At 64.9% G+C, this 57,671-nt stretch carries 46 protein-coding genes (2 of these 46 cut by a window edge); 25 read left to right on the plus strand and 21 right to left on the minus strand.

Features of this window, described 5'->3' with window-relative positions; translation table 11 throughout:
* The 4 genes from VSR72_RS10535 to aroG form a co-directional block, all read left to right on the plus strand.
* Nucleotides 1-1,017 carry the 3' portion of an AsmA-like C-terminal region-containing protein gene (locus tag VSR72_RS10535; RefSeq protein WP_342952312.1) on the plus strand. It extends 3,471 nt beyond the left edge of the window, so only the last 1,017 of its 4,488 coding nucleotides appear in the window; its start codon lies beyond the left edge, outside the window; it ends in the stop codon at nucleotides 1,015-1,017.
* Nucleotides 1,018-1,093: 76 nt separating this feature from the next.
* Nucleotides 1,094-1,921: a carbon-nitrogen hydrolase family protein gene (locus VSR72_RS10540; RefSeq protein ID WP_342952313.1), complete on the plus strand. Its 828-nt coding sequence runs from the start codon at nucleotides 1,094-1,096 to the stop codon at nucleotides 1,919-1,921.
* Nucleotides 1,922-2,024: 103 nt separating this feature from the next.
* Nucleotides 2,025-3,491 (plus strand): metalloprotease TldD, encoded by a 1,467-nt coding sequence (gene tldD / locus VSR72_RS10545; RefSeq protein WP_342952314.1) that lies wholly within the window; start codon nucleotides 2,025-2,027, stop codon nucleotides 3,489-3,491.
* Nucleotides 3,492-3,929: 438 nt separating this feature from the next.
* Nucleotides 3,930-5,003 (plus strand): 3-deoxy-7-phosphoheptulonate synthase AroG, encoded by a 1,074-nt coding sequence (aroG, locus tag VSR72_RS10550; RefSeq protein WP_233880099.1) that lies wholly within the window; start codon nucleotides 3,930-3,932, stop codon nucleotides 5,001-5,003.
* A gap of 57 nt (nucleotides 5,004-5,060) precedes the next feature.
* Here the strand turns inward: aroG and VSR72_RS10555 are convergent, their stop codons facing one another.
* On the minus strand, nucleotides 5,061-6,020 hold the full coding sequence (locus tag VSR72_RS10555) for a glycosyltransferase (protein WP_342952315.1): 960 nt from the start codon (nucleotides 6,018-6,020) through the stop codon (nucleotides 5,061-5,063).
* Nucleotides 6,021-6,449: 429 nt separating this feature from the next.
* Between VSR72_RS10555 and VSR72_RS10560 the strand changes: the two genes are divergently transcribed.
* Nucleotides 6,450-7,616 carry a glycosyltransferase gene (locus VSR72_RS10560; RefSeq protein ID WP_342952316.1) on the plus strand — a complete coding sequence of 389 codons (1,167 nt, stop codon included), beginning with the start codon at nucleotides 6,450-6,452 and terminating at the stop codon, nucleotides 7,614-7,616.
* Nucleotides 7,617-7,645: 29 nt separating this feature from the next.
* On the opposite strand, the gene VSR72_RS10565 is transcribed toward VSR72_RS10560, so the two are convergent.
* Nucleotides 7,646-8,893 (minus strand): oligosaccharide flippase family protein, encoded by a 1,248-nt coding sequence (locus VSR72_RS10565; RefSeq protein WP_342952317.1) that lies wholly within the window; start codon nucleotides 8,891-8,893, stop codon nucleotides 7,646-7,648.
* A 371-nt stretch (nucleotides 8,894-9,264) separates the two neighbouring features.
* Between VSR72_RS10565 and VSR72_RS10570 the strand changes: the two genes are divergently transcribed.
* Complete coding sequence (locus VSR72_RS10570) at nucleotides 9,265-10,578, plus strand: glycosyltransferase (protein WP_342952318.1); 1,314 nt, start codon at nucleotides 9,265-9,267, stop codon at nucleotides 10,576-10,578.
* A 57-nt stretch (nucleotides 10,579-10,635) separates the two neighbouring features.
* Here VSR72_RS10570 and VSR72_RS10575 read toward each other — a convergent pair whose 3' ends face one another.
* Nucleotides 10,636-11,799: an acyltransferase gene (locus tag VSR72_RS10575; protein ID WP_342952319.1), complete on the minus strand. Its 1,164-nt coding sequence runs from the start codon at nucleotides 11,797-11,799 to the stop codon at nucleotides 10,636-10,638.
* A gap of 313 nt (nucleotides 11,800-12,112) precedes the next feature.
* Here VSR72_RS10575 and VSR72_RS10580 point away from each other — a divergent pair, with 313 nt between their 5' ends.
* The 3 genes from VSR72_RS10580 to VSR72_RS10590 all read left to right on the plus strand — a co-directional run bounded on the left by VSR72_RS10580 (nucleotide 12,113) and on the right by VSR72_RS10590 (nucleotide 16,170).
* Complete coding sequence (locus VSR72_RS10580; protein WP_342952320.1) at nucleotides 12,113-13,510, plus strand: hypothetical protein; 1,398 nt, start codon at nucleotides 12,113-12,115, stop codon at nucleotides 13,508-13,510.
* Entirely contained in the window at nucleotides 13,507-14,736 is a 1,230-nt protein-coding gene (locus tag VSR72_RS10585) for a glycosyltransferase (RefSeq protein ID WP_342952321.1), read from the plus strand. Before VSR72_RS10580 ends, VSR72_RS10585 begins: the two co-directional genes overlap by 4 nt.
* Before the next feature lie 285 nt (nucleotides 14,737-15,021).
* Nucleotides 15,022-16,170 carry a polysaccharide biosynthesis/export family protein gene (locus tag VSR72_RS10590; protein ID WP_342952322.1) on the plus strand — a complete coding sequence of 383 codons (1,149 nt, stop codon included), beginning with the start codon at nucleotides 15,022-15,024 and terminating at the stop codon, nucleotides 16,168-16,170.
* Between the two features lie 128 nt (nucleotides 16,171-16,298).
* Here VSR72_RS10590 and VSR72_RS10595 read toward each other — a convergent pair whose 3' ends face one another.
* Nucleotides 16,299-17,006 carry a putative colanic acid biosynthesis acetyltransferase gene (locus tag VSR72_RS10595; RefSeq protein WP_342952323.1) on the minus strand — a complete coding sequence of 236 codons (708 nt, stop codon included), beginning with the start codon at nucleotides 17,004-17,006 and terminating at the stop codon, nucleotides 16,299-16,301.
* Between the two features lie 250 nt (nucleotides 17,007-17,256).
* On the opposite strand from VSR72_RS10595, the gene VSR72_RS10600 reads away from it, so the two are divergent.
* Nucleotides 17,257-17,895 (plus strand): hypothetical protein, encoded by a 639-nt coding sequence (locus tag VSR72_RS10600; RefSeq protein ID WP_342952324.1) that lies wholly within the window; start codon nucleotides 17,257-17,259, stop codon nucleotides 17,893-17,895.
* Nucleotides 17,896-17,957: 62 nt separating this feature from the next.
* Here the strand turns inward: VSR72_RS10600 and VSR72_RS10605 are convergent, their stop codons facing one another.
* The 7 genes from VSR72_RS10605 to VSR72_RS10635 all read right to left on the minus strand — a co-directional run bounded on the left by VSR72_RS10605 (nucleotide 17,958) and on the right by VSR72_RS10635 (nucleotide 28,028).
* Nucleotides 17,958-19,331 carry a glycosyltransferase WbuB gene (locus VSR72_RS10605; protein WP_342952325.1) on the minus strand — a complete coding sequence of 458 codons (1,374 nt, stop codon included), beginning with the start codon at nucleotides 19,329-19,331 and terminating at the stop codon, nucleotides 17,958-17,960.
* Nucleotides 19,332-19,520: 189 nt separating this feature from the next.
* The gene (locus VSR72_RS10610) at nucleotides 19,521-20,480 is read right to left on the minus strand and encodes a GDP-L-fucose synthase (protein ID WP_342952326.1); all 960 of its coding nucleotides are present in this window, start codon (nucleotides 20,478-20,480) and stop codon (nucleotides 19,521-19,523) included.
* Between the two features lie 4 nt (nucleotides 20,481-20,484).
* Nucleotides 20,485-21,603: a GDP-mannose 4,6-dehydratase gene (gene gmd, locus VSR72_RS10615; RefSeq protein WP_342952433.1), complete on the minus strand. Its 1,119-nt coding sequence runs from the start codon at nucleotides 21,601-21,603 to the stop codon at nucleotides 20,485-20,487.
* Between the two features lie 100 nt (nucleotides 21,604-21,703).
* Complete coding sequence (locus VSR72_RS10620) at nucleotides 21,704-23,935, minus strand: polysaccharide biosynthesis tyrosine autokinase (RefSeq protein ID WP_342952327.1); 2,232 nt, start codon at nucleotides 23,933-23,935, stop codon at nucleotides 21,704-21,706.
* Nucleotides 23,936-23,992: 57 nt separating this feature from the next.
* Nucleotides 23,993-25,384: an undecaprenyl-phosphate glucose phosphotransferase gene (locus VSR72_RS10625; RefSeq protein WP_342952328.1), complete on the minus strand. Its 1,392-nt coding sequence runs from the start codon at nucleotides 25,382-25,384 to the stop codon at nucleotides 23,993-23,995.
* Between the two features lie 41 nt (nucleotides 25,385-25,425).
* Entirely contained in the window at nucleotides 25,426-26,934 is a 1,509-nt protein-coding gene (locus VSR72_RS10630) for a mannose-1-phosphate guanylyltransferase/mannose-6-phosphate isomerase (protein ID WP_342952329.1), read from the minus strand.
* An 89-nt stretch (nucleotides 26,935-27,023) separates the two neighbouring features.
* A complete protein-coding gene (locus VSR72_RS10635; RefSeq protein ID WP_342952330.1) occupies nucleotides 27,024-28,028 on the minus strand; it encodes a helix-turn-helix domain-containing protein in 1,005 nt (334 codons plus the stop codon).
* A gap of 626 nt (nucleotides 28,029-28,654) precedes the next feature.
* Between VSR72_RS10635 and VSR72_RS10640 the strand changes: the two genes are divergently transcribed.
* The 3 genes from VSR72_RS10640 (at nucleotide 28,655) to VSR72_RS10650 (ending at nucleotide 32,627) form a co-directional block, all read left to right on the plus strand.
* Nucleotides 28,655-30,634, plus strand: a complete 1,980-nt coding sequence (locus VSR72_RS10640) for a hypothetical protein (protein ID WP_342952331.1) — start codon at nucleotides 28,655-28,657, stop codon at nucleotides 30,632-30,634.
* Nucleotides 30,635-30,824: 190 nt separating this feature from the next.
* Nucleotides 30,825-31,277, plus strand: a complete 453-nt coding sequence (locus VSR72_RS10645; RefSeq protein ID WP_342952332.1) for a GDP-mannose mannosyl hydrolase — start codon at nucleotides 30,825-30,827, stop codon at nucleotides 31,275-31,277.
* Between the two features lie 345 nt (nucleotides 31,278-31,622).
* Complete coding sequence (locus VSR72_RS10650; RefSeq protein ID WP_342952333.1) at nucleotides 31,623-32,627, plus strand: helix-turn-helix domain-containing protein; 1,005 nt, start codon at nucleotides 31,623-31,625, stop codon at nucleotides 32,625-32,627.
* Nucleotides 32,628-32,738: 111 nt separating this feature from the next.
* Here the strand turns inward: VSR72_RS10650 and hmpA are convergent, their stop codons facing one another.
* Nucleotides 32,739-33,941: an NO-inducible flavohemoprotein gene (gene hmpA / locus VSR72_RS10655; protein ID WP_342952334.1), complete on the minus strand. Its 1,203-nt coding sequence runs from the start codon at nucleotides 33,939-33,941 to the stop codon at nucleotides 32,739-32,741.
* Between the two features lie 212 nt (nucleotides 33,942-34,153).
* Nucleotides 34,154-34,729, minus strand: coding sequence for a cob(I)yrinic acid a,c-diamide adenosyltransferase (locus VSR72_RS10660; protein WP_342952335.1), 576 nt, complete (start codon nucleotides 34,727-34,729; stop codon nucleotides 34,154-34,156).
* A 173-nt stretch (nucleotides 34,730-34,902) separates the two neighbouring features.
* Between VSR72_RS10660 and VSR72_RS10665 the strand changes: the two genes are divergently transcribed.
* The 6 genes from VSR72_RS10665 (at nucleotide 34,903) to proC (ending at nucleotide 42,109) form a co-directional block, all read left to right on the plus strand.
* Nucleotides 34,903-36,318 carry an FAD-linked oxidase C-terminal domain-containing protein gene (locus VSR72_RS10665; protein WP_342952336.1) on the plus strand — a complete coding sequence of 472 codons (1,416 nt, stop codon included), beginning with the start codon at nucleotides 34,903-34,905 and terminating at the stop codon, nucleotides 36,316-36,318.
* A gap of 48 nt (nucleotides 36,319-36,366) precedes the next feature.
* Nucleotides 36,367-37,872, plus strand: a complete 1,506-nt coding sequence (locus tag VSR72_RS10670) for an FAD-linked oxidase C-terminal domain-containing protein (protein ID WP_028201996.1) — start codon at nucleotides 36,367-36,369, stop codon at nucleotides 37,870-37,872.
* Nucleotides 37,873-38,045: 173 nt separating this feature from the next.
* Nucleotides 38,046-39,134, plus strand: coding sequence for a glycolate oxidase subunit GlcE (gene glcE / locus VSR72_RS10675; protein WP_342952337.1), 1,089 nt, complete (start codon nucleotides 38,046-38,048; stop codon nucleotides 39,132-39,134).
* A gap of 18 nt (nucleotides 39,135-39,152) precedes the next feature.
* The gene (gene glcF, locus VSR72_RS10680) at nucleotides 39,153-40,382 is read left to right on the plus strand and encodes a glycolate oxidase subunit GlcF (RefSeq protein WP_342952338.1); all 1,230 of its coding nucleotides are present in this window, start codon (nucleotides 39,153-39,155) and stop codon (nucleotides 40,380-40,382) included.
* 190 nt (nucleotides 40,383-40,572) lie between these two features.
* Nucleotides 40,573-41,271, plus strand: a complete 699-nt coding sequence (locus VSR72_RS10685; RefSeq protein ID WP_342952339.1) for a YggS family pyridoxal phosphate-dependent enzyme — start codon at nucleotides 40,573-40,575, stop codon at nucleotides 41,269-41,271.
* A 22-nt stretch (nucleotides 41,272-41,293) separates the two neighbouring features.
* Complete coding sequence (gene proC / locus VSR72_RS10690) at nucleotides 41,294-42,109, plus strand: pyrroline-5-carboxylate reductase (RefSeq protein ID WP_342952340.1); 816 nt, start codon at nucleotides 41,294-41,296, stop codon at nucleotides 42,107-42,109.
* 79 nt (nucleotides 42,110-42,188) lie between these two features.
* Here proC and ubiA read toward each other — a convergent pair whose 3' ends face one another.
* The 6 genes from ubiA to recG form a co-directional block, all read right to left on the minus strand.
* The gene (ubiA, locus tag VSR72_RS10695) at nucleotides 42,189-43,052 is read right to left on the minus strand and encodes a 4-hydroxybenzoate octaprenyltransferase (RefSeq protein ID WP_342952341.1); all 864 of its coding nucleotides are present in this window, start codon (nucleotides 43,050-43,052) and stop codon (nucleotides 42,189-42,191) included.
* 169 nt (nucleotides 43,053-43,221) lie between these two features.
* Nucleotides 43,222-43,710 (minus strand): Dps family protein, encoded by a 489-nt coding sequence (locus VSR72_RS10700; protein ID WP_028209467.1) that lies wholly within the window; start codon nucleotides 43,708-43,710, stop codon nucleotides 43,222-43,224.
* 161 nt (nucleotides 43,711-43,871) lie between these two features.
* Entirely contained in the window at nucleotides 43,872-44,060 is a 189-nt protein-coding gene (locus VSR72_RS10705; protein ID WP_342952342.1) for a hypothetical protein, read from the minus strand.
* 88 nt (nucleotides 44,061-44,148) lie between these two features.
* Nucleotides 44,149-45,588, minus strand: a complete 1,440-nt coding sequence (locus VSR72_RS10710) for a catalase (protein ID WP_342952343.1) — start codon at nucleotides 45,586-45,588, stop codon at nucleotides 44,149-44,151.
* 393 nt (nucleotides 45,589-45,981) lie between these two features.
* On the minus strand, nucleotides 45,982-46,941 hold the full coding sequence (locus VSR72_RS10715; protein WP_342952344.1) for a hydrogen peroxide-inducible genes activator: 960 nt from the start codon (nucleotides 46,939-46,941) through the stop codon (nucleotides 45,982-45,984).
* Between the two features lie 150 nt (nucleotides 46,942-47,091).
* On the minus strand, nucleotides 47,092-49,341 hold the full coding sequence (gene recG, locus VSR72_RS10720) for an ATP-dependent DNA helicase RecG (RefSeq protein WP_342952345.1): 2,250 nt from the start codon (nucleotides 49,339-49,341) through the stop codon (nucleotides 47,092-47,094).
* A 273-nt stretch (nucleotides 49,342-49,614) separates the two neighbouring features.
* Here recG and queA point away from each other — a divergent pair, with 273 nt between their 5' ends.
* The 5 genes from queA to secF all read left to right on the plus strand — a co-directional run bounded on the left by queA (nucleotide 49,615) and on the right by secF (nucleotide 55,722).
* Nucleotides 49,615-50,688 (plus strand): tRNA preQ1(34) S-adenosylmethionine ribosyltransferase-isomerase QueA, encoded by a 1,074-nt coding sequence (gene queA / locus VSR72_RS10725; protein WP_342952346.1) that lies wholly within the window; start codon nucleotides 49,615-49,617, stop codon nucleotides 50,686-50,688.
* A gap of 99 nt (nucleotides 50,689-50,787) precedes the next feature.
* On the plus strand, nucleotides 50,788-51,987 hold the full coding sequence (gene tgt / locus VSR72_RS10730) for a tRNA guanosine(34) transglycosylase Tgt (protein ID WP_158756992.1): 1,200 nt from the start codon (nucleotides 50,788-50,790) through the stop codon (nucleotides 51,985-51,987).
* Between the two features lie 221 nt (nucleotides 51,988-52,208).
* Nucleotides 52,209-52,538, plus strand: coding sequence for a preprotein translocase subunit YajC (yajC, locus tag VSR72_RS10735; protein WP_342952347.1), 330 nt, complete (start codon nucleotides 52,209-52,211; stop codon nucleotides 52,536-52,538).
* A 151-nt stretch (nucleotides 52,539-52,689) separates the two neighbouring features.
* The gene (gene secD / locus VSR72_RS10740; RefSeq protein ID WP_342952348.1) at nucleotides 52,690-54,756 is read left to right on the plus strand and encodes a protein translocase subunit SecD; all 2,067 of its coding nucleotides are present in this window, start codon (nucleotides 52,690-52,692) and stop codon (nucleotides 54,754-54,756) included.
* A 15-nt stretch (nucleotides 54,757-54,771) separates the two neighbouring features.
* Nucleotides 54,772-55,722, plus strand: a complete 951-nt coding sequence (gene secF / locus VSR72_RS10745) for a protein translocase subunit SecF (RefSeq protein WP_342952349.1) — start codon at nucleotides 54,772-54,774, stop codon at nucleotides 55,720-55,722.
* Nucleotides 55,723-55,785: 63 nt separating this feature from the next.
* Here the strand turns inward: secF and VSR72_RS10750 are convergent, their stop codons facing one another.
* Nucleotides 55,786-56,382 (minus strand): YceI family protein, encoded by a 597-nt coding sequence (locus tag VSR72_RS10750; protein ID WP_342952350.1) that lies wholly within the window; start codon nucleotides 56,380-56,382, stop codon nucleotides 55,786-55,788.
* A gap of 18 nt (nucleotides 56,383-56,400) precedes the next feature.
* Entirely contained in the window at nucleotides 56,401-56,985 is a 585-nt protein-coding gene (locus VSR72_RS10755; protein WP_342952434.1) for a YceI family protein, read from the minus strand.
* Between the two features lie 389 nt (nucleotides 56,986-57,374).
* Here VSR72_RS10755 and VSR72_RS10760 point away from each other — a divergent pair, with 389 nt between their 5' ends.
* A protein-coding gene (locus tag VSR72_RS10760) for a paraquat-inducible protein A (protein ID WP_342952351.1) crosses the window boundary here: on the plus strand, nucleotides 57,375-57,671 show its start. The gene runs 510 nt beyond the window's last position; 297 of the gene's 807 nt are visible here — the first part of the coding sequence; its start codon is at nucleotides 57,375-57,377; its stop codon lies off the right edge, out of view.

Below are 57,671 nucleotides of genomic sequence, written 5' to 3' on the forward strand. Positions count from 1 at the left end.
AAGCCGGGCGCCGTGCCGGGCGCCCCGGGCACGCTCGAAGCGCGGCTCGCGACCCTGACCGTGCCCGCCGCCACCGAAAACGACCTGCTCGGCCAGGCGATGTCACAGCCCGTGCAGAACATGCCGTCGATCGACCTCGTGGTGAACCAGCTCATCGTGCGCGACCACGATCTCGGCCGCCTGCAGGTGAACGCGCACAACTTCGACGACAACGGCGTGCCGGTCTGGCAGCTCGACCAGCTCGACATCAGCAACCCGGACGCGCACCTCACCGCCACGGAGAACTGGCGCGCGGTGGGCGACGCAGCCGCCGGCGACGATTCGGCCGCCGCCGGCATGCAAACGCCACGCCGCACGGCGCTCGACTTCCATCTCGAGATCAAGGACGCGGGCGCGCTGCTCGTACGCGCCGGCAGGCCCCACGTGCTCAAGAACGGCTCGGGCACGCTCGCGGGCAACCTGGAGTGGCAAGGCGGCCCCACGCGCATCGACTTCCCGTCGCTCAACGGCCACCTCACGCTCGACCTGCATCACGGCCAGATTCTCAAGGTCGATCCGGGCGTGGCGAGGCTGCTTGGCGTGCTGAGCCTGCAAAGCCTCGCGCGCTTTGCAACGACGGACTTCCGCGACATCATCGGCCAGGGCCTGCCCTTCACCAGCGCGACGGCCACCGCGCAGATCCAGAACGGCATTGGCAGCACCAACGACTTCAAGCTCATCACCGCCCCTGGGCGCGCGACGATGACGGGCAGCGTGGACCTCGCGCACGAAAGCCAGGACCTGCGCGTACACGTGGTGCCGACGGTCAGCGCGGGCGCGGGCGTGGTCGCGGCAACCATCATCAATCCGCTCTTCGGGCTCGGCGCCCTGATCGGCGACATCGTGCTCTCGCAAACGCTCGAACACGCGTTTGCGATGGACTTCGCGATCACGGGCCCGTGGGCCAAACCGCACGTCGAGCGGCTGCATAGCGATCAGGGTAAGATGGACGCGCAGGCGCCGGCCGCAGTGCACTAATTTGCGCACCGAGCGGGCCGCGCCGCGGGCACGCAGTATGCGCGCGAGGCTCCCCGAACCCATTCAAGATCTGCCGATGAGCGCTCCCTCCCCCGACTCGTTTCGCGTCGCCGCGCTGCAGATGGTCAGCACGCCCGATCGTGAGCGCAATCTCGCCGAAGCGGACAAGCTGATCGCCGAGGCCGCCGCCGCAGGCGCGCGCCTCGTGTTGCTGCCCGAATATTTCTGCTTCATGGGTCACAAGGACAGCGACAAGCTCGCGATCCGCGAACCGCACGGCGACGGGCCCATTCAGCGTTTTCTCGCCGATGCGGCGAGGCGTCATGGCGTGTGGGTGATCGGCGGGACCTTGCCGCTGAAAGCGCCCGAAGAAACCCGCGTGCTCAACACCACGCTCGTGTTCGACCCGAGCGGCGAGGAGCGCGCGCGCTACGACAAGATCCACCTCTTCAGCTTCGAAAAAGGCGCCGAATCGTTCGACGAAGCGCGCACGATCCGGCCGGGCGACGAGGTGCGCACGTTCGAGGCGCCGTTTGGCCGTGTCGGCCTGTCGGTCTGCTACGATTTACGCTTTCCCGAGCTGTACCGGCGCATGGGAGACTGCGCGCTGATGGTCGTGCCTTCTGCGTTCACTTACACCACGGGCCGCGCACACTGGGAAATCCTGCTGCGCGCCCGCGCGATCGAGAACCAGTGCTACGTGCTCGCCGCAGCGCAAGGCGGCACGCACGAAAACGGCCGCCGCACGTGGGGCCACAGCATGCTGATCGACCCGTGGGGCGAGATCGTCGACGTGCGCGACGAAGGCGCGGGCGTGGTGGCCGGCGACATCGACCTGCAACGCATCGCCAGCGTGCGCGCGAGCCTGCCCGCGTGGCGGCACCGCGTGCTCGACTGCGAATGAACACCATCGAATTCCAGGCGAATTCCATGTCCAGGGCGCTTGATTTCGCAGCACCTCGCCCGAATCTCCATTGACAGACTCATCGATTGATCCCAAAGAGCGCATGAACATCATCGAACCCGGCATCCGCAATCTGGCGACCGCGAAGGACCTGCTCCTCACGCCCTACGGCCTCGACGAGGCAGTGCTCACGCGCACGCTCGGCGAGATCTTCACGCATCGCATCGACTACGCCGATCTCTACTTCCAGAGCACGCGCAGCGAAGCCTGGAGCCTCGAGGAAGGCATCGTCAAGTCGGGCAGCTTCAGCATCGACCAGGGCGTCGGCGTGCGCGCCGTGTCCGGCGAGCGCACCGCTTTCGCCTACTCCGACGACCTTTCGCCCGAAGCGATCCGGCAAGCTGCCATCGCCACGCGCTCGATCGCCAAGGCCGGCGGCGGCAAGCAGAAGATCCAGGTGGCGAAGTCGCTCACGGGCATTGCGGGCCGCGATCTGTACCTGCCGTCCGACCCGTTGACTTCGCTCGACGCCACCGAAAAGGTGAAGCTGCTCGAGCGCATCGAAGCGATGGCGCGCGGGCGCGATCCGCGCATCACCCAGGTCATGGCCGCGCTCGCGGGCGAGTACGACGTCGTGCTCGTCGCACGCAGCGACGGCGCGCTCGCCGCCGACATCCGCCCGCTCGTGCGCGTCTCCGTCACGGTGATCGCCGAGCAGAACGGCCGCCGCGAGATCGGCAATGGCGGCGGCGGCGGCCGCTACGACTACGGCTATTTCACCGACGACATCCTCTCGAAGTACGTGGACGACGCCGTGCACGCCGCGCTCGTGAACCTCGAAGCCCGCCCGGCGCCGGCAGGCGCGATGACCGTCGTGCTCGGACCGGGCTGGCCCGGCGTGCTGCTGCACGAGGCGATCGGCCACGGTCTCGAAGGCGACTTCAACCGCAAGGGCTCGTCGGCGTTCGCAGGGCGCATTGGCGAGCGGGTGGCCGCGAAGGGCGTGACCGTGGTGGACGACGGCACGCTGCCCAACCGCCGCGGCTCGCTCAATATCGACGACGAAGGCAACCCCACGCAGTGCACGACGCTGATCGAAGACGGCATTCTCAAGGGCTACATTCAGGACTCGCTGAACGCGCGCCTCATGAAGATGCCCGTCACGGGCAACGCGCGCCGCGAGTCGTACGCGGCGCTGCCCATGCCGCGCATGACCAACACGTACATGCTCAACGGCGACAAGGACCCGCAGGAAATCATCGCTTCGGTGAAGAACGGCCTCTATGCCGTGAACTTCGGCGGCGGCCAGGTGGACATCACGAACGGCAAGTTCGTCTTCTCTGCCTCCGAGGCGTACATGATCGAGGACGGCAAGATCACCTACCCCGTGAAGGGCGCGACGCTCATTGGCAGCGGCCCGGAATCGCTCAAGTACGTGAGCATGATCGGCAACGACATGCGTCTGGACTCGGGCGTGGGCGTGTGCGGCAAGGAGGGCCAGAGCGTGCCGGTGGGCGTGGGCCAGCCGACGCTGCGCATCGACCGCATGACGGTGGGCGGCACGGTTTAAGGGCCGGACGAGAGTCGAAGATTTGATGCGTGGCGATGCGGAAAACCCGCATCGCCACGCGGATATCCTGCATCGAATCCTGATTTTTCGCCGATAATCCGCTTTTTTACGCAACCCCGCTTGCCAGCCACGAGAAGTGCGGGTTATAAAGGCAGTCACCTTTTCGACGTAACGAACCGCAGTCACAACGTTCCGACCCAACCGCCATGTTCGCCACGAAGTTTTATTTTTACTTCTTTTGGTATCTCAGACCGCTGGCGGATCGAGAGGGTTGATAGTACGCGCAGGACCCCGAACACACGAGAAACCGCCAGCCAAGCCTGGCGGTTTTTTTTTGCCCCGCAGTTTCGACAAGTTACGAGCCGCAATTTCATCTAACCGGATTTGAAGCACCGTCCACGCGACACACGCTACGCACAGGATCAGGAGAAAACGACCATGCCCCCGCACAACACCGACGATGTCCGCATTCGCGAACTCAAGGAACTCACGCCGCCCGCTCACCTGATCCGCGAATTCCCGTGCTCGGAAGCCGCCTCCACGCTGATCTTCGAATCGCGCCGCGCCATGCACCGCATCCTGCACGGCATGGACGACCGCCTGATCGTCATCGTCGGGCCGTGCTCGATTCACGACACCAAGGCCGCGGTGGACTACGCGAAGAAGCTCGTGGAAGAGCGCAAGCGCTTCAAGAACGAGCTCGAGATCGTGATGCGCGTGTACTTCGAAAAGCCGCGCACGACGGTGGGCTGGAAGGGCCTCATCAACGACCCGTTCCTCGACAACAGCTTCAAGATCAACGACGGTCTGCGCACCGCGCGCGAACTGCTCGTCTCGATCAACGAGCTGGGCCTGCCCGCCGGCACCGAATACCTCGACATGATCAGCCCGCAGTACATCGCCGACCTGATCTCGTGGGGCGCGATCGGTGCGCGCACAACGGAATCGCAGGTGCACCGCGAGCTGGCTTCGGGGCTGTCGTGCCCGGTCGGCTTCAAGAACGGCACGGACGGCAACGTGAAGATCGCCGTGGACGCGATCAAGGCCGCGTCGCAGCCGCACCATTTCCTGTCGGTCACGAAGGGCGGTCACTCGGCCATCGTCTCGACTGCAGGCAATGAGGACTGCCATGTGATTCTGCGCGGCGGCAAGACGCCGAACTACGACGCAGAGAGCGTGAACGCCGCATGCAGCGATATCGGCAAGGCGGGTCTCGCCGCGCGCCTCATGATCGACGCGAGCCATGCAAACAGCTCGAAGAAGCACGAGAACCAGATTCCGGTGTGCGCCGATATCGGCCGCCAGGTGGCTTCGGGCGACGAGCGCATCGTCGGCGTGATGGTCGAGTCGCACCTCGTGGCGGGCCGCCAGGACCTGAAGGAAGGCTGCGAGCTGACCTACGGCCAGAGCATCACCGACGCGTGCATTGGCTGGGACGAAAGCGTGGGCGTGCTCGAAGGTCTCGCGCAGGCGGTGAAGCAGCGCCGCATTGCGCGCGGTTCGGGAAACTGAGCGCAGTAGCGTTGGGAACGCGCGGCGCGGTGACTCAAAACCGCGCTGCGCGATGATTCACAATCGCTCTGCGCGCTCGGGCCGCACGGCGCCGATGCACAGATCGGCAATCCCGATCACGTTGCCGATCAGCCTGCCGCGCCGGTCGAGATGCGCCTCGGGGCGCACCGACTTCACGCAGTTCATGCTCAGCGCGCGCAGGATATTGCTGGTCGCTTCCTTGCGTGACATCACGCCCTTGTTGCACAGGTACATCGCGTTGACCACCTGCGAATAGCCGAAGCGCCGGCCCGACACGCGCCCGCCTCGCAGACCGAGGTGCACACCGAGCAGATAGTCGCAGTACACGACCCCGCCCCGGCGCGCGAGGCGCCGCGAGAAGTCTTTATCTTCCAGCCAGCCGTACAGCACGAGACGCTCGTCGAAGCGCAGATCGGCGATGGCTTGCGCGCGGCACGCCATATTGCAGCCATACAGCTCCACGCAAGGCCGCAGCGGCGGGCGTCGCATCACCTCCGCTTGCGCACCGTCCACGAGCGCGACTGCCTCTTCCCACGCGATCGGCTGCGTGTTCGCGCCATCGCGCAGCGTGCGGCCCGAAAAGCCCACGAGATTCGCGTCGCGCTCGAACAGCTCCACGCAAAGCTCGATCCAGTGACGCTCGGGCGCGAAGTCGTCATCGAGGAAGATCACCACATCCATGTCCGGCGCGAGTGCATCGAGCGCGCGATTGCGCTGCACGCTCGAACCCGCGGTGCCGACGATCTCGTTCACGCGCAAACCGTTAGCATCGTAAGGTCCGATGTCGTCGACGCTGCTGCCAGAGAGGATGATCTGATCCGGCCGCACCGTTTGCCGCGCGAGCAGACGCACGACCCATGCAGTGGCCGTTGGCCGCCCCTTGGTCGCGATCACCACCGCGACGCGCATGCGCGCCTTCGCACCGGCATTGGGACCCGCATTTGCACCATTCGGGCCCATGGAAGACGCGAGATCATCGGTTGCGAGCGTTGTCATCGGGTTCTCCGCATTCCGGTGGTCGTTTCGACTCGAATCGAGGTTAGCACGAGGCCCGCGCACTGCCAGTCGCGCCGGATTCAAGTTGTCCGAAACGATCTATTCAACGACTGATTCCAACTGTTTGTGAACGAGCATGCATGCGGGCCGCAGTGCGACCGGTGTCTGTATTGGCCGCGAACCTTTTACCGCTTCTCTTTTGCGTTAATTAATTCCGTATTTATTGCACTTTTTCTGCGCATTTATCGATTACGCATCGCCCATAGCGCAGCACCGCCCGGTAGATTCGTTCAATAGCAATTTTCGGATTCCTCTTTTGATAAGACTCGCCTACAACTGCTAAAAGAGTTTGCGCAAATATGACCGACTAACCCGCCCCACCGGAAAGACCCTCTCAACATGACTGCGTCGACACGTCGGAGCCAGCCAGTGGACCACGAGATCGTCTCTTCCGGGACAACGGTTTGCGAAACCGAAACCGGAGCGCGGCTCAAACGCCCAGTGGTCTTCTACGTGCAGCCGTTGATCGCGCGCTATCGCATCGAAGTCATCGAGTCGCTCAACCGTCTTTTCTCCGTCAAGGTGTTTGCGTGCTCCGAGGGCGTGGAAGCCAACGGGTTTTCGCGCGAAAAGCCGGCCTGCGACGAGTTCGTCGAAACGCACATCGCCAGTTTCGCGGGCCTGCCCTCGCGGCGTATTCGCATGCAACGCCGCGTGCTGAGCCACATCGTTCTCGAACGTCCCGCCGCAGTCCTTATCTTTGCAGACGTCCGCTATCTCTCGCTGTGGCTCGCGCTCCTCGCCGGACGCGTGATGCGCGTGCCCGTGCTGATTCACGGCCAGGGGCTCTACCGGCATGAGAGCGCAGGACTCATGCGCACGGTCTGCTACCGCCTCGCGGTCGCGCTCGCCGTGCGCTACGTCTGCTACACCGAGGCCTCGCGGCGCTCGCTCGTCGCCATCGGCTGCCCGCTAGCGAAGCTCGTCGTCGCAAACAACGCGCTCACGGTCTCGTGCGCGGTGGAGCCGGCAATCAAGACGGGCGCCGAGAGCGGCGTGCTCTTCATTGGCAGGCTGCGCGAAGGTTCGGAGATCGAACCGCTCATCGACGTGGTCGGCCAGCTCCATGCCGAAGGCAGCGACATCACGCTCCACGTGATCGGCGACGGCGAGCACGGCGAGCGCCTGAAACGCAAGTACAGCGATCGCGGCTATGTGGTCTGGTATGGCGCGGTGTTCGACGACGACGCGATCGCGACCATCAGCCGGCGCTGCCGCGTGGGCTGCTATCCGGGCTCGGCGGGCCTGAGCGTCGTGCATATGTTCGCGTTGAGCCTGCCGCCCATCGTGCACGACCGCTTGCCGCTGCACATGGGCCCGGAGCCGGGCTACGTGGAAGACGGCCGCACCGGTTTCTTTTTCGGGCGCGACGGCGGCACACAGGCGCTTGCCGCCACGCTACGGCGCATCTGGTCGATGCCGCCCGAGGAAATGCGCGCCGCCGCCGCAGCCGCACACGCGGTGTATTGCCAGCTCAATTCGCCCACGCTAGGCCATCAGCTCGCCGAGATCGTCGAAGCGGCGCTGCGCGCCTGAGTCCCCGCCTGGCTGGCTTGCTTCTGTGCTTACTTCTGCCGCGAGACGCGAACCAGCATCCACGCCGCACAGGAAGCGAGTCCGAAGGTCATCGACCAGGCCACGCCCGTCACGCCAAAGAGGTGCAACGAAGGCGGCACGGACACGATGAGCGCCACGACCTGCAGGAGTGACGCGACCGTGACGGCACGCGCGTCGCCCACGGCGCGCAGATACGAGGCGAGCACCGAGTTGAGCGCGCTGATCGCCATGTTGATGACGAAGATGCGAAAGAGCGGCACGGCCGAGAGCCACGCGGCGCCGAGCACGAGCGAAAAGAGCGGCTCGGCGGCGAAGCGCAGCACGATCACGACACACGCCAGCCCCGCCACAGCCGCCATGAGATAGAAGCGGAACAGCCGCGCGGCCGATTGCGGGCCGCCGCGATGATGCGCCGCGAAGGTGGGAAAGAGATACTGCGACAAGGCGAGCGCGGCGTCGGCGAGCAGCATCTGCGCGAGCTTCGAGGACATCTGCCACGCGCCCAGTTGCGTCGGCCCGAGCAGCTTGCCCACCACCACCTTGTCGAACTGGTTGGTGATGAGAATGATCACGCTGCTCGCCCAGATCCAGCGGCTAAAGCCCACGTAGTGGCCGATGCCCGACCAGCGCAGCCGGATCGGCGGACGCGGCGAGAGCGCGATCCACGTGACGACGCTCTTGAAGGCCTCGCCGATCATCATGCCGAGCAGCAGCGAGTACGGGCCCGCGCCCGCGAATGCGAGCGCGATGCCGAAGCCGCAGTCGAGGACCGAAGACGAGATCTCGATCGCCGCTATATGCTGGAAGTGGCGCTCGCGCTGCGTGATGAAATACGCGGGCGAGGCGAGCCCGCGCAGGAGCGGCAGCAGCGCGGCGAGCTGCACCAGCCCGATGGCGCCGCCCAGGTGAAATTGCGCGTCCATGAGCGGCGCGCTCGCGACGAGCAGCAAGCCAATCAACAGGCCCCGCGTGGCGAGCGTGGTCCAGACGGCGCCGGCCTCGGCGCGAGTCGGCGGCGACTGGCCCTGTATGACGGCTTGCGCGAGCCCGGTGTCGGAGAGCGCTTCGGCAATCGCGACCGCAAGCAGCGCGACGCTCGCGAGACCGATGGCGGACGGTCCGAGAATGCGCCCGATGACGAGGAATTTGACGGCCACGAGGCCACGCACGACGACCTGCTGCAGCAACACCCAGGTCGCTGCGCCGGGTCCGAAACCTGCCTTGATCGGTATTGCTGGCAGCCGCATTGCGCGCAAAATGCATCTCCTGTTTTTCGATCCCTGGGCTGGAGCTTTCGCCCCACTTTTGCCCCCGCTTTTGCCCCCGCTTTTGCCCCCGCTTTTACCCCGTTACCCTGGTCCCATCAAGCATGTTTGGGAACGCGTTTTCGCCACCCGTTCTGGACGTTACCGCGCCGCAGCGCCCACTACGCGCCATCTACCAGGCCGAATCGGACGGGGCGGCCATCCGTGCCGTGGCGATACGCAAGACGACCATCCAGGAACATGAATACTCGAGCGATCGGTATATCCCCAGGCATTTTCGGACACCCTGCCCCGCAATCTGGCGCATGCCGCTTGCGCAGCACTGCTATTTTGTTCGTAATAATGCTCATCGGGCCCCCCGCATGGAAAACGCGTCGACCGCCAGATATCGCAATGCCGACCCCAACAGCCCCGACGCCGCCGCACTGGCCGACGCCGAAGGCGACACGCTCGTAATGTCCGAGCCCCCCGGCACGCACGCGTCGGCGGGTGGCGACTGGATCGCCATCATCGAGCCGAACTTCACGGGCCACCGCTGGCGTTACGTCGAGTGGATCGCGCAAGCGTGCGTGGAAGCCGGCCACCGCTGCCTCGTCGTCACCGATACGGAGTACGCCTACCATCCGCTCGCGCAGCGCATCGTGCGCGAAGCGCGGCCCGATCTGCGCCTCGTGCTGCTCGACCTGCACACCGTGCCCCCCGGCCCGCATTTCGTGGCGAGCGTGTACATGCGCTTTCGCAACTTCTATGCGCGAGCGTTCCGGCAGGTGAACAAAACGATGCCCGTGCGGCTCGTCGTGGCGCCCTACGCCGACTACTTCTTCTACACGCTTGCGGGGTTCGACTCGCCATTCGGCGAAACACCGTGGATCGCCATCGTCATGGGCATGACGTTTCATCAAGCGCGCATCGGCTTGCGCACGCCGCGCCGGCGGTTCGTCGATATGGCAAAAGCGGCGCTGTTTCGCCGCGCCATGCGCTCGCGCGGGCTGCGCGAACTCTTTACGATCGACCCGACGCTGCCGGACTGGTTCGCAACGACGAAGCCCCGGCGCGCCGCCCCGCTCAGCTATCTGGCCGACCCGTTTCCCGAAATCGAGGGCATGGACCCGCTTCTTGCGCGCGAGCGACTGAAGCTCGACGCGCAGACGCGCTATCTGCTCGTGTATGGCGCAATCGGGGAACGCAAGGGCATTCGCGAACTGATGCTCGCGCTCGAGCACAAGCCCGATGCGCCGCGCCTCGTGATCGCGGGCCAGCAGGACGATGAAACGCACGCGTTCATCGACGCCCACGCGCCGAAACTTGCGAGCAAGCCGGTCATCTTCAACCAGTTCATCTCCGACGAGATGGAGCGCGAACTCTTTTCCGCCTGCGACGCCGTGTGGCTCGGCTACAAGCAGCACTACGGCATGAGCGGCGTGCTCGTGCAGGCTTACCGTTTCGGCAAGCCCGTGGTGGCCAGTGCCGACGGCCTGATTGGCTGGTATTGCCGCGACGGCGCGCTCGGACCGCTCCTCGACGACCTCGAGCCCGCCACGATCGCGCACGCGCTCGATGCGCTCGCGCAGCGCTGGCGCGCCGGCGCGAATGCCGCGCAGCCCGCGGGCGACCACCTCCTTGCGTGCAACACGCTCGCTCAGTTCAAGCACACGCTGCAGGCCGCGATGGCATGAGCGCAGGCAAGCATTGAAAAATATTCAGTAAGCCGAATCAGGACTGCTCACGCAGACTCAGGCAACGCCTTCGATCTTGTTGTCCGCGGCGCTCGCGTTGTGCCGCTCGGCCGGCACGGCCGCGCGCATGTCGGGAAACATCGCGTCGCGCAGACGCAGGAACGGGAACTCGACAGCGCGCGTGGTGAGATAGCCCAGCACCGAAGCGATGAAGAACTGCGCGAAGATCACGACGGGCCAGGCGGCGAGCGGCGGCACCCCGAGCGCGCTCGCCTTGTGGATCAGATAGTCGCCGGGCGCGAGCGCAAGCGAGTGCCACAGGTAGATGCCGTACGAGTAGACGCCGAGCCACGCGAGCCCGCGATAAAGCCACGTCGTGCGCAAGCTGCCCGAGTGTTCGAGTATCAGCATGATGAGCGCGCAAAAGCCGACGGCCTGAATCGTGTAGCCAATGCTCTCGTCCAGCGCTTCATGGCGCGTCGCGAACACGAGCCAGGCGAGGAGCACGCCCACCGCGCCGAGCAGCCAGCGCTTCTTCGCGACGAGCACGCGCCAGACTTCGGGCTTCATCCAGTAGATAGTCGCGAGGATGACCCCGACGAGCAGGCTGTCCATGCGGTACTGCGTGTAATTGAACGCCCCGACGAGGTCGCCGTGAGACACCGCGACGCACCGCGCGCCGAGCACGATCGCGCAGAGGCCGACCATCACGCCGATCAGCGCGTTCGCGCGCAGCCGGAAGTGCGCGAGCACAATGAGCAGCGCGGGGAGGAACAGATAGAAGTGCTCTTCGACGGCCAGGCTCCACGTTTGCGCAATGGAGGTGCCGAAGTAATTCTGCATGTGCGTGAGGTTTTGCCAGAGGAATGTATCGGGCCGATGGCGGCCCGCCAGCAGGTGAAAGAAGATCAGCGCGTAATAGGCGGGCCAGATCTTGAAGATCCGCCGCACGATGAAGCGGCGCGCGCCGATGTGGCCCGTTTGCGAATATTGGCGCAACAGCAGCCCGCCCACGAGAAACCCGCTGAGTGTGAAGAACAGGTTCACGCCTTCGTGGCCGAAGCTTTTCAACGGGAATTCGATCCAGCGCACCCACGGATGGTCCGTGCGCACCGTATGGAAGTGGTAGCCCATCACGACAAAGATCGCGATGCCACGCACGAAGTCGAGCTCGACGGAACGCCCTTTCGTCGACAGACTCACTCCGTGTAGTAGCTTCATGACCCTTCCCTCGCTTCGTCCATGCCGGATTCTTTCGCAAGGCAGACGATGAAAGACTTACTGCTGCCGGCCCCATCATGGGCACAGGCGCCGTGCAGCGTGCGCCAAGTTCCCGCCGTTCTCAGCCAGGTGTGTGGAGCAAACCACACGGCAAATCAGAATTTTTTTCCTGCCGCCACAACCCTGCCGCTTCCCGCCACGCACATGCGCAAGCCGCTTGCGGCGTTTTATATTGAATCGAGCCTTCGCTTGCGGCGCGCATGAATCTTGCGCAACGTATGCGACCCTATGCACCGCACCGGGAGAAACGCCGATGCGAAACAAACACGCTGCACTCTGGCTCTGGGTGTGTCTCGTGCCTCTCGCTTTCGACTACAAGGCACCGGACTCCCAGTTCGGCCACGGCGCGCAATGGCTGGCCGTCGTTCCGGCACTGGCAGGCGCGCTCATTCTTGCGATGATCGGCCCGCGCTTCGCGCGACCGATCCAGTTCCGCTCGTTCGTCACGGGTGCGCTGGTGGCGAGCCTCGTCGGCAGCCTGATTGCGCAAGTGTTGCAGCACAATCCGGTTGGCCAGTACCTGCGCGTGATACTGCCCTTCCTGCTGTTCGCACTCGGCTATTGGGCCATGTGCCGCCCGTGGCACATCGTTCGCATCATGCAGATGCAGCGCGCGCTTTATTACGCGAACGTGCTGTGCCTCGTGTTCACTTTCTTCTTCGGTTTGCTGGCCGTAGGCGGGCCGCTCGCCGACATTCGCTTTCGCATTGTCTCGCCGACGATGCTCGCGCTGCAGGCCATGCTGTTGCACCAGTTCATCGTCGCCCGGCGCTTCAACATGACGATGGTAATCGTGTTTCTTGGCACGTTGATCGTCGAATTGCTGAGCGTCACGCGTAGCCTGCTGATCGCAACCATCCTGCTCGCCATGTTCGCGGCGTGGCTCGCCTCGCCGTCGGTGAGCCATCTGATCAAGTCGTTTTTCCGCACGGCTATTGCGCTTTCGTTCGTCGTGGCGCTGGGCGTGGGGACAGCGTGGCTCTTCCCGTCCATCACGGAACACTGGACGCAGCGCGTGACGGCCGCGCAAAACGCAGAGTCCGACCGCGATCCGACCACGGTCACGCGTATTGCCGAGATGCGCGACCAGTACGACCAGGTCACCGAATCGGTGGAATCGGTATTGTTCGGCAAAGGTTATGGTCACCTCTACCGCTACTCGCCGATTTACTACCAGTACGTGAACCAGACGTTCAGCAAGGACGATTACTTCAACACCAGCGACTGGGTGGCGGGCCACAACTTCTGGGTGTATCAGCTCTACGCCGAAGGTATCGTTTTCGGCTTCTGCATGCCGCTCGCGGTGATTGTCGCGCTCATTGTCGCGGGCAACGCATTCAGGCGATGGCGCCGCATTGCGCCGCGTCACCCGCTGCTCATGCCGCTCAGCATGGCATTGCTCGTGCTCGCCGCGCTGCCTGGCGCGTCGATCGGCGGCAATCCGCTCGGCACGCGCTTCTCGGGCCTCGTGTACGGCCTCGCGCTCGGGCTGATTGTTTCGCTGTATTCGCAGCTTCATTACCGCATCGATCTTCAACGCAAGCGCCAGCGCCTGCAACCGTCCTACGGGCGCGAGCCTGCCTTCCGACCCACGGCGCCCGCGGCGGCGCCGGTGCCGCTCAACACGTATGCGACTCCGGAGCCCCGATGAAAATCCTGCACCTCGTGTCCACGGTCGACCCTCGCTCGGGAGGCCCGATTGAAGGCGTGCGCCAGAGCGGGCTCGCGATGACGGCGCTCGATCACCAGATCGAAGTGGCCTCGCTCGACCCGATCGACGCGCCTTACGTGCGCGAATTTCCGCTGCCGCTTCACGCTCTGGGTCCGGGCCGCGGCCACTACGGATACAACCCAGGCTACGTGCCGTGGCTGCGCGCGAACGCAAGGCGCTTCGACGCGGCGATCGTGCACGGGCTCTGGCAATACCACGGCTTCGGCGCGTGGCGCGCGCTGCGCCACGCCCAGGTGCCGTATTACGTGTACACGCACGGCATGCTCGACCCATGGTTCAAATCCACCTACCCGGTCAAGCATCTGAAGAAATGGGCTTACTGGCCTTGGGCCGATTTTCGCGTGCTGCGCGACGCCGCCGCCGTGATCTTCACGACCGACGAAGAACGACTGCTCGCGCGCGAATCGTTCTGGCTGTACCGCGCGAACGAGCGCGTCGTGCCGTTCGGCACCAATGCGCCGGGCGAGGACGCCCACACGCTGCGCGAAGCCTTCCTGCAAGAGTCGCCGCATCTGCGCAACAAGCGCATCGTGCTGTTCCTCGGGCGCCTGCATCCGAAGAAGGGTTGCGACGTGCTGGTTCACGCGTTCGCCGAGCATGCGCGCGAAACGCCGGATGCGCATCTGCTGATGGCCGGCCCCGACAAGGGCAACTGGCAGCCCGCGCTCCAGGCGATCGCGCAGTCGCACGGCATTGCGCACCGCATTAGCTGGCCTGGCATGCTGCAGGGCAACCTCAAGTGGGGCGCGTTCTTTGCAAGCGACGTGTTCGTGCTGCCCTCGCATCAGGAGAACTTCGGCGTTTCCGTGGCGGAAGCGCTGGCCTGCGGGTTGCCCGCGCTCGTCTCGGACAAGGTAGGCGTGTGGCGCGAGATCGACGAGGATGGCGCCGGTTTCGTCGCGCCCGACACGATCGCCGGCACGCAGCGCAACTTCGCGTCATGGCGCGCGCTCGACGAACCCGCGCGCGACGCGATGCGCGCGCAGGCGCGGCGCACGTTCGATGCGCGCTTCGCGATGGACGGCATGGTGCGCTCGCTGCTCGGCTTGTTGCAGGAACATCCGTCGCACGCTGGCGCACGATTTCGCCCAGAGCGCCCGATGAGCGCCGTGGCGCAGGGCGAGCCCGCGGAGCAAACCGAATAAGTGAAAAAGAGTCGATAAATAAAGGCATCAGACATCAGATAGCGGAAATGGTAGGGATTGGCAGGGGTGACGAGGCAACGCAGCTGAAGCGTAATAACGAGTCGAACGATGAGCCCGCGTTGCAATTTCGTGGCGATGTGCGAATCCTGTGAGCAAGGGGGCAACACTATGTTAAGCAGCACACCTGATTGTTCGGGCGGCGAGACCGCGCGTGTCACTGCAGCAACCGCAACGCAACGCGCGAGCAGTTTGCGCAGCTTATTGGCGAGCCGCGCACGGGCGGCCATGGCAACGATGGTCACCATGGCGGCGGCCACGGCACTGATTTCGGGCTGCGCGCTGTCACCCGGCATGTCGGCGCCATCGAGCGTCACACAGGCGAAGGCCGCAACCGACTCCGCGCGCTCGGGCGGCAAGGGCGATCAACCGCCGCCGGGCGCGCTCATCGAGATCAACAACGAGTTGGTCGCGAAGGAAGCCGCATCGAGACCGACGTCTGTCCCGGCCAACGTCGAGACGCTCTTCGGCACGCCCAAGCCTTACACGCTTGGGCCCGGCGACGTGCTGAGCATCGTCGTATGGGATCACCCCGAGATGAACCTGCCGACGAATGGCGGCGGCGGCGGCGGCGGCACGCAGGATCAGAGCGCGAGCCAGGTGCAGTCGGGCTATACCGTCGACTCGTCGGGTGCGATCCAGGTGGCCTACGTGGGTCCGATCCACGTGGCGGGGCTTACCGAAATGCAAGCCCGCGACCTGGTGTCGAAGAAGCTCGCCTATTACCTGAACAAGCCGCAGGTCACACTGCGCATCGAGTCGTATCGCAGCCGGCGCGTGTATGTGGATGGCGAAGTGCGCACGCCCGGCCTCATGGTGCTCAACGACATGACGATGTCGCTGCCCGAGGCGATCAACCGCGCGGGCGGCTTCACGGCATCGGGCGACCGCTCGCGGGTTAGCGTGACACGCAACGAGAAGACGATCATGGTGAACATCCCCGACATGATCAAGAAGGGCGTGAATCCGGACAAGATCCTGCTGCAAAACGGCGACCTCGTGCGCGTGTATTCGGCGAACGAAAGCCGCGTGTTCGTGCTGGGCGAAGTCGGACACCCTGGGCCCCTGCCATTCGATAACGGCCATCTCTCGCTGAACGACGCGCTAGGCAACGCAGGCGGCGTCAGCCAGGGTTCGGGCGACGCTTCGCAGGTGTACGTCGTGCGCGGGCAGAAGGAGGGGCACCGTCAGGTCTTCCACCTCGACGCCTCGTCGCCGGAAGCCATGGCCACGGCCGACGAGTTCGAGCTGCAGCCGAACGATGTCGTGTTCGTCGACGCCTCGGCGCTCGTAAAGTGGAGCCGCGTCATCAACCTGATCCTGCCGAGTACGCAGGCAGCCGCAGCGGGCCGGGCGGTGGGTTACGGCGGGTACTAGCCGGTTGGGGTTCGTATGAGTGACGAGCAGGCCTTCGGGCCTGCTCGTACCGTTTCTGGGAGGCACTTTTGAGGCGGTGTTGGGCCTCGGTCGAGGCGCGCGTGAGGTGGGCGCGAAGGCGCGCTGCGTTACTTGCGCTCCTTACCTTCGTCGAAGCGCCAGCGGATAAAGCGGCACGGATTGCCCCCATACACGCCGCCGGCTTCCAGCGAGCGATGCACGACCGAGAGCGGGGTGACGACCGCCGAGCGTCCGATCGTCACGCCCATTTGCACGACGCATTTCGACGAGACCCACGCGCCGTCCTCGATCACGATCGGCTCGACATGCAGGTCCATGTTCGTGCGCATGTCGTGCGATCCGGCGCTCAGAAACGCGCCCTGCGAAATGCAGACGTTCGAGCCGATGCGAATGGGCGCCTGGTTGTAGATCCACACGTCCACGCCGATCCAGCAGTTATCGCCCATTTCCAGGTTCCACGGCGCCTTCACGCGCATGGGGTGCACGAGGCGGCAACCCTCGCCGACCTTCGCGCCAAAGAGGCGCAGCAAGCCCACGCGCAGCGCGGAGAGCGGCAGCAGACGATTGTCGAGCACACAGGTCTCGACCAGATACCACGCTGCCTGCACGAGCTTGCCCCGGCGACCGACGTAGTTGCCCTTGCCCGCACGGCTCAAATCGATCACGCGGATTTCCGCGGCCTGAGTGCCTTGAGTACCTTGAGTACCTTGCGGCGGCACGCCCGCTGCGGGTGGCGCCTCGCCGGCCCCGTCCCTGCGCCCTGGCGCGCTGACGCCCCCTTTGAGGCGCCCTAAACCTTCGACCGCTTCCGTCATGAACGCTCCTTGCCCATCCGGGTCGGTTCCTGTTGGTGCCCTGCCTGAGCCCTGATTGTGCCCTGCTGGTTGCAGGCCCTGCCGCCCTTACAACGGGCCGCACCGAGCCGCGATTTCATTATCCGGCGCCCGCCACATCGACTCGCGCGCGTGGCCGACACGGCAGGGGTTTTGGCGCAGCGGGGCGACGCGGTGTGGGGCAACATGAAGGCTTGACGCCGCATGGTTCGCGGCGCGCGGGATCCATGCCATGTCCAGTTTTTATCGTCATCAGCTTGCGCCTTATGTCGTCGCCGCCGCGCTTCAGGCGGCGTGCGTCGCATGGCCGTGCGCAGCGTTTGCGCAAAATGCCCCCACCAGCGGCTCGTCCGCCAGGTCGAACGACTCGAGTTACCAGAGCGACCAGAGCGAAGGCCATACCTCCGCCGTGCAACGCCAGCAACTCGACGAACAGCGCCTGCTCGGCGGCCCGAGCATGTCGTCGGGCAGCCCGTACAGCGTGAGTCCGTACAGCAGCAACGGCGCCTCGCCGAGTGACGCGGAAGACGCGCTCACGAACGAAAAGCACATGCACGTCGTGCCGCCAGGGGATCACGCGGCGAGTGAGGCGAGCGCCATCGGCGGCAGGGACGGCGGAGCGAGCGCATCGAGCAGCGGCAGACGCGCCGCGAATCAAAGCAGGATCGGGTCGAACGGCAGGTCTCGCGCCGGCAACGCGGTGGCGAAGAGTTCGGCAGGCAGCGCGGCAGGTGGACATCGCTCGAGCGCCGGATACGACTATGGCGCGAGCGCAACCTCGCCGACCGCCCAGGTCTATGGCAGTCCGTATGGCAGCCCGTACGGATCGCCGAACCAGTCCAACTCGGAACTCTACAAGTCCCCCTGGTAACTTCCTTGCGCACGCGCTCCAGGGCTGCCCAAGGCCGCTAGCGCAGCCTTGGGCGACGTCCATCACACGTCGGACTGCTCGACCTCCGGCAACGTCGATCCGCCTTTACCCGTTTGTCTGGCCGCCTGCCGCCCGCCTTGCGGAGAAGAAGCGCCGCTTGCCGCGGGCTGCGGCTCGACTCGCGTCTGACCCGCCGGTTCGGCAGCCTCACCCGCGATCCCGGCCAGCCTCGCTTCGAGCACGTCGACGATCGCTTGCGGCGACAGCATGCGCTTTGCGTAGCGTCGCGCGGCGCGGCCCAGCTCGGCGCGCCGCGCAGGGTCGCCGGCCAGTTCGACGATCGCCGCCGCCAGCGCTTGCCCATCCTCGGGCGGCACCACGATCCCCTTGTTCGAGACCACATCGGACAGACTCGTGCCGGGCCGCGCCATGGCAACCACCGCACGGCCGCTCGCGAGCATGCCGGTGAGCTTCGAGGGCATCACGAGGTCGGCGGCGTCGTTGCGCTGCGGCAGCACGTGGATATCGGCCACGTTCAGCAGTTCGTTGAGCATCGACACCGGCTGCAGCGGCAGCACGTGACAATTCGAAAGCGGCTCGCAACGCGCCATGAGGTCTCGCCTGGCCGCGCCGTCGCCGCAGAAGACGAAGCTGATATCGGTGCGCGCGGCGAGCGCCGTGGCGACGTCCGCGAGAATTTCGATGCCCTGCTTCGCGCCCATGTTCCCCGAGTACAGCACGACGGTGTTCTCCTGCGGGATGCCGAGGCGCCGCCGGAACGCGCTCGGATACGGCAGCGGGAAGATCGCGTGGGTGTCCACCCAGTTCGGCAGGCACACGGCGCGCGAAGCGTCCACGCCCTTGTCGACGGCGCGCTCGACCATGCGCGCCGAAATCGACGAGACGACGTCGAAGCGTCGCAGCAGCCAGCGTTCGCCGGTGAGCGCCGCGCGCCCGAGACGCGAGCGCTGGCCGCCTTGCAGGAGCCCCAGATCGAACGCCGCATCGACTTCGAAGTCCTGAATATGCAGCCAGCTGCTCGCACCAGCGGCGCGCGCGAGCATGAGTGCGCCGGGCGCGCAAAAGAGCGTCGGCACGATCAGCATGACGGCCTGCGGCCGCCACGCCGCGAGCCGCGCGAGAAGCGGCAGCGACGAAAGCGCGAAGCTCGCCAGATGTACGATGCGTTTGAGTCCGCCCTGCTGGGAGGGCACCCACAGCGGCGCTCGCCACACGCTCACGCCGCGCAAGGTCTCACGTGAATACCGCCCCGCGCGATAGCCTTCGTGCACGTGCCACTGCGGGTAGTAAGGCGGCGCGCAGATCACGCGCACCTCGTGGCCGTGCGCCGCGAGCAGTTCCGCCATTTCGGCTGTGTATTTGCCGACGCCCGTCACTTCGGGCGCGTAATTCAGACCGTAGATCAGGATTCTCATTGCGTGGCTTCCGTCCCTGAGCTGCTAATGAGCTGCTTATATTCCGCTTTTCATCGTCTCGCGCGCCGTGCGAAAAAAAGCGGGCGTCGTGCATCCGGTCCGCGCACGACGCCCACCACCAACCAGACGCCTCTTCCCTTTCGCCCCTCGAGCCGATCGGTTAACAGCCATCGGTCCCGTCAGGCCACATCAAACCCGCATGCCCGCCTCGTACGCCGGCGCGGCATAGGTTTGAAGAAAGTCGTCGTAGGTGCGGGCGAGCCCCTCCTGGAGGCCAATGTGCGCGTGCCAGCCCAGATCGCCCAGGCGCGACACGTCGAGCAGCTTGCGCGGCGTGCCGTCGGGCTTGGTCGAATCGAATACCAGTTCGCCGTCGAAGCCCACGACGTCGCACACGCGCTGCGCGAGGTCGTGAATCGACAGGTCCTCGCCAACGCCGACGTTGTACACGCCATCGCCGGTCTCGTGCTCCAGCACGAAGATCGTCGCATCGGCGAGATCGTCCACGTGCAGGAACTCGCGGCGCGGCCTGCCCGAACCCCAGACAGTCAGCGTGCGCTGGCCGTTCCTGCGCGCCTCGTGCGCCTTGCGGATCAGCGCGGGCAGCACATGGCTGCTGCCGAGGTCGTAGTTGTCGTTGGGGCCGTACAGGTTGGTCGGCATGAGCGAGACGAAATGCGTGCCGTACTGGCGGTTGTACGCTTCGCAGAGCTTCAGGCCCGCGATCTTCGCGATCGCGTAGGCCTCGTTGGTCGGCTCGAGCGGCGAGGTCAGCAGATAGGTTTCGCGGATCGGCTGCGGACATTCGCGCGGATAGATGCACGACGAGCCGAAGAACACGAGGCGCTCCACGCCCGCGTTGTACGACGCGCGGATCACGTTGGTCTCGATCGCCAGGTTGTCCCAGGCAAACTGTGCGGGCTGCGTCGAGTTCGCGAGGATGCCGCCCACGCGCGCGGCCGCGAGCAGCACGGCGTCGATGGTCTCGCTTTCGAAAAAGTCATCGACGGCAGACTGGTCGGTGAGGTCCAGTTCAGCATGGGTGCGCATGACGAGGTTCCAGTAGCCATTCGCCTGCAACGCGCGCACGAGCGCCGAGCCCACCATGCCCCGGTGGCCGGCCACGAAGATTCGGGAGTTCTTGTCCATGCGTTCACTCGTGATGTTCGAGAGCCTGGAATCCGGCCAGTTTGACGAGCGCATCGCGCCGGGCGGCCTGATAGTCGGCTCGCACCATTTCCTTGACGAGCGACTGGAACGTCGTAACGGGCTTCCAGCCCAGTTTCTCCTGAGCCTTCGACGCGTCGCCGAGCAGCGTCTCGACCTCGGTCGGGCGGAAGTAGCGCGGGTCCACACGCACGATCACGTCGCCCGGTTCGAGGCGCATGTCGCGCGAACTCACATGGTCGACAATGCCGACTTCGTCCGCGCCGCTGCCCTCGAAACGCACGGTGATTCCCAGTTCCTCAGCGGCCGCACGCACGAAGTCGCGCACGCTGTACTGCACGCCCGTTGCGATCACGAAGTCTTCAGGTTGCTCCTGCTGGAGCATCCGCCATTGCATATCGACGTAATCTCGCGCGTGGCCCCAGTCGCGCATGGCGGAAAGGTTGCCGAGATACAACATCTTCTGAAGGCCGACCGCGATGCGCGCGATGGCGCGCGTGATCTTGCGCGTGACGAACGTCTCGCCGCGCTGCGGAGATTCGTGATTGAACAAGATGCCGTTGCACGCGTACATGCCATACGCCTCGCGGTAATTCACCGTGGTCCAGTACGCGAACAGCTTCGCCACCGCATACGGACTGCGCGGGTAGAACGGCGTGGTTTCGCGCTGGGGCACTTCCTGCACGAGCCCGTACAGTTCCGAGGTCGACGCCTGATAGAAGCGCGTTTTTTGCGTCAGTCCGAGAATGCGGATCGCCTCCAGAATGCGCAGCGTGCCGAGGCCATCCGCGTTGGCCGTGTACTCGGGTTCCTCGAACGACACCGCCACGTGGCTTTGCGCGGCGAGGTTATAGATTTCATCGGGTGCGACGCGCTGGATCACGCGCAACAACGCCGTGGAATCCGTCAGCTCGCCGTGATGCAGGTGTATGCCGGGTTCCGGGTCGTGCACATCGCGATACAGGTGATCGATGCGGTCCGTGTTGAAGAGCGACGAGCGCCGCTTGATGCCATGCACCTCGTAGCCTTTGTTCAATAGCAGTTCTGCCAGATACGAACCGTCCTGACCGGTGATACCGGTGATCAACGCAACCTTGCGAGCCATCGCCATCGTTCTCTCCTCGCGTGAGCGAAATGGGATTCGGTGGTTCCACTTTCCGCGGCGGCCCCCCGGCCGGCCGCGGAACTGCTGCTGCCCTGCTGCTCTACCCTGAAACGCTTTCGTAACCGTAGTACCCGCCGCGATACCCGCCGCCGATGAACGCGCCGGTCTTCGGCACGTCCGTGAGCAGCACGCCACGCAGATTCACGCCGCCAATGCGCAGACGCTTGACGGTTTCCTCGAGCTCCGAAATCGGGTGGCGGCCGTGGCGAATCGCGAGTAGCGTCGTGCCGGCGTAGCGTCCGATCACCGTCGAGTCGGTCACCGCAAGCACCGGCGGCGTGTCGACGATCACGAGGTCGTACTTCTTCCCCAGCTCTTCGAGCAGCGACTCGAAGCGCGGACTCATCAGCAACTCAGACGGATGCGAGTGCAGCGAGCCCTTCGCGAGCACGTCGAGCCCCGGCAGCACGTCATGCTGAATCGCGCGCTCGAGCTCCGCGCCGAGCAGCACGTCGGAGAGGCCCGGCTGGTGCACGATGCCGAAGTGCGAATGCACGTCGCCGCGACGCATGTCACCGTCGACGATCAGCACGCGCTTTTGCACCGACGCAACCAGGGCGGCCAGGTTGACCGAGAGGAACGACTTGCCGATGTCGGGGCGCGAGCCCGTGAGCATCACGATGTTGTTGCGCGCGTCGTTGAGCGTGAGTTGCAGCGAGGTGCGCAGGCTGCGCACGCCTTCCACCGCCACGTCCTGCGGGTTCTGCTGCGCGAGCACGTGCAGCCCGCGCCGGCGCGACGACACGTGGTGCTGCAGCCGCAGTTGTTGCGGGCTGCGCGGCACCACCGCGAAAACCGGCACGCCGAGCGCGGCTTCGAGTTCGTCCGGACGCTCCACGCCGCCGTACAGCGACTTGCGCACGAACGCGACAAGCACGCCCAGCACGAGACCCGCACCGATCGCAAGCGCGATCACGAGGAGCTTCTTCGGACGCACCGGGTCATCCGGCGCTTCGGCGAAGTCGACCACGCGCACGTCCCCAACCTGGCCCGCACGCGCCACGCGCAGTTGCTGCGCGCTGTTCAGGAGGCTCGTGTAAAGCTCCGTGCTCACGTGTACGTCGCGCAACAGGCGCACGGCGGACTGTTCCGTGTCCGGCAGTTGCGCTACGTTACGCGTGAGCTGCGATTGCGCGGATTGCAGCGTGCCGATCTGCGCGTCGAGCGCCTGAACGGCCGGGTGATGCTCGGTGAAACGCTGCGCGAGTTCCGCGCGTTGCTGGCGCAGGTCTTCGAGGCGGATCTTGTTGTCGCTCACCTGCTGCAGCAGCAGCCGGCTTTCTTCGCCGAGATCGACGGTGCCGTGCTCGTTACGGAACTTGTTGTACTTCTGCTCGGCTGCATCGACCTGCGAGCGCAGTTGCGGCAGTTGGTCGTCGAGGAATGCAAGCATGTGTTCCGCTTCGGCCGAACGGCTCGCGATGTCCTGCTTGATGAACTCGTGCGCCACGTTGTTCAGGATCGCGGCCGTCCTCTTGCTGTTATGGCCTTCGAGACTCGCGCGGATCACGCCGGACTGGAGCCCGACCTCCTGAATCTGTAGCGCATTCTCGAGCCGGTCGACGGTGGTGAGCGTCGACGCGCGTGTGAGCAGGAACGGCGTTCCGGGCGCGCCGCTCAAACTGTCCACGTGCAGCGAGATCGGTCCGACCGATGTGTTGGCGCTCACGTCCTCGCCCACACGGCCTTGCAGAAGCGGAATGCCGTCGGGGTCGCGCAGCGTGAACGTGTCGGGCTCTTCGCCGGCAACGATCGTGAAGTCGCGCTCGTACATCGCTTCCGGTGTATCGAAGCGCGACACCTTGATGTCGCCGCCGCCCCATGCGTAGCCGGACGGCCGCATGAACCCGGGCAGCTTCTGCGCCCAGGGCGAGCCGAGGATGCTGGAGAGCATGCCGCCAATCACCGGCATTTCGCGCGGCCGCGCCGAAATGTCGAGATGCAGCTTGCGCACGGTTTCCTCGGTTACGTTGCGCGACTTCAGCATTTCGATCACGCCGTTCGCGGTCGACTTCTCGTCGAACATGCCGGTGAGCGGCGGCAGGCTGCTGTCCTTCTTGGCGGCATCGCCCTTGTCGACGAGATGGAACAGCACGTCGGCGCGATAGGTCGGCGTGGCAAGGAATGCATAGGCCGTGCCCAGCAGCGTGACGGCGAGCGTCACGATTGCGATAGCGCGCCAGTTCGCGACCATCGTTTGCAGGTAGTCGCCTAGATATCGCTCATCGCCGGCTGCTGCGCCGTAGTAAGCGCCGTCATAGTTCATCGCCATCTTGCTTCTCCCGAAACCTGGTGTTGCTTGCTGGTGATGCTTGCCCCCCCGCCACGCTCAGTACGCGTTGCGGCCAACCAGCCCGTGAACGATCGTGGCCGCGATGATGCGCATATCGAGCCAGAACGACCAATGGCCGAGGTAATACAGATCGTGCGCTACGCGCATTTCCATCTTCTCGAGGTGATCGGTCTCGCCGCGAAATCCATTGACCTGCGCCCAGCCGGTAATGCCGGGCTTGATGCGATAGCGGTGGATGTAACCCTTCACCACGCTCTGATAAAGATCGTCGTGCTCGAGCGCATGCGGGCGCGGTCCGACCACCGACATGTCGCCGCGCAGCACGTTGTAGAACTGCGGCAATTCATCGAGGCTCGTGCGGCGCAGGAACGCGCCGAGACGCGTCACGCGCGGGTCGTCGCGCTTCGCCTGGCTCACCGTGCCCGGCGCTTCCTTGTGCTCGCGCATCGTGCGGAACTTGTAGATCGTGAACACGCGGCCATCGGCGCCCTTGCGGCGCTGCCTGAACAACACCGGCCCCGGCGACGAAAACTTCACCGCAACGGCAATGCCGATGAGAAGCGGCATGAGGCTCACGAGCGCAAGCGCCGCGAAGACCCGGTCGAACATGGCCTTCTTGAATTGCGCGCTCGCAGGCAGCGGCGAGGCGACGAGGTTGATTGCGGGCACGCCGAGCAACTCGATCACCGTGCTGGTGTCGAACAGCGCGAGCGAGCGCACGTCCGGAATGAAGCGGATGTTCACGAGGTCGTTGCGAAACTCGCTGACTAGCCGCACCACGGTGCGCTCCTCGGCCAGCGAAAGGGCGAGCCACAATTCGTGCACGTCATGCTCGCGGATGTACTGCGCGAGCGCCTCGATCGTGTCGTACACGGGGGCGTCTTTCTCGCTCGCGGGCCGCGCCGATTGCGGCATCGTGTTGAAGAGCACGCTCGCGCGAAAGCCCGAGCCCGGCTCCGCATCGATGCGCCGCACAATCTCGTCGCACTGCGACGCGGAACCCGCAATCGCGACCTGATGAAGATTCATGCCCGCGCGCCGCATGTGCGCAAGCACGCCGTGCGCAAAGAAGCGCCACGTAATGAGCAAGCCACCTGCAAGCGCCGTCCAGTAAGCGAACCACAGGCGCGAAACGACGTCGACATGATGCATGGTTGAGTACATCGAGATCAGCGCGCAGCCCTGAACCACGAGCCAGGCAAGCGACACCTGGCCCGCGAGCAGCGCCTTGGAGCGGCCGCGCCACGACTGGTAAAGCTCGAACGCCGGAAAGATCACGAGCGCGAAGGCCGCCGAGAGCAGCACGAAGGCCTCGTTCACGCCACGCGGCACAACATCTTCGAAACGGATCTCCGAAGCCACGCTTGCGCCAATCATTACGGCAGATACGTCGAGCACTCTCGCCATCAGATTTTGTAGCTCGCGCATGTTTTCTCCCTTTTTTCTCCCTGCAGGCCGTGCCGCTGCCCTCAACCGCAGCGGCCGTACGTATCGTCGAGACGGACGATGTCGTCCTCTCCCAAATACGCTCCCGACTGCACCTCGATGATTTCGAGTGGCACCTTGCCCGGGTTTTCCAGCCGGTGGCGCACACCAAGCGGAATATAAGTGGACTCGTTTTCCGTCATAAGAAAGGATTCCTCACCACGTGTGACGAGCGCGGTACCGCGCACGACCGTCCAGTGTTCTGCGCGATGGTGATGCAGTTGTAACGAGAGCCGCGCGCCCGGTGTAACAACGATGCGCTTGACCTGGAAGCGCTCGCCCGAATCGATCGAATCGTAGAAGCCCCACGGGCGCTGCACCTTGCGATGCGAATCCGCCTCGGGCGCATGGGCCGCCTTGATGCGCGCGACGAGCCCCTTCACGTCCTGCACTTTCGAGCGGTCTGCGACGAGCACCGCGTCGGCGGTCTCGACCACGACGAGGTTAGACGTACCCACGCAAGCCACGAGCCTGCCGTCGGAATGCGCGTAGGTTGCGACCGCGCCTTCGAACACCACGCGCCCGCGTCCCACGTTGCCGTCTTCGTCCTTTTCCATCGCGGCCCACACGGCGTCCCACGAGCCGAGGTCGGACCAGCCGGCATCGAGCGCGACCACCACGCCCTCGGGCGTCCAGCCGTTGCTGGCCGATAGCCGCTCCATGACCGCGTAGTCGATCGAATCGGACGGCGCACGCTTGAACGCATCCGCGGCCGGACGGAACACGGGGCCGTCCTGCTCGCCATCGACGAAAGCGGCAAGGCAAGCTGCATGCATGTCGGGCTGCAGTGCGCGCAGAGAGTCGAGCCAGACGCTCGCGCGCATCACGAAGATGCCGCTGTTCCACCAGTAGCCACCCTGCGCGATGTACTGCGTGGCGAGTTCGGGGGCGGGCTTTTCAACGAAGCCGTCGATACGGTGCGCGCCGTCGGCAATCGCCTCGCCCACGCGGATGTAACCAAACCCCGTTTCGGGCGAACGCGGTGGCACGCCCAGCGTAACGATCGCCCCGCGCTGCGCATGGCGGGCGGCGCATTCGAGCGCGCGCTGCAGGGCTTCCGTGTCGGCGATCGCATGATCCGAAGGCATCACGATGAGAATCGCGTCGTCGCCGTTCGCGCACGCAAGCGCTGCGCCGAGCGTGAGCGCCGGCGCCGTGTCGCGCCGCGCCGGCTCGACCACGAGCCGCGCATCCATGCCGCACGCACGCAACTGATCGACGATCACGAAGCGGTGTTCTTCACCACATACGACGATTGGCGAACTCGCAACCTCCCACTCGGACGAAAAGCCGTCGAGGCGGTGCACCGTTGCCTGCAGCAGCGTATCGCTGCCCACCACACCAATTAGCTGCTTAGGGAAATGCTCGCGCGACATGGGCCACAAACGCGTACCGGAACCGCCCGCCAGCACGAGCGGCACGATACGCGTGCACGCTGCGGCTTCGACACGGGCCTGACCTTGTCCCTCATGAATCGATGACCTTTCATTCATCTTCGGACTCCTTCATATCGGGCAGGATCACCTCGGCTCGCGAATAGCGACCCCGTTTGTAACGAAGTGCGACCGTTGTTACCGCGGCGTTACGAGACGGCTACGCCGGCCTCGCGGCGGCTTTGCTCGCGGTATTCGGTGGGCGAAATCATCATGCGTTTGCGAAAGATCTTGGCGAGGCGGTCGCCATTGCCCATGCCGGTGCGGCGCGCGATCTTGTCGACCGGCAATTCCGAATCGGTGAGCAGGCTGCAGGTAATGGCCAGGCGTGCATGCAGCAAGTAATCGGATGGCGTGATGCCCATCTCCAGCTTGAAGCGGCGTAGAAAGTTACGCTCGCTCATCGCGGCGACCTGTGCAGCGTCCGCTATCGAAATCGCGCGCTGACAGTTTTCCTGCAGCCAACGCGCCGCTGCGCGCACTTTGTCAGCCGGTGCGCTGCCAAGCGCGTCGCCGAGAAACGGCAACAGGTTGCCGCCCGAATCGGGCATGAGCCGCTCCGTCACCGCGCGCGCAACGTCCACGCCCAGATCGCGCTTGACGAGCGTGAGCGCGCTCTTCATCGACTCGAGCCGGTCGCCGGCGTCGCCGCCCGCTTCCTCGCGTCCCGTCTGCATCGCATACGAGCCGAACTCGTGCTGGGTGCGCTGGCCGCACAGACTCGCTGCCTCGAGCAATGAACGCCCTTCACCAATCGGACGAATCGTGCCGGTGTTCGCATGCACGCGACGCAGCCATGCGACGAGACGCTCGTCGTTAGCGGCCGCAAAGGCGCCCTTTCCGCCCGCCACGAACAGCGCGTCGAAGCCGACGTAGTGGCGTGCATCGAGTCCGTCAGTCCAGACCCGTACCGATGACGAACACGTCACATTGCCGCCATCGGCTGAAAGGATGCTTACATCGTAAGGAGCGCTGCGAGCGGTGTCTGTCGAGAGTTCGTTCGCTACATGAAACACTTCAGCCACAATACCGGCGCCGAGCAGCGAACAACCATCGAACAGCAGAATTGCGATGTGACGCACCTCTCGACTGATGCCCGCGGTAACCAGGTGCGGGCGACTGAACGACGGCAAATCCAGACTTGCGTACGCCATGCTTTTCCCCTAAACAATCCCCCGTACAAAGCGAAAAGTCCCGGTAATAGCATTTCGATAGCATTCCATGTGCAGTGCATCATAGGCAGAGAAAAATTCCCGCAACGACGACTGACCGAAACTGGCGAGACATTGGCGCATTTAGTCCGGTCGAGGACCGATTAGAGGTTTAAGCGCCAACTCAAATGACAAAAAGCAAACCGCGTGAAAGGCAATTCGTTCGATTACATCGAATGGGCAAAAGTGCCAGATAATCGTTACAGGCAGGTATTTTCGCCTTTGTTACGACAAAATCATTCGACGCTTTCCGATCGATGCGTACGCATGGGATGGAAGCGAAGCGACAATAAAAGACTGCAAGTCTATTCGTCTGATTAAATGATGTTTAAGAAGCTTTGCGCTCCAAATTCGAGCATTCGAAGCGCATTTTAAACCTGTTAAATCCTGTTTGCGCTGCACAATAAAAAAATTCACAAAAAGCCGCTTTATATGATTGGGCTCCGAGAGCACTGCACAACTCCCGCGCCGGGCTTCGAGGGAAAATTGCGCGAAAAGCCTGGAGGCTGGCGTCAAATGACTTGCTCGAACAACTAGTCTTACCCTTTCATGCTGTGAGGAAACCGCTAATGACATTGCGCCCAGCCCTTGCATCCGCTCTCGCACACCCTCCTGCCGCGCGCGGCTCGCGCGCTTTTTCACGCGTGCCGGCCGCAACGCTCGCGCTTGGCATGCTCGGCGTGCTGCTGCCGGCAATGCATTGCCGCGCCGCAGACGCGCCCGTTTGCAGGAGCGTCGCCGGCAGTGCCGCAACTGAGGGCGGCAATGACGACGTCATCTCGGCGGATACGCCCGGCAGCGACGGCACGCGCCTCTTTGCGCGCGGCAAAGGTGTCCGTATCGTCGTAACTACGAATGCCGCGCACGACGACAAGGTGCACTGGCAGATCGCCGACACGTGGAACCGCCCGCAAGCAAGCGGCACTTTCCCGGTGGCGGGGGGCCCGCGCGTCACGTGGCTCGCCTGCACGATGCTCCCGGCAGGCTACTTCGCGTTTTCGGCGTCGCTGGCTTCGCAGCCTTCTACGGGTTTGCCCCAGCGCGGTACGCGGCCCGCTGGCATCACCACTTTCGGCGTGCTGCCCGACGTGAGCGCAGCACTTCCCGCACCCACCTTCGCGCGCCAGGACCTGCACCGCTTCGGCGGACAAGGCTCCGCATATATTGCGCCCGGACAGCACTGCTGCGGTGGCGATGGCTTGCGGCCGCTCTATACGAACCTCGGCCTTGCGTGGGCCAACGACAAACGCGGCTGGTATGTCATGGAGCCGAAAGGTCCCAACACGTTCGACGCCGCCGCTTCCCAGCTCGATCTGCAGTTCAAGCCCGGCGACATCATGCGCTTGATCACGCTCGACGGCTTTCCTGGGTGGGCGAGTCCGGAAGGCAAGGAAACGCACAGCTATCTACCTTCTTCATTGGCGAAGTTGCGCGATTACATGGCACGTGTAGGCACGGAATCCGCACGCATCCGCGCGCGCGTCTTCCCGCGCCAGGCGCACAACTACTATCAGGTCACATGGGAACCCGATAAGGACGGTGGGCTGCCGTGGAAAGACTCGGACGCTAATTTCGTCGATCTCTACAAGACTGTCTACGAAGGGATCCACTCCACCGACCCGTCGGCGATCGTGATGGGTCCAACCTATGCCGGCGTGCAGGGCAACACGGAGTGGCTCAAGAAGTTCGCACCGCTTGGCATTGCTAAATATCTCGATGGCGTGACGATCCACGGCTACTACGATTTCGGCACGAGCCCTTCGCATCCGCCGGAGCGTTTGTACGGTGCGCCAGAGAAAGGCACGCTTTCGCTGCCCGAAGCCATGCGCGAGCTGCGCGCGACAATGCGCGACGTGCTCAAGCCGGGCGCCCCGCTCTTCGTGACCGAAACCGGTATTAGTTACGACATCGGTACGAACTACGCGGCCAACTATCCCGATGCGCAAACGCTCTATGCGCAGGCGGCGGTCGTGGCGCGCGCGCATCTGATCTTGCTCGGCGAAGGCGCGGACACCACGTTCATCTTCTATGGGGCGGACATGCCGGAGACGACGCCCGGCTACGGCGTGTTCTTCGAACTCGAGCATCCGAAGGGCATGTACGGCGCGTCGAACATCAGTCCGAAGCCGGCCGCGCTCGCGGTCGCGACCATGACGCGGCTAATCGACGGTACGTATACAGTCGGGCCGCTGCGCGGCACGCCCGCGGGTGTCTACGCTTATGCGTTCGCGCGGCCGGGCAGCAAGGACAGTAAGGGTGGCGGCAAGGTGATCACGGCGCTGTGGAGCCACGTCAACGCGCGCTGGAGCGCGAAGACCGGCTTCGATGCAACGCGGGCGACGAACTACACGCTTCAGGTAGACGCGCGCGGGCGCTCGGGCCAGGTGAGCGTGTTCGACATGATGGGCAACCCGTCCACGATGACTTACAACGATGGCATGCTCCCGCTGCGTCTGACCGAATCGCCCGTCTATGTGGTGTCGGACAACGCCGATGTGGCCAGATCGACTGCCATCACGCCCGCGGGCTACGTGGCGCCGAAGCCTTGAGCGCATGGGCAAGCACTAACATCTTGGCCCACGATAGCGAGACTTAGGCGGCTCTAGACAGTGCAACGCGATTTTGGGCCGCCTAGACTGCTCTTGAACGTGCCGTGTGCCTCGCACGCGACGTGTGCGCACCGACTGCGCTTCGGACCATCTAATCGACACGACCGACACCCCGCGGATACGCTCGTCCATGCTCTCACCTACAGAATTCCTGGAGGTGGTGCGGCTCGCACCGCTCGTCGCGATCGACCTGATCGTCACCGACGCCGACGGCCGCGTGCTCCTGGGCCAGCGGCGCAACCGCCCCGCGCGGGGCACCTGGTTCGTCCCAGGCGGACGCATCCGCAAGGACGAACGGCTAGACGCCGCGTTCACCCGCATCGTCGAAACAGAGCTGGGCATCGCGAGCATGCAGCGCTCCTCGGCGCGCTTCGTCGGTGTATACGAGCATCACTATCCCGACAACTTCGCGGCGGAGAACGGTATCGGCACGCACTACGTCGTGCTCGCCTATGCGCTCATGCTGGATAGCGCGGTGCCCGTCGGGCGCTTCGACCAGCATAGCCAGTACGCGTGGCTCTGGCCCGAAGAGCTACTCGCGCGCGACGACGTGCACAAGAATACGAAACAATATTTTTGCTAAAAGCTCGCGAGTGCCAGTCGCGCCCACGCGCTTTGCGTTGCCCGCGTGGCTTTCGTGAAGCTCACGCGTGACGCGCGCGTTCGCCCTCTTGCGCTCCGCAAAGGCCGCTTGCAACACGCGACCGAGGCCAAATCAGGGGCGAGCCACCCTACCAGCCCATACCGAGCCATTCTGCCAACTTCTCGGCATTTTCAGACTGCGCCGTGCGTCAGCGGCTCACCGGCCTATCATGAATCCCGAGAGCGTGATGTGACCGCATGTAACAGCCCCACTCAGCCGGATGAGGGCACGCGGCGCAAAAACGCAACGTACTCCTGCGAATCCTTTCTGCGCGAGGAACCGGCCATGTACATCGATCGAGTGGTCTGCCGGCAAGCCGTTTTCCAGCCGCGCGGCGCTCATTTGAAGCTCGGACACGTGGCCAAACGCATAGGCATCCTGGTTTTCGAGGGCTTCCCGCTCGGGGACGTGACCTTGCTCGCCGATGTGTTTCGTCTCGCGAACGATGCCTGCGCCGACACGCTTCCTGCTTATTCGGTCGTGATGCTCTCCGAGCCTGGCGGCAACGTAGCCAGCGGCTGCGGCCTGCGGATATGGTCCGAAAGCCTGCATGGCCCGCTGCGCAGCGGCTTCGATACACTTTTCATCGCTGGCGGCCCAGGCGCGATCCAGGCGCGCGACAATGCGCGGCTCATCACGCGGCTGCAGACGCTCGCACCGAAAGTGCGCATCATCCGCGCGCTCGGCGAGGGACGCGCCGTGCTCGCCGCCGCCGATGTGCCCTTCCTGCGCACGGGCGGCAGTACGGCAAACTCGGCGCAGCGGCTGCGCCGCGCGCTGGAAGCGCGCAACGCCGGCGCTTCGGTCGTGGCGCCTTCCGAGGCGCTCGTCGCCGCGCTCAAGGTCGTCAAGCGCAATCACGGTGTGGCGCTTGCGCAGCGCGTTTCCGAGGACTCGATGCCGGGTTCGTGGGAACGGCTCGGCCCCATGCTCGACGATGGCGAGGCGGACAGCGCGAATGGCAAGATCAGCTCGGCCGCGCACTGGCTGCGCGAAAACTACCATCAGCCGATCTCGGTCGCCGATGCGGCGCGCGTCGCACAGATGAGCATGCGAAACTTCCTGCGCCACTTCAAGACGCAAACGGGCCTCACGCCGTCCGAATATCTGCTGCGCACGCGGCTCGATGCGAGTTGCCTTTTGCTCGCGCAAACCAATCTGCCCATCGACGAGATCGCGCAACGCTGCGGCGTGCCGCGCGGCGAGCGCCTCGCGCGGATCTTCCGGCGCAGGCTCTCGATATCGCCATCGGGATATCGCGCCGTGAACCGACGAGCTTCGAACGAGTGACACCGGTTGCAATTCGATACACGATTTACGGCCGCACACGAAAAAACGCCGCGCATTCGCGCGGCGTTTTTATCATTCGGTGTACTGAGTATGCAACGTCAGTGCGCAGCGTTACAGCATGCCGGAGCCGAAGATCTCCGTGTGGATGCACGAGGCATCGACGCCGCGGGCGATGAGCGCCTCGCGCTGCTCGCGCATGAACGCCACAGGGCCGCACAGGTAGTAGTCGGCGTCGGGCAGCAGCACGTCGGCTTCGATACGGCCGATATCGATGCGCCCTTCGAAGTCATGGTCCACGCCCTGGCGATCGTTTGCGCCGACTTCTTCGTAGAACACCGCACGCTTGACGTTCGGGTGCTCGGAAACAGCGTGACGCAGAAAGTCGCGGAATGCGTGCACCTTCGCGTTGCGGCACGCATGCACGAAGGTCACCTGGCGCTCGCTGCGCTCAGCGATCAGCGTGGAGAGCATCGACTTCATCGGCGTGATGCCCACGCCGCCGCTCATCAGCACGACGGGCGTGCTCTTCTTGCGATCGAGCGTGAACTCGCCCATCGGCGCGCTCACGTGCACCACGGTGCCTTCTGCCACGCCGTCATGCATGAGGTTCGACACGTGGCCCGGCAGCGCTTCGCCGCGGCCCGCCTCGCGCTTCACCGAGATGCGCAGCCACTTGCCGTGGGGCGCGTCCGAGAGGCTGTACTGACGCGGCTGATCCACGCCGAGCTTGTCGACGAAGCGCGTCACGCTCACGTACTGGCCCGGCTCGAAGCCGCCCGCGGATGCACCGTCGGCCGGCGCGAGATAGAACGAAGTGATCTCGTCGCTTTCGACTTGCTTGCGCATCACCTTGAACGGACGGAAGCCGCTCCACGAAGCGCCCTCGTACAACTTCGCCTCGGTGCCGATCATGATGTTCGCGAGTTGCTCGTAGGCGACGGTCCAGGCGTCGAGCGTGGGCTGGTCCACGGCGTCGCCGAGCACGTCCACGACTGCGCCGAGCAGATGGCGGCCAACGATCGGATAGTGCTCCGGACGGATGTTCAGGCTCGCGTGCTTGTGCGCGATGTGCGTGACCGCGCCGCCGAGCGCGCCCAGATTGTCGATGTTCGCCGCGTACGCGTAGACCGCGCGAGCGAGCGTTTCGGGCTGGCTGCCGCTTTGCTGGTGCGTCTGGTTGAAGATGTTCTTGAGCTCGGGGTGCGCGGCGAACATCCGCTTGTAGAAATGCTTGGTGATGGTGGCGCCGTGCTCGGCGAAAACGGGCGCAGTGGCCTTCACGCGGGCCATCTGGTCGGCGGTGAGCGCAGTCATTTGCGGCTTCTCCTTGGTAAAGATGCACACAAGATACATCTTTAATGCGACAGCCCGACCCAGGCATTTTGTCGCACCCCAGCAATTTCCGGATTGCGCGAGGCGCGAACGCGCGGCGGATGGCTTTACGGCGAGCTTCGGTGACGCTTTTGCGATGCGGGAAGCAGTCTCTTTCGGGCGACGGTGGGGCGCGCTCGGGCCCCAGTTATGTTTTACGCGCCCTTGCCCGCGCCGCGGTCGTGCCGCCAGAGCACGTCGCTGCCGCCCGCGGCGCGGTTGAGCACCCGCGCGAGGACAAACAGGAGATCGGAGAGCCGGTTGACGTAGCGGCGCGGCGTATCGGCGAGCGGCGGCCCTGAGTTCGGTGCGGCGCCCAGTGCGACGACCGCGCGTTCAGCGCGGCGGCATACGGTGCGGCACACATGGGCGAGCGCCGCCGCCCGCGAGCCGCCTGGCAGGATGAATTCCCTGAGCGGCGGCAGCGTACCGTTGTAATGCGCGAGCCAGGCGTCGAGTCGCGCGAGGTGTTCGTCGGTCACGAGCGTGTGGCCCGGTATGCACAGCTCGCCGCCCAGATCGAACAGGTCGTGCTGGATGGCAACGAGCGCGTCGCGTACGTCGTCGGGAAGCGTTTCGCAGAGCAATACGCCGATCTGCGAATTGAGTTCGTCGACGTCGCCGATCGCCGCGATGCGCGCGTCGTCCTTGCGCACGCGGCTGCCGTCGCCAAGTCCGGTCGAGCCGTCGTCGCCGGTGCGCGTTGCGATCTTGCTCAGGCGATTGCCCATGTTGTGCTCTCCGAGGATGAAAATTCGCGCTGGTCGCGCATGATGCGCGCCCACACCCGGCGGCCATTATAGATTTCGTGCACCGCAGCATACGGAGCCCGGCTTTGCGCTCCGGACGTTCAGCGTAAAATGATCCAGGCCAGAAGTCATATCCATACGAAGGAGACACCCGCGTGAATCACCCCGCGCCGCCGGCCCTCGCTCGCCGCCCGTTCCCCACCGAACTCCTCGATCAACTGCGCAGCGCGTTCGGCGAACGCGTCTCCACCGCCGAAGCCGTGCGCGCCCATCACGGCCGCGACGAATCGCCCTTCGACCCGCAACTGCCCGATGCCGTCGTGTTCGCGCAGAGCACGGAGGATATCCAGACCATCGTCAAGCTGTGCGCCCGTTATGGCGTGCCGATCATTCCCTACGGCAACGGCTCCTCGCTCGAAGGTCACTTGCTGGCCGTGCAGGGCGGCGTGTCGATCGACCTCTCGCAGATGAACCGCGTACTCTCGATCAACGCCGAAGACCTCACCGTGACCGTCGAGCCGGGCATCTCGCGCAAGCAGCTCAATGAAGCGCTGCGCGACACGGGTCTCTTCTTCCCGATCGACCCAGGCGCCGATGCGAGCATCGGCGGCATGACGGCCACGCGCGCCTCGGGCACCAACGCCGTGCGCTACGGCACGATGCGCGAGAACGTACTCGGCCTGACCGCCGTGCTCGCCGACGGCCGCGTGGTCAAGACCGGCACGCGCGCGCGCAAGTCGTCGGCTGGCTACGACCTCACGCGCCTGTTCGTGGGCTCGGAGGGCACGCTCGGCGTGATCACCGAAATCACGGTGCGGCTCTACCCGCAGCCCGAGGCGGTCTCGGCGGCGGTGTGCGCCTTCCCTTCGATGGCGGAGGCCGTGCGCACGGTGATCGAGACGATCCAGATTGGCGTGCCGATCGCGCGTGTGGAATTCATCGATTCGCTCGCGGTGCGCGCGATCAACAAGCATTCGAACCTCACGCTGCGCGAGAAGCACACGCTCTTCTTCGAATTTCACGGCACCGAGGCAGGTGTCGCCGAGCAGGCGCAGCTCGTGCAAGAGCTGGCCTCGCAGCACGGCGGCGAAGGCTTCGAGTGGGCCACGCGCCCCGAGGACCGCAGCCGCCTGTGGAACGCGCGCCACAACGCCTACTTCGCGATGCTGCAATTGAAGCCCGGCTGCCGCGCCGTGACGACCGACGTGTGCGTGCCGATTTCGCGCCTCGCCGAATGCGTGATCGAGACCGAAACCGATCTCAAAGCCTCGCCGCTGCCCTGCCCGATCGTCGGCCACGTAGGCGACGGCAACTTCCACGTGGCGATCCTGATCGACCCGAACAAGCCCGAGGAAATCGAGGAGGCCGAGCGCCTGAATCACCGCATCGTCCAACGTGCGATCGCGATGGACGGCACCTGCACGGGCGAGCACGGCGTGGGTCTGCACAAGATGGGCTTCCTTGTGGAAGAGCACGGCGCAGACACTATCGAAACGATGCGCGCGATCAAGCACGCACTCGACCCGCACAACCTGATGAATCCGGGCAAGATCTTCAGCTGGGCGGCGTAACCGACAAGCGCGAACGAGCGCACACAAGCGCAACAGACGGGAGGAGACATGAACGCACCAGAGGCGAACTTGCCCGAGCTGAGCCCGGAGGCGCTCGCGCAACGCCAGCGCGAGGTGGTCCAGGCGTTGATGGCCGTATTGCCGGCGCATTGCCTGCTGCATCGCGAAGAGGACACCGTCGCCTACGAGTGCGACGGGCTCGCCGCCTACCGGCGGCTGCCGCTCGCGGTGGCGCTGCCGGAAACCGAGTCGCAGGTGCAGCGCATCGTGCAGATCTGCCGGCGCCTCGACGTGCCGGTCGTGCCGCGCGGCGCGGGCACTGGCCTCTCGGGCGGCGCCATGCCGATCCGGCACGGCATTGTGCTTTCGCTCGCGCGTTTCAAGCGCATTCTCGAAGTCGATCCCTACGCGCGCACGGCCACCGTGCAGCCGGGCGTGCGCAATCTGGCCGTTTCCGAGGCGGCGGCGCCCTTCGGCCTTTACTACGCGCCCGATCCTTCCTCGCAGATCGCCTGCACGATAGGCGGCAACGTTTCGGAGAATTCGGGCGGCGTGCATTGCCTCAAGTACGGCCTCACCGTGCACAACGTGCTGCGCGTGCGCGCCGTGACGATGGACGGCGAGATTGTCGAATTCGGCTCGCTCGCGCCCGATGCGCCCGGCCTCGATCTGCTCGCGGTGATGATCGGCAGCGAAGGCATGTTCGCCATCGTGACCGAAGTCACCGTCAAGCTGATTCCGCGCCCGCAAACCGCGCAGGTCATCATGGCGAGCTTCGACGACGTCGTGAAAGGCGGAGACGCCGTGGCTGGCATCATCGCCTCGGGCATCATTCCGGCCGGCCTCGAGATGATGGACAAGCCGGCCACGCGCGCCGTGGAGGAGTTCGTGAACGCGGGCTACGACCTCGACGCCGCCGCGATCCTGCTGTGCGAAGCCGACGGCACGCCCGAGGAAGTCGCCGACGAAATCGCGCGCACGACCACGGTGCTGCGCGAGCATGGCGCCACGCGCATCCAGATCTCGCGTACAGAAGAAGAGCGCCTGCGCTTCTGGTCGGGCCGCAAGAACGCGTTTCCAGCGGCGGGCCGTATTTCGCCCGATTACTACTGCATGGACGGCACCGTGCCGCGCCGCGCGATCGGGCCGCTGCTCGCGCGCATCCACGAGATGGAAAAGCAGTATGGGCTGCGCTGCATCAACGTATTCCATGCCGGCGACGGCAACATGCACCCGCTCATTCTCTTCAACGGCAACGACCTCGACGAATGGCACCGAGCAGAGGCCTTCGGCTCGGACATTCTCGAAACCTGCGTCGAACTGGGCGGCACGGTGACGGGCGAGCACGGCGTGGGGATCGAGAAGATCAATTCGATGTGCGTGCAATTCTCGCCGCAGGAGCGCGACGCGTTTCATGCGGTGAAGCACGCGTTCGACCCGGCCAGGCTGCTCAACCCCGACAAGGGCATCCCCACACGGGCGCGTTGCGCCGAGTACGGACGCATGCACGTGCGGGGGAACCTGCTGCCGCATCCCGAGTTGCCGCGCTTCTGATAGACACACGAAACACGCACGAAACACGCAGAAGCACGCACAAGCACGCGCAAAACACCGCGCCGTCTATGCATATCGCGTGACCCGCATGCGGGTCCGGCCCGGGTTGTCAGGCGAGGTTCGCTCAGTACAATCGAACGAACGATATAACGAACGAGCGCGACCATCACGACATGGAAGAGGACGACATCGTCTCGGACTGGTCCGAACGCATCCGGGCGGCGAGCGCCGATGGGCGGGCGCTGCGCATACGCGGCGGAGGCACCAAGGACTGGTACGGCCAGTCGCTCGAAGGCGAGATTCTCGACACGCGCGCGCACCGCGGCATCATCGCGTACGACCCGGCAGAGCTCGTGATCACGGCGCGCGCGGGCACGCCGCTCACGGAAATCGAGGTAGCCCTTGCGGCACAAGGCCAGATGCTCGCGTTCGAGCCGCCGCATTTCGGCGCGCAGGCAACGCTCGGCGGCTGCATTGCCGCGGGCATTGCCGGACCGCGGCGGGCGAGCGCGGGCGCCGCACGCGACTTCGTGCTGGGCGCGGTGCTCATGAACGGCCACGGCGAGGTGCTGCATTTCGGCGGCCAGGTGGTGAAAAACGTGGCGGGCTACGACGTCTCGCGGCTCATGGCAGGCTCGCTCGGCACGCTCGGCCTGATGCTGGAGCTTTCCGTGAAGGTGCTGCCGGTGCCGCAAGCGGAAACCACGCTCAAGTTCGACATGAACGGCACCGACGCCGTACGCAAGCTCAACGAATGGGGCGGCCGCCCGCTGCCGATGACGGCGAGCGCCTGGCGCAACGGCACGCTCGCGGTGCGCCTCGCCGGTGCGGAAGCGGCCGTGAAGACAGCCCGCTCGAGCCTGGGCGGCGAGGTCGTGGACGCCGTGGAAGCCGAGCGCTTCTGGGCGGGCCTGCGCGAGCAGACCGATCCGTTCTTTGCGTCGATTGCGCCCAACGCGGCGCTGTGGCGGCTCGCGCTGCCCTCGATCGCGGAGCCCTTGCAACTGCCGGGCGCGCAGCTCATGGAATGGGGCGGCGCGCAGCGCTGGTGGATCACGGAAACCGACGCGCAAACGGTGCGCATCAGCGCGAAGCAAGCCGGCGGCCACGCCACGATGTTCCGTACGGGGCGCGACTACGACCGCAGCGCGGGCGTGTTCACGCCCCTGCCCGCTCCGCTCATGAAGATCCATCGCGGCCTGAAGGCCGCCTTCGACCCGGCCCGCATCTTCAATCGCGGCCGGCTGTACTCCGACTTCTGACGACACCCACACGCGGCGATGCAGACGAACCTCGCGGACTTCATACGCAACACCCCCGACGGCGACGAAGCCGACGCGATCCTGCGCAAGTGCGTGCATTGCGGCTTCTGCACCGCGACCTGCCCGACCTATCAGCTGCTCGGCGACGAGCTGGACGGCCCGCGCGGGCGCATCTATCTCATGAAGCAGATGGTGGAAGGCGCGCCGGTCACGAAGAGCACGCTCACGCACCTGGATCGCTGCCTCACCTGCCGCAGTTGCGAGACCACCTGCCCTTCGGGCGTGCAGTACGGGCGCCTCGTGGAAGTGGGCCGCAAGCATGCCGAACAGATGGTGAAGCGTCCGCTGCGCCAGCGCGTCATGCGCCGCCTGCTCGCGGGCCTGTTGCCGCGCCGCGCGCTCTTCACGCCGGCCATGCGCCTCGGCCAGCAGGTACGGCCGCTGCTGCCCAAGCGACTGCGCGACAAGGTGCCCGTGCGCCAGCGCTCGCTCGCGTGGCCCACGGCGAAGCACGCGCGCAAGATGCTGATGCTGCAAGGCTGCGTGCAGCCTTCGATGATGCCCAACATCAACATCGCCACGGCTCGCGTGCTGGACGCGCTGGGCATCGAAACGATCGTCGCGCCGCAATCGGGCTGCTGCGGCGCGATCCGTCTGCATATGGGCTACGCCGACGACGCCCTCGACGACGTGCGCGCCAACATCGACGCCTGGTGGCCACACATCGAGCAAGGCGTGGAAGCGATCGTGATGAACGCCTCGGGCTGCGGCGCGACGGTGAAGGAATACGCGCACCTGCTGCGCGACGATCCGGCTTATGTGGAAAAAGCGCGCCGTGTGGTCGAACTCACGCGTGATCTTTCGGAGTTGCTGCCCGCGTTCGAGGAGCAGCTCGTGAGCGCGACGAGACGGCGCGGCATCAAGACGGTGGCCTGGCATCCCCCCTGCACGCTGCAGCACGGCCAGCAGTTGCGCGGCGGCGTGGAAAGGCTGCTCACCGCGCTCGGACTGGACGTGCGGCTGCCCGCCGACAGCCACCTTTGCTGCGGCTCCGCCGGCACATATTCGATCACGCAGCCGCGCCTTTCCTACACGCTGCGCAACCAGAAGGTAGACCGGCTGCAGGCGCTGGAGCCGCAATTGATCGTTTCCGCCAACATTGGCTGCATCACGCACCTGCAAAGCGGCACGGCAATTCCGGTCACGCACTGGATTGAGCTGGTCGAACATATGCTGGTGACGAATTGAGTCCATCGGGAACGGAACCAGCGTAACGAGACGCACGGCGCGCAAACAGTCGGCCGAATGGCTAAGCGCGCGCATAGGCTTTCTGGCCAGTAGTTTCGCGCCGTGCGCAGTCCGTATAATGGCCGTCGTTCTGTTCGTTTTGGATCCAAAAGCGGGCGCGAGCCACTTCACGCGCCAGCCTTCAAGCCCGATGACCGATCTCTCCCACAATCTCGAAGCTGTCCGCGAGCGCATCGCCGCCGCCGCCCGCAACGCCGGCCGCGACCCGCAAAGCGTGGAGTTGCTCGCGGTTTCGAAAACCTTTCCTGCGCAGGACGTGCGCGCCGCTCACGCTGCCGGCCAGCGCGCGTTCGGCGAGAACTACGTGCAGGAATCCGTGGACAAGATCGAAGCGCTCGCCGACCTGCGCGCGAGCATCGAATGGCATTTCATCGGGCCGCTCCAATCGAACAAGACACGCCCCGTAGCCGAGCGTTTCGACTGGGTCCATTCGGTCGATCGTCTGAAGATTGCCGAACGCCTTTCGGCGCAACGTCCCGCCGGCATGGCGCCGCTCAACGTCTGCCTCCAGGTCAACGTGAGCGGCGAAGCCAGCAAGAGCGGCGTCACCCCGCAAGAAGCGCAGCAGGTCGCCAAGCAGATCGCCGCCCTGCCCAACCTGCGCCTGCGCGGGCTCATGTCGATCCCTGAGCCGGAATCCTCGCTCGAGGCGCAACGCGTGCCGCACCGCCAGCTGCGCGAGCTGTTCGAAGCGCTACGCGCAGAAGGCCTCGTGCTCGACACGCTCTCCATGGGCATGTCGGCCGACCTCGAAGCCGCAGTACTCGAAGGCGCGACGATCGTGCGCGTCGGCACCGCGATCTTCGGCGCGCGCGACTACTCTCACTGAATCACTGAACTCTTCCATCACCATGAAAATAGCCTTCATCGGCGGCGGCAACATGGCCGCCGCACTCATCGGCGGCCTGATCCGCAAGGGCGTTCCCGCCGACAACCTCTACGCGATCGATCCGAACGAAGACGCCCGCAAGCGCAGCGCCGAGCAGTTCGGCGTGCGCACCGGCGCCGCAGCGGACGCCGCGCTCGCCTCGTACGACGCGGTTCTGATCGCAGTGAAGCCGCAAATCGCCAAGGCCGTGGCCGAAGGCATCGCCCCGCATCTTGGCGCGAACCAGGTCGTGATCAGCATCATGGCTGGCATTCGCATCGACGACCTTTCGCGCTGGCTGAATGGCCATGCGCGCGTCGTGCGCACGATGCCGAACACGCCCGCGCTGATCGGCATGGGCGCAACCGGCCTCGTCGCGAGCAGCGGCGTGGACGCGGCAGGCCGCCAGCTTGCCTCCGATGTGCTCGGCGCCGTCGGCCAAACGGTCTGGTTCGACGACGAAGCGAAGATCGACGCGGTCACCGGCATCTCGGGCAGCGGCCCGGCCTACGTGTTCTACTTCATCGAAGCGCTCGAAGAAGCGGCGCGCCAGCTCGGCATGGACGAGCGGCAAGGCCGCGCGCTCGCCATCGCCACGTTCACGGGCGCGGCCCAGCTTGCGCTGCAATCGGACGAGCCGCCCGCCGTGCTGCGCGAGCGTGTGACCTCGAAGGGCGGCACGACCGCCGCCGCGCTGGCGTCGTTCGACGCATCGGGCGTGAAGGCCGCCATCGTCAAGGGCGCGCTCGCGGCCGATGCACGCGCGAAGGAAATGGGCGAGGAATTCGGCAAGCAGTAAGCCAGCCGCCGCGACCTGAAAAAAAGCGCCGGGTGTGTCATGCACACCCGGCGCTTTTTTATATGAAGCCGATCCGGCCTTAGAGTCCCGCGACGGCGTAATGCGCCGCAATCCCTACGAACAGCACGCCGCCAAGCCAGTTGTTGTGGCGGAAAGCGGCGAAGCACGGCATGCGCTCGCGCCCCTTGATGAGCGTGTAGTGGTAAATCGCGCAACCCACCGCAGCCGCCCAGCCGAGCCAGTAAAGCCAGCCGAAACCCAGCGTCACGCCAACCCAGACGTAAATGCCGAGCGTCACCGCATAGCAGAGCATGATCGCGAGCACGTCGAAGCGGCCGAACGTGAGCGCCGAGGTGCGAATGCCAATCTTGATGTCGTCGTCGCGATCGACCATCGCGTATTCGGTGTCGTAGGCCACGGACCAGAACACGTTCGCGGCCAGCATGATCCACGCGAGCGCAGGCACGTGATCCTGCACGGCAGCGAACGCCATCGGAATGCCGAAGCCGAACGCAATGCCCAGATACGCCTGCGGAATCGCGAAAAAGCGCTTGGTGAACGGATAAGACGCGGCGACGAACAGCGCCACGACCGAAAGCTGCTTCGTGAGCGCATTGAGCGGCAGGATCAGCAGGAACGACACGAGCGCGAGGCCCGCGGCAATCGCCACCGCTTCCCAGGCGCGAATGCGGCCCGACGTGATGGGGCGCTCGGCCGTGCGCTTCACGTGACGGTCGAAGTCGCGGTCGGCGTAGTCGTTGATCGCGCAGCCCGCCGAGCGCATCAGCACGGTGCCGAGCGTGAAAATGATCAGCAGCGAGACGGGAGGATGGCCGTCCGAGGCGATCCAAAGCGCGTTGAGCGTCGGCCAGAGCAGCAGCAGGCTGCCGATCGGCTTGTCCATGCGGACGAGCCGCAAATAGAGCGGGAGTCGGGCGAACATGATCGAGGCGGGAAAAGCGATGCCGCTATTGTAGGCCAGGGCGCCGCCTTGCCGCCTCCACCCTTGCCGCGAGCCGCACCGGCGCAAAAACAAAGGCCCGCCGGACATCCGGCAGGCCTTTGTCATACTTATCGTGCTTTGGGTGCGGCGCCCAGGCGCCGCATCGGCATCACGCCAGCAGCGAGCGCAGCATCCACGCGGTCTTTTCGTGCGTCTGCATGCGTTGCGTGAGCAGGTCGGCGGTCGGCTCGTCGTTGGCCGCTTCCGTCGACGGGAAGATCGCGCGCGCGGTGCGCACCACGGCTTCCTGGCCTTCCACCAGCTGGCGGATCATGTCTTCCGCGGCCGGCACGCCGTCCGCTTCTGGAATCGACGAGAGCTTCGCGAATTCCTTGTAGCTGCCCGGCGCATGCACGCCCAGCGCGCGAATGCGCTCGGCGATCGCGTCCACGGCCAGCGCGAGTTCGTTGTACTGCCCCTCGAACATCAGGTGGAGCGTGTTGAACATCGGCCCCGTGACGTTCCAGTGGAAATTGTGCGTCTTCAGATACAGCGTGTAGGTGTCCGCGAGCAGGCGCGAGAGACCATCCGCGATCTTCTTGCGATCCTTGTCGCTGATACCGATATTCACGTGCTGTACGGTTGCTTTTTTGGCCATGACGACTCCTTGTGTAGCAGTGAGACTACGCGTGCGTGACGATCTCGTTGCGGCGCGCTTTGCAGTACGCGCACAAAAGCTCGATCGGCCGTCAGTGTAGCCTGGAAATGTCAGAAAACCGGCTCATCCGTCCCTAGTACCCAGCACGACGCCCGGCGCTTTCAGTGCCCTGCCAGGTGCGCGAAGGCTTGCGTGGCGATCGCCACGAAACCGCTTGCGAGAATCGCGAAGCCCACCATGCGGCGCACGATCTGCGTGCCGTCCGCGCGCGTGCGCGCCATTGCAACGGCGTTGCCAGAGCCTTTGCCTGCGCCCATGGTCTTGAGGGTCATCGTCATCGTTCGGGTCATGATCGTGCTCCTTGCGCGTTACCTTATGGTCCTGCTTCATGTGCGGTCGGTCGTCTCAACGTTGTGACAACAAACCGCGCCTCCCACCTTATTTGGCCAACTTCGCGATCGCATCGATCACGCCTTGCGCGTACGCCGGATCGGCGCGGCGGAAGTGCTCGATCTGGTGCTCCACGATCTCCGCCGGCACACCGTTGATATGCCGCGCGATGTTCGCGAAAAGCCGCTCGCGCTCGCCGGCATCGAACAACCTGAACAGCGCGCCCGGCTGGCTGTAGTAGTCGTCGTCATCGCGGTGATCGTAGTGATCGACCGCACCCGCCGCGAGCGGCGGCTCGCCGGCCTCAGGACGCTGCGCGAAGTCGCCGAAACGGCTCGGCTCGTAGTTCACGTTGCTGCCCAGGTTGCCGTCGGTACGCATGGCGCCGTCACGATGGAACGAGTGGAACGGGCAACGCGGCGCGTTCACCGGAATCTGATGATGGTTCACACCCAGGCGATAGCGCTGCGTGTCGCCATACGAGAACAAACGGCCCTGCAGCAAGCGATCCGGCGAGAAGCTGATGCCCGGCACCACGTTCGCCGGCGTGAAAGCGGCCTGCTCGACATCGGCGAAATAGTTCTCCGGATTGCGGTTCAACTCGATCGTGCCCACGTCGATCAGCGGATAGTCCTTGTGCGGCCAGACCTTCGTGATGTCGAACGGGTTGTACGGCACCTTCGCGGCATCGGCCTCGGGCATCACCTGAACGCGGAAATGCCACTTCGGGAAATTGCCCTTCTCGATCTCGTTGAAGAGATCGCGCTGCGCCGATTCGCGGTCCTGAGCAATCACCTGCGCGGCTTCGGCATCGCTGTAATTCTCCACGCCCTGCGCCGACTTGAAGTGGAACTTCACATAGAAGCGCTCGTTATTCGCGTTGATGAACGAGAACGTGTGCGAGCCGAAACCGTGCTGCTGGCGATAGTTCTTCGGAATGCCGCGATCGCTCATGAGGATCGTCACCTGATGCAGCGACTCCGGATGACGCGACCAGAAGTCCCAGGCCGCGACGTTGCTGCGCATGTTGGTGCGCGGATCGCGCTTTTGCGTGTGGATGAAGTCGGGGAACTTGAGCGGGTCGCGAATGAAGAACACCGGCGTGTTGTTGCCGACGATGTCCCAGTTACCCTCTTCCGTGTAGAACTTGATCGAGAAGCCGCGCACGTCGCGCTCAGCGTCGGCTGCGCCGCGCTCGCCCGCCACGGTTGAGAAACGGATGAAGAGCGGCGTTTCCTTGCCGACTTCGCCGAACACTTTCGCTTTCGTGTAGCGCGAGATGTCGTGCGTGACCTTGAGCGTGCCGAACGCGCCCGAGCCCTTCGCGTGAACGCGGCGCTCGGGAATCACTTCGCGGTCGAAGTGCGCGAGCTTTTCGAGGAGCCACACGTCCTGCAGCATCACGGGGCCGCGCGGGCCGGCGGTGACGGAGTTCTGGTTATCGACGACGGGTGCGCCGGCTGCCGAGGTGAGAGTACGGTCGGTCATGCTGGAATCCTTTCTTGCTTGCGGGTGTGTTCTGGAACTCGGGGAAATCTGTGGCGGAGTGGCGCGAGGCCGTCAGGCGGACAGCGCGCGGTCGACCAGCAGCGAGAACCACACGGTGCGAAGGCCAGAATGGGCGCGTGCCGGGGTGCTGGGTGCGGGCGTGTTCGAGTGGGTGGTTTGCATCGCTTCCTCCAGGGGTTACCGGTTGGGATCGGTTAGAGGAACTGTAACAGTGACTATCGATATATATAATTTGATTTACTTAATCTATCGAATAGGCGCTAGTTATTGGGGTCGCAAGGAACGTAAGAATGGGGAATGGCGACGCGGGCGAATGCCGCGCCAGAGAGGAAAACGCGCCGCGCAGCCCGAGCGCGCGCGGCGCGATGGTCGTCAGGCCGCCTCGGCAGGCGCCTCGATCTTCTTCACGCCGGGCAGATCGCAGGCGTGAATGGCGTCGACGATCGCCTCGATCGCCGGCAGGCGCGTGAAGCTCTTGCGCCACGCGAGCACCACGCGGCGGTCCGGCACGGGTTCGTCGAACGGCACGTAGGAAAGCAGCCCGGAATCGACACCGCCCGCGTGCGGCTTCACTTCGGTCACCGACATGCGCGGCAGCACGGTAATGCCCACGCCGCTCGCGACCATATGGCGAATGGTCTCCAGCGACGAGCCTTCGAAGGTCTTCTGGATGCCGTCGGCGTTCTGCGAGAAGCGCATCAGCTCCGGGCACACGCCCAGCACGTGGTCGCGGAAGCAATGCCCGCTGCCGAGCAGCAGCATGGTTTCCTGCTTGAGGTCGTCCGGGTCGATCTTCGGGCGCTGTTCCCACGCATGGCCCGAAGGCAGCGCGACGACGAACGGCTCGTCGTAGAGCGGGCGCAGCGTAAGGCCGGTTTCAGGGAACGGCAGCGCCATGATCGCCACGTCGATCTCGCCCTGCTTGAGCAGTTCGATGAGCTTGAGCGTGTAGTTCTCCTGCAGCATGAGCGGCATTTGCGGCACGCGCTTGATCATCTGCTTGACAAGCGTGGGCAACAGGTAGGGCCCGATCGTGTAGATGACGCCCAGGCGCAGCGGCCCCACGAGCGGGTCCTTGCCCTGCTTGGCGATTTCCTTGATGGCGAGCGTCTGTTCGAGCACGCGCTGCGCTTGCGTGACGATCTGCTCGCCGATGGGCGTCACGCTCACTTCGCTCGTACCGCGCTCGAAGATCTGCACGTTCAGTTCGTCTTCGAGCTTCTTGATGGCGACCGAAAGGGTCGGCTGGCTCACGAAGCAGGCTTCTGCGGCCCGTCCGAAGTGGCGCTCTCGAGCTACCGCGACAATGTATTTCAGTTCAGTGAGCGTCATTCGGGGACCAATCAAAAAAGGTGAATCAATAGCTTGTAGTTATACACCTATGGCGGAGATTCGCCAATAATCAACACCCCTATGCGGGGCGTGATCAGCGCAAAAGGGTCAGACGGCGTGAGCACGCGCAGGTTCCGCGCAATGGAGTATTTACGCTTTCAGGTATTGCTCGCGGGCGCCGAGCCAGCGGTTCAGGTGCTGCGTGACGACGAGCGGAAACTCGTGCAGCAGGCGTTCGGCGGCGCCGCGCGCGGGCTCAATGAGCCATGCGTCGTTTTCGAGGTTTGCGAAGCGCAGCATCGCCGCGCCCGATTGACGCGCACCGAGGAATTCGCCGGGGCCGCGGATTTCGAGGTCCTTGCGGGCGATCTCGAAGCCGTCGGTGGTCTCGCGCATGGTTTGCAGGCGCGCGCGGCCTGTGAGCGACAACGGTCCGGTATAGAGCAGCACGCATACTGAAGCGGCGCTGCCGCGCCCCACACGCCCGCGCAACTGGTGAAGCTGCGCGAGGCCGAAGCGCTCGGCGTGCTCGATCACCATCAGTGAGGCGTTGGGCACGTCCACGCCCACTTCGATCACCGTCGTCGCCACGAGCAGCTGCGCTTCGTTGCGTGAGAATGCATCCATCACGGCGGCCTTGTCCGTGGAGGCCAGGCGGCCGTGCACGAGGCCGACGGTGAGTTCCGGCAGCGCGGCCACGAGTGTTTCGTAAGTCTCGACGGCCGTTTGCAGCTGCAACGTCTCGCTTTCCTCGATCAGCGGACATACCCAGTACACCTGACGACCGGTGAGCGCCGCCGCGCGCACGCGCGCGATCACCTCTTCGCGGCGCGCGTCCGAGATGAGCTTCGTGAGAATCGGCGTGCGGCCCGGCGGCAACTCGTCGATGGTGGAAACGTCGAGGTCCGCGTAGTACGTCATGGCGAGCGTGCGCGGAATCGGCGTGGCCGACATCATCAGTTGATGCGGCTGGAACTCGCGATGCGCCTGATCCGGCGATTTCGCGTTCTGCGCCTTGGCGCGCAGCGCGAGCCGCTGCTCCACGCCGAAACGATGCTGTTCGTCGACGATCACGAGGCCGAGGCGCGCGAATTCCACGGCGTCCTGAATGATCGCGTGCGTGCCGATTACGAGCTGCGCCGTGCCGAGCGCCGCGGCTTCGAGCGCCGCGCGCTTTTCCTTCGCCTTCAGGCTGCCCGCGAGCCACGCCACCTGCACGCCAAGCGGTTCGAGCCAGCCGCGCAGCTTGCGTGCGTGCTGCTCCGCGAGAATTTCGGTGGGCGCCATGAGCGCGGCCTGATAGCCCGCGTCGATGGCTTGGGCGGCCGCGAGCGCCGCGACCACGGTCTTGCCGCTGCCCACGTCCCCTTGCAGCAGGCGCTGCATCGGATGCGGCTGTTCGAGATCGTGCGCGATCTCGCCGACCACACGCTCCTGCGCGCCGGTCAGCGTGAACGGCAACGCGCCGCGCAGACGCGCAAGCAGCGTCTCTTCGCTCTTGCGCCCCGCGACGTGACGCGCCATGGCGGGCGCGGCGCGCGTGCGGCGCTCTTCGTGCGCGCGCTTGAGCGACAGTTGCTGCGCGAGCAGTTCCTCGAACTTGATGCGGGTCCACGCGGGATGCGTGCCGTCGATGAGTTCGTGCTCGTCGGCGTTCACGGGCGGGTGGTGCAGCGTCTTCACTGCGTCCATGAGCGACGGCACGTTCAACGGCTCCATGAACTCGTGCGCGACCGTATCGGGCAGGAGTTCGGGCAGATGCGCACGCGACAGCGCGTTGTCGATGGCCTTGCGCAGATACGCCTGGCTCACGCCCGCCGTCGATGGGTACACCGGCGTGAGCGCCTGTGGCAGCGGCGCGTCGCCTTCCACGACCTTCACCGCCGGATGCACCATCTCCATGCCGAAGAAGCCGCCGCGCACGTCGCCGCGCACGCGCAGGCGCTTGCCGATCGCCATCTGCGCGACCTGCGATCCGTAGAAGTTCAGGAAACGCAGATGCAGTTCGTCGCCGTTGTGATCCTGCAGCTTCACGACGAGTTGGCGGCGCGGCCGGTAGGCGATCTCGTTGTCGAACACCACGCCTTCGGTTTGCGCGATGCCGCCCGGCAGCAGTTCGCCGATGGGCGTGAGCGTGGTTTCGTCCTCGTAGCGCATCGGCAGATGCAACACGAGATCGATGTCGCTGCGCAGGCCGAGTTTGGCGAGCTTGTCGGCGGTTTTGGTGAGCTTGGGCTTGTCTTTGGCCGCGGCTTTTTCTACGGCCTTTTCCGCTGACTTCTTCGCGGCGCGTTTGCGTGCGGGCGGTGCGGCCCCTTGCGCAGCCTCCGGTTGCCGCGCGCCGTCCTCGGGCGCGTGCGCGTCGTCGGGCGCTTCGCTCGCGGAATCGGGTTCGGACATCAATCGGCTAACGGTTGGGGGCATGGGCTGCTTCGCAAGTACAATATCGGCTTTGCGGCATGGCGCGGCGCGTGCAGTGCGACGGCCTCCATCGGGCACACCGCACGCATCGCTCTCGCGCACGTCGCAAACGCGCATGTCCCGCAATCATAGCTGCTCATCACACGTGGGCGGCCATTGCAGCCGCTTTTTGGGGCGCAACCGCTTCGCGGTTCGGCCCCGCAAAGCCGCCGCGCGCCGGGCCTCCGGCGCATTTCCGTTACTTCAGGCCGCATGTTCAAGCTTTCCGATTTCGATTTCGACCTCCCCGAGGAACTGATCGCGCAGACCGCCCTGCCCGAGCGCAGCGCGAGCCGTCTGCTGGAGGTCGACAACACCGCGCAGTTGCCAGGCCAACCCGCGCGTCTCGCCGACCGTCGCTTTTCCGAGCTGCCCGCGTGCATCTCGCCGGGCGACCTTCTGGTCTTCAACGATACCAAGGTGCTGAAGGCGCGTTTCTTCGGCCAGAAGGCCAGCGGCGGCAAGATCGAGGTGCTCGTGGAGCGCCTGACCGGTGCACGCACAGCGCTCGCGCAGATCCGCGCGAGCAAGAGCCCGGGCCCCGGCACCGTGCTGCGTCTCGCCGACGCGTTCGACGTGACGGTTGGCGAGCGCGTCGTCCAGTTCTACACGCTGCATTTCCCCGACGACTGCCTCACGCTGATCGAGCAACACGGCCGTCTGCCGCTGCCGCCCTATATCACGCACGACGCCGACGCGAGCGACGAAACGCGCTATCAAACGGTATTCGCGCAGAATCCGGGCGCCGTGGCCGCACCCACGGCGGGCCTGCACTTCGACGACGCCCTCCTCGCGCAACTCGACGCGCAAGGCGTGGAGCGCGCCACGCTCACGTTGCACGTGGGCGCAGGCACGTTCCAGCCGGTGCGCGTGGAGAACATTGCCGAGCACAAGATGCATAGCGAGTGGTACGAGCTGCCGCAATCGCTCGTCGACAAGATCGCCGCCACGCGTGCGCGCGGCGGACGTGTGATCGCGGTGGGCACGACCTCGATGCGCGCGCTCGAAGCCGCCGCGCGGGACGCCGACCGTGAAGGCCGCGCGCTCGCGGCAACCCAGGCGGAGACCGACATCTTCATCACGCCGGGCTACAAGTTCCGCGTGGTGGATCGGCTCGTGACGAACTTCCACCTGCCGAAATCGACGCTGCTGATGCTGGTTTCGGCGTTCGCGGGCATTGAAACGATCCGCGCGGCGTATCGTCACGCAATTGCCGAGCGTTATCGATTCTTCAGCTACGGCGACGCGATGCTGCTGACGAAAACCGACGACGCGCTCAACAAGTAACACTCACGCTTTCCAGGCCGCCACGCGACATACGAACAACGCGCGGCGGCGTTTCACCAATTGCGCCGGACTGTTTTCCGGTTGCACAGGAGTCCATGCATGACCGACGGTCATCAAAACAACGCGCGCGCCGAACACGGCGCATACCTGGGCGAACGCCCGCAAAACGGCCTGAAATTCGAACTGCTCGGCACCGACGGCCTCGCGCGCCGCGGCCGTGTCACGCTCAATCACGGCGTGGTCGAAACGCCGATCTTCATGCCCGTGGGCACCTACGGCACCGTGAAGGCCACGCAGCCGCGCGAGCTCGAAGAGATGAAGGCGCAGATCATCCTCGGTAACACGTTCCACCTCTGGCTGCGCCCGGGTCTGGAAACGATCGAGGCGCACGGCGGCCTGCACCGCTTCATGGGCTGGAACCGGCCCATCCTCACGGATTCGGGCGGCTTCCAGGTGTTTTCGCTCGGCGACCTGCGCAAGATCTCTGAAGACGGCGTGCGCTTCGCCTCGCCCGTGAACGGCGACAAGCTGTTCCTCTCGCCCGAAGTGTCGATGCAGATCCAGAAGGTGCTGAATTCGGACATCGTCATGCAGTTCGACGAATGCACGCCCTACGCGACCAACGGCGTGCCGACCACGCACAAGGAAGCCGCGGATTCGATGCGCATGTCGATGCGCTGGGCACAGCGCTCGATCGACGAGTTCAACCGTCTCGGCAACCCGAACGCCTTGTTCGGCATCGTGCAGGGCGGCATGTTCGAGGACCTGCGCGACGAATCGCTCGCCGGCCTCTCGCAGATGCCGTTCCACGGCTACGCGATCGGCGGGTTGTCGGTTGGCGAACCGAAGGAAGACATGATGCGCGTGCTCGAACACATCGCGCCGAAGCTGCCCGCCGACAAGCCGCACTACCTGATGGGCGTGGGCACGCCGGAAGACCTGGTGGCGGGAGTCGCTTCGGGCGTCGACATGTTCGACTGCGTGATGCCCACGCGCAACGCGCGCAACGGCTGGATCTTCACGCGCTTTGGCGACATCAAGATCCGCAACGCCGTGCACCGCAACTCGCTGCGCCCGCTCGACGAACAATGCGGCTGCTACACCTGCCGCAATTTCACGCGCGGCTACCTGCACCACCTGCACCGCGTGGGCGAGATCCTCGGCGCGCAGCTCAACACGATCCACAACCTGCACTATTACCTGGAGCTGATGAGCGAGATGCGCGCGGCGATCGAAACGAAGACGTTTGCGGCGTTCCGCCAGCGCTTTGCCGAGCAGCGCGCACGCGGCGTGGACTGAGGCCGGGCGCCAGACATTACAATAACCTTTCGCAACTTTGGCGCGGACAAGGCATGCGGTCCGCTCACGCCCCCCCGGTTTTCCCATGCGCGCATGTCGCGCCGGGGCGGGATTCGAGATAAGCGCTTGATCGCAAAGCTAATTTTGCGTCATCGTCGCGATGAATGCCGGTGGTAGAATAACCGGCTCGCTTTTTGATCGTAAAAAACGGAGAGACCAACGTGTCGTTCATTTCCAATGCCTTCGCGCAAGGCAGTGCAGCAGGTGGTGCCGAATCGAGCCTCATGAGCTTCCTGCCCCTCATCCTGATGTTCGCCGTGCTGTACTTCATCATGATCCGTCCGCAGATGAAGCGTCAGAAGGAACATCGCAACATGCTCGCGGCCATGGCCAAGGGCGACGAAGTCATCATCAGCGGCGGTATCGTCGGCAAGGTGACGAAGGTCAGCGAAGCCTACGTGGGCGTTGAAATCTCCGACACCACGGAAGTCACCGTGCAGAAGTCGTCGGTTACGACCATCCTGCCGAAGGGCACGATCAAGTCGCTGTAAGGCTTCACGGAATCACCGAGGCCGTTGCCTCCGAAAGAACGGCCTCGCGCGCCCGGCCTGCCCTCGCAGCTACTGACCACAAAACGTCAATGCAGGTTCGGGGCGCGCGCGCAGCGCTTAAGGCCATTCCCCTCCCCCGTTGGGTCAACCAATGAACCGTTATCCCCTCTGGAAATATGTCGTGATGCTGGTGGCGCTCGTCATCGGCTTCGTGTACACATTGCCCAATTTCTTCGGCGAAGCGCCCGCGGTCCAGGTGTCGAGCGGTAAAGCCACGGTCAAGCTCGACTCGGGCACGCTCGCCCAGGTCGAAGCCGCAGTCGCCGCGAACAACATCCGCGCGACCGACGTCACGTTCGACAACTCGTCGATGAACGCGAACATTCGCGTGCGCGTCGCCGACACGGACACGCAGCTGCGCCTGAAAGACGCGCTCAACAAGGCGCTGAACGCCGACCTGAGCGACCCGCAGTACATCGTCGCGCTGAACCTGCAGAGCGCCTCGCCGCGCTGGCTCTCCGGCCTGCACGCGCTGCCGATGTATCTCGGCCTCGACCTGCGCGGCGGCGTGCACTTCCTGCTGCAAGTCGACATGAACGGCGCGCTCAACAAGAAGCTCGACTCCGACGCTTCGGACGTGCGCACGCTCCTGCGTGACAAGAACATCCGCGACGGCGGCGTGAACCGCGTGAACCAGTCGGTGGTCGTCAATTTCGCCGACGCCGACACGGCCGAGCAGGCGCGCAAGCTGCTCTCGGGCACGGGCGGCATCACCGAACTCGCGTGGGCTTCGCAGAACAATCCTGAAGGCGGCGTGCAACTCGTCGGCACGTTCACGCCGGCCGTGAAGACGGCGGTTCAGCAAGCCGCGCTCAAGCAGAACATCCAGACGCTGCATAACCGCGTGAACGAGCTTGGCGTGGCCGAGCCCGTGATCCAGCAGCAAGGCGACGACCGTATCGTGGTCGAGCTGCCGGGCGTGCAGGACACCGCGAAGGCGAAGGACATCATCGGCCGCACGGCGACGCTCGAAGCGCGCCTCGCCGACCCGATGGGCCTGCATCCGGACGTGAACGCGCCGGTGCCGCCGGGCGACGAGCTCTTCACGCAAGGCAACGCCGCGCCGGTGCTGCTGCGCAAGCAGGTGATCTTCACCGGCGACCGCATCATCGACGCTTCGGCGGGCTTTGACGAGCATCAGCGTCCGTCGGTCAACATCCGCCTCGACTCGGCGGGCGGCCGCGCGGTGCGCGCCGTTTCGCGCGACAACATCGGCAAGCCGATGGCGATGGTGCTGTTCGAAAAGGGCAAGGGCGAAGTGCTGACGGTGGCGACCATCCAGTCGGAACTGGGCGACCGCTTCCAGATCACGGGCCAGCCCACGCCGCAGGCCGCCGCCGACCTCGCGCTGCTGCTGCGCGCCGGTTCGCTCGCCGCGCCGATGGACATCATCGAAGAACGCACGGTCGGTCCGAGCCTTGGCGCGGACAACATCCGCAAGGGTTTCGACTCGGTGATCTACGGCTTTGCCGCCATCGCCGTGTTCATGATCGCGTACTACATGCTGTTCGGCGCGATCTCGATGATCGGCCTTTCGGTGAACCTGCTGCTGCTCGTGGCCGTGCTCTCCATGCTGCAGGCCACGCTCACGCTGCCGGGTATCGCGGCTATCGCGCTGGCGCTCGGTATGGCGATCGACGCGAACGTGCTGATCAACGAGCGCGTGCGCGAAGAACTGCGTAACGGCGCGCCGCCGCAACTGGCCATCCAGAACGGCTACGCGCACGCCTGGGCAACGATTCTCGACTCGAACGTGACCACGCTCATCGCCGGTCTCGCGCTGCTCGCGTTCGGTTCGGGCCCGGTGCGCGGCTTCGCGATCGTGCACTGTATCGGCATTCTCACGTCGATGTTCTCGGCCGTGTTCTTCTCGCGCGGCCTCGTGAACCTCTGGTACGGCGGCAAGAAGAAGCTCAAGTCGCTCGCGGTGGGTCAGGTGTGGCGTCCGGAGCCGGATGAAGGCACGCCCGCGCTCGCCGGCGCCGATGCTGGCACGGACACGGGCCGCGCTGTCACCGCCGCCACCACCAGCGCCGCGAAGCGCGAACCGGCCAAGGCCGGCGCGAAGGGCGCCGCGCGCGCCAAGCCGGTCGTGCGCCGCCGCGATGCCCAGGGTGGCACCGGTGGCTCGGGCAACAACACCGGCTCGTCCCGCTGATACGGAGTCAAGAACATGGAATTTTTCCGCATCCGCAAAGACATCCCGTTCATGAAGCACGCGTTGATCTTCAACGCGGTCTCGCTCCTGACCTTCATCGCGGCGGTGTTCTTCCTCTTCCACCGCGGCCTGCACCTGTCGATCGAATTCACGGGCGGCACGGTCATCGAAGTGCAGTATCCGCAGGCGGTGCCGCTCGAGCCGCTGCGCGACTCGCTCACGAAGATCGGCTACGGCGACGCCCAGGTGCAGAACTTCGGCACCTCGCGCGACGTGCTGATCCGCCTGCCGATCAAGCAGGGCCTCTCATCGGCGCAGCAGAGCGACCAGGTGATGTCCACGCTCAAGGCGGCTGACCCACAGGTGCAACTGCAACGCGTGGAGTTCGTAGGTCCCCAGGTCGGCAAGGAACTCGCCACCGACGGCCTGCTCGCGCTCGCCTGCGTGGTGGCGGGCATCGTCATCTACCTGTCGTTCCGCTTTGAATGGAAGTACGCCGTGGCCGGCGTGATCGCGAACTTGCACGACGTCGTGATCATTCTGGGCTTCTTCGCGTTCTTCCAGTGGGAGTTCTCGCTCTCGGTGCTTGCGGCCGTGCTCGCGGTGCTCGGCTACTCGGTGAACGAATCGGTCGTTATCTTCGACCGGATTCGCGAGACCTTCCGGCGCGAGCGCAAGATGAGCGTCACCGAAGTCATCAACCACGCGATCACGAGCACGATGTCGCGAACCATCATCACCCACGGCTGTACGCAGATGATGGTGCTCTCGATGTTCTTCTTCGGCGGCCCGACGCTGCACTACTTCGCGCTGGCGCTGACGGTGGGTATTCTCTTCGGCATCTACTCGTCGGTGTTCGTCGCGGCGGCGCTCGCGATGTGGCTCGGCGTGAAGCGCGAAGACCTCATCAAGGACAAGAAGGAAAAGTTCGATCCGAACGATCCGAACGCGGGCGCGCAGGTTTAAGCGGCGCACCAGCAAAAAAGCCGGTTCTCGCGAACCGGCTTTTTTTTCGCCTTCGATCTTTGCCTACTGCTTGATGCCTTCGGTCTGGATATGCAGCGTGGTCTTCATCTTGAAGCCGTACTTCTTGCCCGAGTCCATGCCGAAGTCGTCGCGGTTGAATGAGGCCCCGGCCTCCACGCCGCACACCTCGCGTTTGAGCACCGGGTGCTGCATGCACTTGAACGACTCGATCTCGAGCTTGAGCGGGCGCGTCACGCCGTGCAGCGTGAAGTCGCCGATCACCTCTTTGGGCGTGTCTCCATTGAAGACGATGCGCGTGCCCTTGTAGGTGGCGGTGGGGTACTTCGCGACGTCGAAAAAGTCGTCGCCCACCAGATGCTGGTCGAGCTGCGGATTGCCGGTCTGGATCGATGCCGGATCGATCGTCACGTCCACGGTGCCCGTTTTCGCCGCACGGTCCAGCGTGACCGTGCCCGTGGTCTTCGTGAACTTGCCGCGCCAGGTGGAAAGGCCGCCGAAGTGGTCGGCCTCGAAGCTCGGAAAGGTGTGGTTCGGATCGAGTTGATAGGTGTCGGCGGCGTGCGCCGCTTGCATCATCAGGGCTGCGAGCGATACCGCGGCGGCCCCCGCGGCCATCAAGACAAGCTTGTTCAAAGGCATCTCCTTTGAGCCGTCGATCTACTTGTGCACGACGACGATATGAAATTTGATGAGCACTTCGTCGGCGACGATCGAGGTGTCCTTCCACTCGCCGGTGCCGATTTCGAAAGCGAGCCGGTGGATAGGCAGCGTGCCGTCGAACGTCTGCGTCCCGCCCTGCGGCGTGAGCACGACGGGCACTGCCACGTTCTGCGTGTGCCCCTTGATCGTGAGTTTGCCGCTCACGCTGTACTGGTTCGTTCCGGTCGGCGCGATCGCGGTCGAGACGAAGGTTGCCTGCGGGAACGTCTTCGCGTCGAACCATGCGGGTCCGTGCACCGAATCGTTGTAGGTCGGGTCGCCCAGATCATAGCTCGCCGTGTCGACCGTGATCTTCGCGCTGCCGCTCGCGGGCTTGGCGGGATCGAAGTCGATCTGCGCGTCGAACTTCGTGAAGCTGCCCTGTACCGGCACGTTCATCTGGCGCGAAACAGCGACGATCGTACTCTTCGCGGCGTCAAGCTGCGCGTGGGCGGCCCCGCCCGAAAGCAGCGCCGCGGCGGCGCCGCCCCACACGGCCGCGGCCCCGACTGCCGGGCGCCACCGACAAGAACGAATCCACATCGACAAAGCTTCCATGATCGTCTCGCTTTGATTGCGTAGTCTTGCGCTTCGCAGGTGGGCTGCGGCCACGTTCCACAATCATCCCGCCCCATGCCCGAAAGATAATCCAAATTGAGTGACAGCAAACATCTGCAGATATGGGCCCGGTCGCTGCCGCCCCCGCACGCGCGGACAGCGCAAACGTGGCACACTCGCAGCCCGTTCGTCGTGTGCGCAAGCGCCGGCTGACCGGCTAAGCCCCATGGCGAGCCGCGCAAGCGTGCGGCGGCTCGCTCCGGCACGCCGCCGGGCGCGTTTGGTAACATGGCGCGAGGCGCAGTAAGCACCTTCAGACATGCGCGCCACCGCCGCGCGTCCCTCGTTCACGTCGTTTTGCGTCACCTGCCCGCATGGCCCAGGACAAACTGATCGCGTGTCACGATTGCGACGCGCTCTACCGCAAACCGCGGCTGCTCGGCCGCCAGAGCGCGCGCTGCTCGCGCTGCGGCGCCATGCTCTATAGCAGCGCCGCGTCCCAGCTCGACCGCATCTGCGCCATCACGGTCGCGGCGCTCCTCACCTTCATCATCGCCCAGTCGTTCCCGATCATCGAGCTCGATGCGAACGGTATCACTACGGAGTCGAGCCTGTTCGGCGCCCTCGTGGTGCTGTGGCACGAGGACATGGAGATCATCGCGGTGATCGTG

Source organism: Paraburkholderia sp. JHI869 (assembly GCF_038900775.1).
Classification (GTDB): Bacteria; Pseudomonadota; Gammaproteobacteria; order Burkholderiales; family Burkholderiaceae; genus Paraburkholderia.

Bases quoted from the DNA above. Each gene is read 5' to 3' on its own strand.
- VSR72_RS10650 (WP_342952333.1), top strand. From the start codon at position 31,623: ATGTACATCGATCGAGTGGTCTGCCGGCAAGCCGTTTTCCAGCCGCGC.
- VSR72_RS10540 (WP_342952313.1), top strand. From the start codon at position 1,094: ATGAGCGCTCCCTCCCCCGACTCGTTTCGCGTCGCCGCGCTGCAGATG.
- ubiA (WP_342952341.1), bottom strand. From the start codon at position 43,052: ATGTTCGCCCGACTCCCGCTCTATTTGCGGCTCGTCCGCATGGACAAG.
- VSR72_RS10715 (WP_342952344.1), bottom strand. From the start codon at position 46,941: ATGACGCTCACTGAACTGAAATACATTGTCGCGGTAGCTCGAGAGCGC.
- VSR72_RS10555 (WP_342952315.1), bottom strand. From the start codon at position 6,020: ATGACAACGCTCGCAACCGATGATCTCGCGTCTTCCATGGGCCCGAAT.
- VSR72_RS10630 (WP_342952329.1), bottom strand. From the start codon at position 26,934: ATGAATGAAAGGTCATCGATTCATGAGGGACAAGGTCAGGCCCGTGTC.
- VSR72_RS10625 (WP_342952328.1), bottom strand. From the start codon at position 25,384: ATGCGCGAGCTACAAAATCTGATGGCGAGAGTGCTCGACGTATCTGCC.
- tgt (WP_158756992.1), top strand. From the start codon at position 50,788: ATGACCGACGGTCATCAAAACAACGCGCGCGCCGAACACGGCGCATAC.
- recG (WP_342952345.1), bottom strand. From the start codon at position 49,341: ATGTCCGAACCCGATTCCGCGAGCGAAGCGCCCGACGACGCGCACGCG.
- VSR72_RS10660 (WP_342952335.1), bottom strand. From the start codon at position 34,729: ATGGGCAATCGCCTGAGCAAGATCGCAACGCGCACCGGCGACGACGGC.
- secD (WP_342952348.1), top strand. From the start codon at position 52,690: ATGAACCGTTATCCCCTCTGGAAATATGTCGTGATGCTGGTGGCGCTC.
- gmd (WP_342952433.1), bottom strand. From the start codon at position 21,603: ATGGCTCGCAAGGTTGCGTTGATCACCGGTATCACCGGTCAGGACGGT.
- secF (WP_342952349.1), top strand. From the start codon at position 54,772: ATGGAATTTTTCCGCATCCGCAAAGACATCCCGTTCATGAAGCACGCG.
- VSR72_RS10580 (WP_342952320.1), top strand. From the start codon at position 12,113: ATGCGAAACAAACACGCTGCACTCTGGCTCTGGGTGTGTCTCGTGCCT.
- glcE (WP_342952337.1), top strand. From the start codon at position 38,046: ATGGAAGAGGACGACATCGTCTCGGACTGGTCCGAACGCATCCGGGCG.
- tldD (WP_342952314.1), top strand. From the start codon at position 2,025: ATGAACATCATCGAACCCGGCATCCGCAATCTGGCGACCGCGAAGGAC.
- VSR72_RS10575 (WP_342952319.1), bottom strand. From the start codon at position 11,799: ATGAAGCTACTACACGGAGTGAGTCTGTCGACGAAAGGGCGTTCCGTC.
- hmpA (WP_342952334.1), bottom strand. From the start codon at position 33,941: ATGACTGCGCTCACCGCCGACCAGATGGCCCGCGTGAAGGCCACTGCG.
- VSR72_RS10685 (WP_342952339.1), top strand. From the start codon at position 40,573: ATGACCGATCTCTCCCACAATCTCGAAGCTGTCCGCGAGCGCATCGCC.
- VSR72_RS10605 (WP_342952325.1), bottom strand. From the start codon at position 19,331: ATGAGAATCCTGATCTACGGTCTGAATTACGCGCCCGAAGTGACGGGC.
- VSR72_RS10700 (WP_028209467.1), bottom strand. From the start codon at position 43,710: ATGGCCAAAAAAGCAACCGTACAGCACGTGAATATCGGTATCAGCGAC.
- VSR72_RS10610 (WP_342952326.1), bottom strand. From the start codon at position 20,480: ATGGACAAGAACTCCCGAATCTTCGTGGCCGGCCACCGGGGCATGGTG.
- VSR72_RS10710 (WP_342952343.1), bottom strand. From the start codon at position 45,588: ATGACCGACCGTACTCTCACCTCGGCAGCCGGCGCACCCGTCGTCGAT.
- queA (WP_342952346.1), top strand. From the start codon at position 49,615: ATGTTCAAGCTTTCCGATTTCGATTTCGACCTCCCCGAGGAACTGATC.
- aroG (WP_233880099.1), top strand. From the start codon at position 3,930: ATGCCCCCGCACAACACCGACGATGTCCGCATTCGCGAACTCAAGGAA.
- VSR72_RS10755 (WP_342952434.1), bottom strand. From the start codon at position 56,985: ATGTGGATTCGTTCTTGTCGGTGGCGCCCGGCAGTCGGGGCCGCGGCC.
- VSR72_RS10645 (WP_342952332.1), top strand. From the start codon at position 30,825: ATGCTCTCACCTACAGAATTCCTGGAGGTGGTGCGGCTCGCACCGCTC.
- VSR72_RS10590 (WP_342952322.1), top strand. From the start codon at position 15,022: ATGGCAACGATGGTCACCATGGCGGCGGCCACGGCACTGATTTCGGGC.
- VSR72_RS10570 (WP_342952318.1), top strand. From the start codon at position 9,265: ATGGAAAACGCGTCGACCGCCAGATATCGCAATGCCGACCCCAACAGC.
- VSR72_RS10670 (WP_028201996.1), top strand. From the start codon at position 36,367: ATGAACGCACCAGAGGCGAACTTGCCCGAGCTGAGCCCGGAGGCGCTC.
- glcF (WP_342952338.1), top strand. From the start codon at position 39,153: ATGCAGACGAACCTCGCGGACTTCATACGCAACACCCCCGACGGCGAC.
- VSR72_RS10750 (WP_342952350.1), bottom strand. From the start codon at position 56,382: ATGCCTTTGAACAAGCTTGTCTTGATGGCCGCGGGGGCCGCCGCGGTA.
- VSR72_RS10640 (WP_342952331.1), top strand. From the start codon at position 28,655: ATGACATTGCGCCCAGCCCTTGCATCCGCTCTCGCACACCCTCCTGCC.
- VSR72_RS10705 (WP_342952342.1), bottom strand. From the start codon at position 44,060: ATGACCCGAACGATGACGATGACCCTCAAGACCATGGGCGCAGGCAAA.
- VSR72_RS10600 (WP_342952324.1), top strand. From the start codon at position 17,257: ATGTCCAGTTTTTATCGTCATCAGCTTGCGCCTTATGTCGTCGCCGCC.
- VSR72_RS10620 (WP_342952327.1), bottom strand. From the start codon at position 23,935: ATGGCGATGAACTATGACGGCGCTTACTACGGCGCAGCAGCCGGCGAT.
- VSR72_RS10635 (WP_342952330.1), bottom strand. From the start codon at position 28,028: ATGGCGTACGCAAGTCTGGATTTGCCGTCGTTCAGTCGCCCGCACCTG.
- VSR72_RS10585 (WP_342952321.1), top strand. From the start codon at position 13,507: ATGAAAATCCTGCACCTCGTGTCCACGGTCGACCCTCGCTCGGGAGGC.
- proC (WP_342952340.1), top strand. From the start codon at position 41,294: ATGAAAATAGCCTTCATCGGCGGCGGCAACATGGCCGCCGCACTCATC.
- VSR72_RS10595 (WP_342952323.1), bottom strand. From the start codon at position 17,006: ATGACGGAAGCGGTCGAAGGTTTAGGGCGCCTCAAAGGGGGCGTCAGC.